Annotated in this window: 41 protein-coding genes and 1 pseudogene; 22 read left to right on the top strand and 20 right to left on the bottom strand. The window is 74.9% G+C overall.

The features are described from left to right. Positions 1-154: 154 nt before the first annotated feature. Entirely contained in the window at positions 155-358 is a 204-nt protein-coding gene (locus ACFZAU_RS00210) for a hypothetical protein (RefSeq protein WP_500550363.1), read from the bottom strand. A 45-nt stretch (positions 359-403) separates the two neighbouring features. Beyond that, entirely contained in the window at positions 404-784 is a 381-nt protein-coding gene (locus ACFZAU_RS00205) for a hypothetical protein (protein ID WP_500550362.1), read from the bottom strand. A 391-nt stretch (positions 785-1,175) separates the two neighbouring features. On the opposite strand from ACFZAU_RS00205, the gene ACFZAU_RS00200 reads away from it, so the two are divergent. Further along, on the top strand, positions 1,176-1,883 hold the full coding sequence (locus tag ACFZAU_RS00200) for a hypothetical protein (RefSeq protein ID WP_500550361.1): 708 nt from the start codon (positions 1,176-1,178) through the stop codon (positions 1,881-1,883). A gap of 204 nt (positions 1,884-2,087) precedes the next feature. On the opposite strand, the gene ACFZAU_RS00195 is transcribed toward ACFZAU_RS00200, so the two are convergent. After that, the gene (locus tag ACFZAU_RS00195) at positions 2,088-3,425 is read right to left on the bottom strand and encodes an MFS transporter (RefSeq protein WP_500550360.1); all 1,338 of its coding nucleotides are present in this window, start codon (positions 3,423-3,425) and stop codon (positions 2,088-2,090) included. Positions 3,426-3,517: 92 nt separating this feature from the next. Continuing rightward, complete coding sequence (locus ACFZAU_RS00190; RefSeq protein ID WP_500550359.1) at positions 3,518-5,518, bottom strand: Xaa-Pro dipeptidyl-peptidase; 2,001 nt, start codon at positions 5,516-5,518, stop codon at positions 3,518-3,520. Between the two features lie 296 nt (positions 5,519-5,814). Here ACFZAU_RS00190 and ACFZAU_RS00185 point away from each other — a divergent pair, with 296 nt between their 5' ends. The 4 genes from ACFZAU_RS00185 (at position 5,815) to ACFZAU_RS00170 (ending at position 12,182) form a co-directional block, all read left to right on the top strand. Continuing rightward, entirely contained in the window at positions 5,815-7,380 is a 1,566-nt protein-coding gene (locus ACFZAU_RS00185) for an alpha/beta hydrolase (protein ID WP_500550358.1), read from the top strand. Between the two features lie 48 nt (positions 7,381-7,428). Further along, the gene (locus ACFZAU_RS00180; RefSeq protein WP_500550357.1) at positions 7,429-8,946 is read left to right on the top strand and encodes an alpha/beta hydrolase; all 1,518 of its coding nucleotides are present in this window, start codon (positions 7,429-7,431) and stop codon (positions 8,944-8,946) included. 15 nt (positions 8,947-8,961) lie between these two features. Beyond that, positions 8,962-10,554, top strand: coding sequence for an alpha/beta hydrolase (locus tag ACFZAU_RS00175; protein WP_500550356.1), 1,593 nt, complete (start codon positions 8,962-8,964; stop codon positions 10,552-10,554). Positions 10,555-10,616: 62 nt separating this feature from the next. Beyond that, positions 10,617-12,182 (top strand): alpha/beta hydrolase, encoded by a 1,566-nt coding sequence (locus ACFZAU_RS00170; protein ID WP_500550355.1) that lies wholly within the window; start codon positions 10,617-10,619, stop codon positions 12,180-12,182. Between the two features lie 84 nt (positions 12,183-12,266). Here the strand turns inward: ACFZAU_RS00170 and ACFZAU_RS00165 are convergent, their stop codons facing one another. Both ACFZAU_RS00165 and ACFZAU_RS00160 read right to left on the bottom strand, forming a co-directional pair. Next, positions 12,267-14,663: a Tex family protein gene (locus ACFZAU_RS00165; protein WP_500550354.1), complete on the bottom strand. Its 2,397-nt coding sequence runs from the start codon at positions 14,661-14,663 to the stop codon at positions 12,267-12,269. 75 nt (positions 14,664-14,738) lie between these two features. Continuing rightward, entirely contained in the window at positions 14,739-15,281 is a 543-nt protein-coding gene (locus ACFZAU_RS00160) for a GNAT family N-acetyltransferase (protein WP_500550353.1), read from the bottom strand. Positions 15,282-15,350: 69 nt separating this feature from the next. On the opposite strand from ACFZAU_RS00160, the gene ACFZAU_RS00155 reads away from it, so the two are divergent. Continuing rightward, positions 15,351-16,214 carry a DUF6528 family protein gene (locus ACFZAU_RS00155; RefSeq protein WP_500550352.1) on the top strand — a complete coding sequence of 288 codons (864 nt, stop codon included), beginning with the start codon at positions 15,351-15,353 and terminating at the stop codon, positions 16,212-16,214. 203 nt (positions 16,215-16,417) lie between these two features. Next, positions 16,418-17,425: an aldo/keto reductase family protein gene (locus ACFZAU_RS00150; RefSeq protein ID WP_500463265.1), complete on the top strand. Its 1,008-nt coding sequence runs from the start codon at positions 16,418-16,420 to the stop codon at positions 17,423-17,425. A 77-nt stretch (positions 17,426-17,502) separates the two neighbouring features. Here the strand turns inward: ACFZAU_RS00150 and ACFZAU_RS00145 are convergent, their stop codons facing one another. The 3 genes from ACFZAU_RS00145 to ACFZAU_RS00135 form a co-directional block, all read right to left on the bottom strand. Continuing rightward, a complete protein-coding gene (locus ACFZAU_RS00145) occupies positions 17,503-19,461 on the bottom strand; it encodes a primary-amine oxidase (RefSeq protein WP_500550351.1) in 1,959 nt (652 codons plus the stop codon). 107 nt (positions 19,462-19,568) lie between these two features. Further along, the gene (locus ACFZAU_RS00140; protein ID WP_499603174.1) at positions 19,569-21,113 is read right to left on the bottom strand and encodes an APC family permease; all 1,545 of its coding nucleotides are present in this window, start codon (positions 21,111-21,113) and stop codon (positions 19,569-19,571) included. Positions 21,114-21,169: 56 nt separating this feature from the next. Continuing rightward, positions 21,170-22,135: a hypothetical protein gene (locus tag ACFZAU_RS00135; RefSeq protein ID WP_500550350.1), complete on the bottom strand. Its 966-nt coding sequence runs from the start codon at positions 22,133-22,135 to the stop codon at positions 21,170-21,172. Positions 22,136-22,417: 282 nt separating this feature from the next. Between ACFZAU_RS00135 and ACFZAU_RS00130 the strand changes: the two genes are divergently transcribed. From ACFZAU_RS00130 to ACFZAU_RS00120, 3 genes are all read left to right on the top strand, one after another. Next, the gene (locus tag ACFZAU_RS00130) at positions 22,418-23,749 is read left to right on the top strand and encodes an NsdA family TPR-like regulatory protein (protein ID WP_500550349.1); all 1,332 of its coding nucleotides are present in this window, start codon (positions 22,418-22,420) and stop codon (positions 23,747-23,749) included. 829 nt (positions 23,750-24,578) lie between these two features. After that, positions 24,579-25,679, top strand: a complete 1,101-nt coding sequence (locus ACFZAU_RS00125) for a WD40/YVTN/BNR-like repeat-containing protein (protein ID WP_500550348.1) — start codon at positions 24,579-24,581, stop codon at positions 25,677-25,679. A 10-nt stretch (positions 25,680-25,689) separates the two neighbouring features. Further along, positions 25,690-26,124, top strand: a complete 435-nt coding sequence (locus ACFZAU_RS00120; RefSeq protein ID WP_500550347.1) for an ankyrin repeat domain-containing protein — start codon at positions 25,690-25,692, stop codon at positions 26,122-26,124. Positions 26,125-26,185: 61 nt separating this feature from the next. On the opposite strand, the gene ACFZAU_RS00115 is transcribed toward ACFZAU_RS00120, so the two are convergent. Together ACFZAU_RS00115 and ACFZAU_RS00110 are read right to left on the bottom strand one after the other, a co-directional pair. Beyond that, positions 26,186-27,082 (bottom strand): hypothetical protein, encoded by an 897-nt coding sequence (locus ACFZAU_RS00115; protein ID WP_500550346.1) that lies wholly within the window; start codon positions 27,080-27,082, stop codon positions 26,186-26,188. Further along, positions 27,082-28,362: a VWA domain-containing protein gene (locus tag ACFZAU_RS00110; RefSeq protein ID WP_500550345.1), complete on the bottom strand. Its 1,281-nt coding sequence runs from the start codon at positions 28,360-28,362 to the stop codon at positions 27,082-27,084. Before ACFZAU_RS00110 ends, ACFZAU_RS00115 begins: the two co-directional genes overlap by 1 nt. 401 nt (positions 28,363-28,763) lie before the next feature. Between ACFZAU_RS00110 and ACFZAU_RS00105 the strand changes: the two genes are divergently transcribed. Together ACFZAU_RS00105 and ACFZAU_RS00100 are read left to right on the top strand one after the other, a co-directional pair. Continuing rightward, positions 28,764-30,299, top strand: coding sequence for an ADP-ribosylglycohydrolase family protein (locus ACFZAU_RS00105; protein ID WP_500550344.1), 1,536 nt, complete (start codon positions 28,764-28,766; stop codon positions 30,297-30,299). 130 nt (positions 30,300-30,429) lie between these two features. Next, a complete protein-coding gene (locus ACFZAU_RS00100) occupies positions 30,430-31,296 on the top strand; it encodes a Sco1979 family transcriptional regulator (RefSeq protein WP_500463276.1) in 867 nt (288 codons plus the stop codon). A 31-nt stretch (positions 31,297-31,327) separates the two neighbouring features. On the opposite strand, the gene ACFZAU_RS00095 is transcribed toward ACFZAU_RS00100, so the two are convergent. Together ACFZAU_RS00095 and ACFZAU_RS00090 are read right to left on the bottom strand one after the other, a co-directional pair. Then, positions 31,328-32,200 carry an SRPBCC family protein gene (locus ACFZAU_RS00095; RefSeq protein WP_499603183.1) on the bottom strand — a complete coding sequence of 291 codons (873 nt, stop codon included), beginning with the start codon at positions 32,198-32,200 and terminating at the stop codon, positions 31,328-31,330. Further along, positions 32,197-32,520 (bottom strand): ArsR/SmtB family transcription factor, encoded by a 324-nt coding sequence (locus tag ACFZAU_RS00090; RefSeq protein WP_500550343.1) that lies wholly within the window; start codon positions 32,518-32,520, stop codon positions 32,197-32,199. Before ACFZAU_RS00090 ends, ACFZAU_RS00095 begins: the two co-directional genes overlap by 4 nt. 117 nt (positions 32,521-32,637) lie before the next feature. Between ACFZAU_RS00090 and ACFZAU_RS00085 the strand changes: the two genes are divergently transcribed. From ACFZAU_RS00085 to ACFZAU_RS00075, 3 genes are all read left to right on the top strand, one after another. Further along, entirely contained in the window at positions 32,638-33,051 is a 414-nt protein-coding gene (locus tag ACFZAU_RS00085) for a PaaI family thioesterase (protein ID WP_500550342.1), read from the top strand. Positions 33,052-33,243: 192 nt separating this feature from the next. Next, positions 33,244-34,485 carry a phosphodiester glycosidase family protein gene (locus ACFZAU_RS00080; protein ID WP_500550341.1) on the top strand — a complete coding sequence of 414 codons (1,242 nt, stop codon included), beginning with the start codon at positions 33,244-33,246 and terminating at the stop codon, positions 34,483-34,485. A gap of 86 nt (positions 34,486-34,571) precedes the next feature. Continuing rightward, positions 34,572-34,919: a DUF952 domain-containing protein gene (locus ACFZAU_RS00075; protein WP_499603187.1), complete on the top strand. Its 348-nt coding sequence runs from the start codon at positions 34,572-34,574 to the stop codon at positions 34,917-34,919. Positions 34,920-34,974: 55 nt separating this feature from the next. Here the strand turns inward: ACFZAU_RS00075 and pspAB are convergent, their stop codons facing one another. From pspAB to ACFZAU_RS00060, 3 genes are all read right to left on the bottom strand, one after another. Then, complete coding sequence (gene pspAB, locus ACFZAU_RS00070; RefSeq protein ID WP_500550340.1) at positions 34,975-35,559, bottom strand: PspA-associated protein PspAB; 585 nt, start codon at positions 35,557-35,559, stop codon at positions 34,975-34,977. Beyond that, positions 35,559-36,461 carry a zinc metalloprotease HtpX gene (gene htpX / locus ACFZAU_RS00065; RefSeq protein ID WP_499603189.1) on the bottom strand — a complete coding sequence of 301 codons (903 nt, stop codon included), beginning with the start codon at positions 36,459-36,461 and terminating at the stop codon, positions 35,559-35,561. Before htpX ends, pspAB begins: the two co-directional genes overlap by 1 nt. A 110-nt stretch (positions 36,462-36,571) precedes the next feature. Next, the gene (locus tag ACFZAU_RS00060) at positions 36,572-37,534 is read right to left on the bottom strand and encodes a quinone oxidoreductase family protein (protein WP_500550339.1); all 963 of its coding nucleotides are present in this window, start codon (positions 37,532-37,534) and stop codon (positions 36,572-36,574) included. Between the two features lie 385 nt (positions 37,535-37,919). On the opposite strand from ACFZAU_RS00060, the gene ACFZAU_RS00055 reads away from it, so the two are divergent. Further along, positions 37,920-38,837 (top strand): lysylphosphatidylglycerol synthase transmembrane domain-containing protein, encoded by a 918-nt coding sequence (locus tag ACFZAU_RS00055; RefSeq protein WP_500550338.1) that lies wholly within the window; start codon positions 37,920-37,922, stop codon positions 38,835-38,837. Positions 38,838-38,859: 22 nt separating this feature from the next. Continuing rightward, complete coding sequence (locus ACFZAU_RS00050) at positions 38,860-39,951, top strand: hypothetical protein (RefSeq protein ID WP_500550337.1); 1,092 nt, start codon at positions 38,860-38,862, stop codon at positions 39,949-39,951. 119 nt (positions 39,952-40,070) lie between these two features. On the opposite strand, the gene ACFZAU_RS00045 is transcribed toward ACFZAU_RS00050, so the two are convergent. After that, positions 40,071-40,334: a cupin domain-containing protein gene (locus ACFZAU_RS00045; RefSeq protein ID WP_500550336.1), complete on the bottom strand. Its 264-nt coding sequence runs from the start codon at positions 40,332-40,334 to the stop codon at positions 40,071-40,073. A 236-nt stretch (positions 40,335-40,570) separates the two neighbouring features. Next, a complete protein-coding gene (locus ACFZAU_RS00040; RefSeq protein WP_500550335.1) occupies positions 40,571-41,770 on the bottom strand; it encodes a citrate synthase in 1,200 nt (399 codons plus the stop codon). A 71-nt stretch (positions 41,771-41,841) separates the two neighbouring features. On the opposite strand from ACFZAU_RS00040, the gene ACFZAU_RS00035 reads away from it, so the two are divergent. Further along, entirely contained in the window at positions 41,842-43,071 is a 1,230-nt protein-coding gene (locus ACFZAU_RS00035) for a citrate/2-methylcitrate synthase (RefSeq protein WP_500550334.1), read from the top strand. A gap of 823 nt (positions 43,072-43,894) precedes the next feature. Here ACFZAU_RS00035 and valS read toward each other — a convergent pair. Further along, positions 43,895-46,456 carry a valine--tRNA ligase gene (gene valS, locus ACFZAU_RS00030; protein ID WP_500550333.1) on the bottom strand — a complete coding sequence of 854 codons (2,562 nt, stop codon included), beginning with the start codon at positions 46,454-46,456 and terminating at the stop codon, positions 43,895-43,897. 106 nt (positions 46,457-46,562) lie between these two features. Here valS and ACFZAU_RS00025 point away from each other — a divergent pair, with 106 nt between their 5' ends. Both ACFZAU_RS00025 and ACFZAU_RS00020 read left to right on the top strand, forming a co-directional pair. Continuing rightward, positions 46,563-47,039: a MarR family winged helix-turn-helix transcriptional regulator gene (locus ACFZAU_RS00025; RefSeq protein WP_499603197.1), complete on the top strand. Its 477-nt coding sequence runs from the start codon at positions 46,563-46,565 to the stop codon at positions 47,037-47,039. A gap of 9 nt (positions 47,040-47,048) precedes the next feature. Beyond that, positions 47,049-47,504 carry a universal stress protein gene (locus tag ACFZAU_RS00020; RefSeq protein ID WP_500550332.1) on the top strand — a complete coding sequence of 152 codons (456 nt, stop codon included), beginning with the start codon at positions 47,049-47,051 and terminating at the stop codon, positions 47,502-47,504. 42 nt (positions 47,505-47,546) lie between these two features. Here ACFZAU_RS00020 and ACFZAU_RS00015 read toward each other — a convergent pair whose 3' ends face one another. Then, positions 47,547-48,506 carry an NADP-dependent oxidoreductase gene (locus ACFZAU_RS00015; RefSeq protein ID WP_499603199.1) on the bottom strand — a complete coding sequence of 320 codons (960 nt, stop codon included), beginning with the start codon at positions 48,504-48,506 and terminating at the stop codon, positions 47,547-47,549. A gap of 214 nt (positions 48,507-48,720) precedes the next feature. On the opposite strand from ACFZAU_RS00015, the gene trxA reads away from it, so the two are divergent. After that, positions 48,721-49,104 (top strand): thioredoxin, encoded by a 384-nt coding sequence (gene trxA / locus ACFZAU_RS00010; protein WP_499515391.1) that lies wholly within the window; start codon positions 48,721-48,723, stop codon positions 49,102-49,104. Between the two features lie 33 nt (positions 49,105-49,137). After that, positions 49,138-50,880: pseudogene (locus tag ACFZAU_RS00005) on the top strand (AMP-binding protein); the annotation flags it as partial.

Here is a 50,880-nt window from a genome sequence, read left to right as displayed (position 1 = left end):
TCCTTGGGGGGTTTGGGATTGTGCCCCCCCGCGGGCGGGGCCCGGGCCGGCGCCGAGTGGTTAACCGGGGCCCCCCCCGGGGGGGGCCCCCGGGGGGGGGGCCCCGGGGGGGGGCGGGGGCGGCCCGCGACCGCAGGGCCTCACTCGTGGCGTCTCACTCGTGGTGGCGTTCGGTCAGTTCCCTGGGTTCCTGCGGGGGCGTCTCCGGCGCCTTCGCGCGCTCGGGGGCGGTCTCCGGCAGGTCGGCGACGGCTCGCCGCTCCCGGTCCCGGGCCGCCTCGGCGCGCACGAGCGCGCCCACGGCCGCGTAGATGTCCACGGGCATGATCGGTTCCTCCTGCGGTCTGATGACGGGCATGGCTGCGGTACGGTCCGCCGCACGGGCGGCGGCCGCAGGGCGCCGTCAGCAGCGCAGGACGAGGTGGAGGTGCTCGGGTCTGCCCGCGGGGGCGACGTGCCGGGCCGGACCGCGGAGCGCGGCGCCCACGGGGTCCGGGGGGCAGGTGTCGTGGACGACGTCCGCCGCGTGCCCCTGCACGGTTCCGGCACGTTGCTGGGGGCCGGCCTGCGGAACGGCCCGCCGCCCGACGCTCGCCGGGGGGTGGTGCGTCTGCTTGCCCCGGTCGTCCGTGGCGACGGCGACGGCCGCCGTGGGCTCCAGCGGCTGAAGGGCCGCGACCCCTGGTGCGCACAGCGCGTGGAGGAGGCAGACCAGTGCGGCGAAAAGCCCGACCGCGGCCCCTGCCGGGACCCGGCGGGGACGTCCCGCTGCGGCATGCGGCATGCGCGGCTCCTCCGGATGCGTACCCCTCACTCTTAACCGGGCACGCACCCGGACCCCGTGGGTCACTACGCCGTTCGGCGCACGCGTTCACCCGGTGGGCGCAATGCGGGGGGCTGCGCGGTGACTGTGTGCGGCGCCGTTGTGGTTGATGTCGTGGCTTCCCCGTCCTCCCCCAGCCTTCGGCAAGGGGGCACCCCGACACCCACCTCCCAAGGTGTACGGGCGCACAGCGGGACGAGGCCGGTCCGGGGGCACCGCGCCCGCCGGTGTGCCGGTGGCTGCTGCGTCTTGGTCGGTGTCCGTGCTGTGATGGCTCCTGCCGCTCAGGGCACGATCGGCGCAGGGGACCGACAAGGGGGGCGCCATCATGACGGGCGGGCACAGCACTCAGGTGACGGGCTCCCGTAGCGGGCCGCTGTCGACGCGCGCCCTGGAGCGGGAGTCGGACCGGGCCCAGCGGTTCCTGGCCGGTGGGGAGTGGCGGCCCACCGATGCGGATGCCGACGCCGCGGCCGGGGTCCTGGCCCGCCTCACCGCCCCGCTCCCCGTTCGCGGAGCGGCCGGCGCGCGGGCCCGGGCCGAGGACCGGGACCGACGGCTCCAGCGGATCTGGCGCAGCGCGGTCCACCACCTCGACGCGGGCGCGGTCAGCCCGCAGGCCACCGCCCTGCTGGCCGCCGTCGCTCGCGTCTACCTGCCCTGGTACGCGTCCCCCACCCCGCCGACCGCCGCGGCGGCTCCGCGCTATCCGTCTCATCAGGCGGTCCCGCCGACCGAGGCGGGCGAAGACCTGCTCCCCGGCCTCACCGCGCTCTTCGCCGCCCTGGCCGCCCCGCGCCCGCCGGGGACGGCTGCCCTGACGCCCCCCGCCGTGCCGTGGCAGGCCCGGTACGCGGGGCGGTTCCGGCATTACGGCAGACCTGCCCGTGACGTGTGGACGGCCGACACCTTCCACTGCCCCGGGTGTGCGCGGGCGGACGGCCCATGGAGCGTGGCCTGCGACTGGCGCCGGATCGCACTGGGCTGCCCGTGCGGCGTGGTGACCGGGGAACACGGCCTCAGGTTCTCCGAGGTCTGGCTGCTCCTGCCGGACGCGTGAGCGGACGACCGCAGCGGCAACGCGCCGGGACGGGCCCTCAGGGGCCGTACCCGGAGCAACCGGTACGATCGAGCGCGGCACGCCGCCCGGAACCTCGCGGCCGTGCCCCCGCCCCCCGTGTGCCCGACCGGGACGGGGCGGCGGCCGGGTCGCCGCCGGGTACCGCCACAGCGGAGGACGGGGCGCTCGGCACCTCTCCGCCGCTCAGGCTCCCCGGTACCGGGTGAACGCGGGGAACGCCGCCGCCAGGCCCAGCATCGCGACCACGACGAGCACACCGCCCGCGGTGACCGCGGTGCGCGTGCCGAACGCGGAGCCGGCGGTACCGTGCAGCAGGTCGGCCACGCGGGGACCGCCCGCCACGACGACCGTGAACACGCCCTGCATGCGCCCGCGCATGTCGTCCGTGGCGACCGACTGCAGGATCGCGCTGCGGAACACCATCGAGACCATGTCGGCGAATCCGGCCAGTGCCAGGAAGGCCGCCGCCCACCACAGGCTGCCGCTCAGCCCGAGTCCGGCGATGGCCGCGCCCCAGCCGCAGACGGCGATGACGACCATCAGACCGTGCCGCTTGGAGCGGGAGAAGGTGCCCGAGAAGAGCCCGCCGGCGACCGCGCCGATGGGGATGGCCGCGAACAGCAGGCCGAGGGCGAAGCCCTCGTGCCAGGAGGCGTAGGTGGTGTCGGCGAGCTGCGGGAACAACGCGCGCGGCATGCCGAAGACCATGGCGACGATGTCGGCGAGGAAGGACAGCAGGAGGATGCGCTGCGCGGTGATGTAGCGGAAGCCGGCGCCCACCTCGCGCCAGCCGCCGCGGCGGGCGACGGGCGCGCCGTTCGCCTCCAGGGGCGGCAGGGCGGGCAGCCGCCACACCGCCCACACGGTGGCGGTGAGGGCGATCGCGTCGATGAGGTAGAGGTCGGGCAGGCCGATCACGGGTATCAGCACGCCGGCGAGGAGCGGGCCGACGACCAGACCGGTCTGCATGACGGTCGAGCCGAGCGCGATGGCGGCGGGCAGTTCCTCGACGGGCACCAGGCGGGCGATGGCGGCGCTGCGCGCGGGGGCGTTCATTCCGGCCGCGGCCTGCTGGGCGGCGAGCAGCACCATGAGCAGCCAGACGGAGTGCGCTCCCGCGAAGGCCTGAACCCAGAAGAGCAGCGAGGTCACGGCGATGGCGATGTTGGTGTACAGCATCAGCTTGCGCCGGTCCACGCTGTCGGCGACGGCCCCGCCCCACAGGGCGAAGACCACCAGCGGGACCAGCCCGGCGATGCTGGAGTAGCCGACCCACGCGGACGAGCCGGTGATGTCGTAGATCTGCTTGGGCACGGCGACGGCGGTGAGCTGGCTGCCCACCGCGGTCACGGTGGTGGAACTCCACAGGCGCCGGTAGGCGGGGTGGCGCAGGGGACGGGTGTCCATGAGCCAGCGGCTCCGGCGGGTGCCGCGCTCGTCCTGGGTGCCGGGCGCCGTGACGCGGTCCGCGGTGGGTTCGTCGGCGGGCGCGTCGTCGGCGGTCTTCTTGGTGCTGTCCACGGGTGCTGTTGCTTCCTCGTACAACTATCGCTGACCCGCTGACACTACCCGCCCGCCCTCGCCGGGTGTGAGGGCGGACGGGCAGGGCCGGGTCAGCGTCCCGCGGGGACGGTGCGGGCGGTGTGGCGCGGGGCGGGCGGGAGGGCCGCGGCGCGCTGTGCGGCGGCCGTGTGCGGGGCCGGGGCGGCCAGGCCGTGCGCTCCGCCGACGAGCGGCAGCAGGGCACGTGAGCGGGCGAGGTCGAGGGTGACGGTGGGGGTGGTGTCGGGGGGATCGATCATCCCCGCGTCGGTGCCGGCCACGATCAGTGCGAGCCGGTGCCCGGCCGGGACGACGTGGTCGGTGGCGCCGAGGGTGACGGTGACCGGGTAGGACCGGCCCGGGACGAGGGGGCGGCCGTGCCACGCGGAGGCGGCGTGGCCGAGGTCGGCCCAGCCGCGGCTCACCACGGTGTGGGTGACGTCGGCGGTGTCGGCGGCGGTGTCCGTGAAGCAGGCGCTGTCGCCCGCCGTGCTCTCGCCCCAGCAGGAGCGGGTGGTCAGGTCGACGATGCCCTCCTTGGCGCCCAGGAAGTCCCGGACGGTGGCCGGCCCGAGGTCGACGAGGACCGCGGAGAGGTGGGCGCTGGTCGTGGAGGAGGACGCGGTGACGGTGACCGTGCCGCTGCCGGACAGCCGCAGGTCGCGGGTGAGGGTGCCGGTGGTGAAGACGGCCCTGGACGCGCTCGGGGTGTCCGCCCCGGCGGCCCAGTCCTCCTCCCACTCCTGAGGCGCGTCGGTGAAGACCGCCGTGCTGCCGGGCACGGCGGGGCCGGTGCTCAGGGTGCCCTGGCCGGGGACGGTGCCGGGCCGCAGGCTCAGCCCGGTGTTCCGGGTGCCGGCGGGCGGCCAGGAGCGGTCGGTCGTCCAGTGGCCGGGGGCGCGTTCGACGTCCGCGCCGGGCTCTCGTTCCACGCCGTTGCGTACGCCCAGCAGGTAGTGGTCGAACCAGCGGTGGAGGGTGGACACCCAGGCCCCGCGCCGGAAGTCGAAGGGGTCGACGTGGCCGGTCTGGGACAGCCACACCTTGCGCTCCACGCCATGCGCGGCGAGCGCGCTCCACCACTGGCCGAAGTGCTTGGTGCGGACGTTGAGGTCCTGCATGCCGTGGACGGCGAAGACGCTGGCGCGGACCTTCCCGGCGTCCTTGGTGTAGTCGCGTTCGCGCCAGAAGGCGGTCAGGTCGCCGCTGCGCGGGGCCCCGTCGACGATGCGCTGTTGCACGGCGGCGCAGCGGGCGCGGGCCGGCTCGCTCTCGACGTAGTCCGACAGCCAGTCGGGGCCGGAGTCGTAGAGGGCGGCGCCCTGCTGGAAGTAGTAGTCGTACCAGGAGCTGATGGCGCTGATCGGCACGATCGTGCGCAGCCCGCGCACCCCGGTCGCCGCGACGCCGTTGGCGATCGTCCCGTCCCAGCTCTTGCCGATCATGCCGACGTCGCCGGTGGCCCAGCGGGCGTTCGCGGGCCGGGAGCCGGTGCGGGAGGTGTAGCCCGCGGCCCGGCCGCCCAGCCAGTCGATCACGGCCTTGGCCGAGCCGATGTCGGAGGGGCCGCCGACGTCCACGCAGCCGTCGGAGCGGTTGGTGCCGGCCAGGTCGACCAGGACGACGGCGTAGCCGCGCGGCACGAAGTAGTTGTCGTAGTACAACGGGGCCTGGACCATCCGGCCCTGGTCGTCGTAGGTCTTCGCCTGGCCCTCGTTGCCGCGTCCGCAGCAGGAGTAGTAGGGGCTCGCGTCCATGATCACCGGTACCTTGCGGCCGGCTGCCGCGGGCTCGCGGGGCCGCACGATGTCGGCGGCGACCCGGTCGGTGCGGCCGTCGCCGTCGTCGTCACGGCCCGTCTCGACCCAGACCGCCTCGCGGACGGCGTCGGCGTACGAGTAGTCGGGCCGGCTCAGCCCGTTCCGGACGGTGCCCGCGGCCGAGACGGCCTGCGCGGTGGTCACCGGGAGGAGGACGGCAGCGAGGGCGGCGATCACGGCCGCCACCAGGGAGGTCGTCCGTATGCGGTCGTGGTCGGTACGGGGGCGGGTGGTGCGCGTGGGTGTGGGCACGCGCGGACGGTAGTCGCGGCCCCGCTCGCGCGGCCAGAGCGATACCGGTCAACTTGTGCGGCTGGACGGCCACTTGTGGCGGGTCACGGCACGGGGCGGGGCGCCCGCTTCACGCGTTCGGCGCATCCCGGCGATCCCCCGAACACGATCTGTGATGACCTGGTTACGCAGCTGGGAGTGGGGCGACGGCGTTGACCGTTCCCTGCCGGGGCACGGCGCCCGGACCCGCCCCCGCGGCCGCTCACCGATGCCGACCAGCCCCGCGTCTCGCAACGGGCGGAAACGAAGGCGTGGCGATGAAAGCTGTCCCGGCCACCGGCCGAATACCCGGGCGCGGCCTGCTCTGCGTGATCGCCGTGCTGATCGTCTTCGGGACGCTGCTCGCCACGTGCACGGCGGTGACGCACACCCGCAGGACCGCGGGGCCCGCTCCCTCGGGGGCCGCCTCCCCGAGCCCGGCCTCCGGCACGATCCGGCTGGACCTGCGGCGCTACTACACGCAGGACCTGCGCTGGCGGCCCTGCCCCGACAGCTCGTTCCAGTGCACGAGTCTTCGGGTGCCGCGGGACTACGCGCACCCCCGGGCCGGCGACATCTCCCTGACCGTGATCCGCAGGCCCGCCTCCGGCCGCGGCGCCGCGCGCATCGGCGCGCTGCAGATCAACCCGGGCGGGCCCGGCATTTCCGCGGTCGACGACCTGCGGGACTACGCCGACACCTACTCCGCGTCGCTGCGTGCCGCGTACGACCTGGTCGCGGTCGACCCGCGCGGGGTCGGCCACAGCACGCCGGTGGACTGCGGCGCCGCCGGGGCCCCGGGCGCACGGACCCGCGGGACGCCGCCTCGGGACGAGGCCACGGTCATCGACACGTGGGCCGCCTACCACGCGGAGGTCGCCGCGGACTGCGCCCGGCACGCCGGGCGGCTCCTGCCGTACGTGGGCACCCTCGACGCGGCCCGGGACATGGACGTCGTCCGCGCCGCGCTGGGCGAGGAGCGCCTGCACTTCCTCGGCTTCTCCTACGGCACCTACCTGGGCGCCACCTATGCGGAGCTCTTCCCCGACCGGGTCGGCCGGGTCGTCCTGGACGGCGCCGTCGACCCGGCGATGGACGGCTACCACGCCTACCTCAACCAGGCCCGCGGCTACCAGATCGCCTGGGAGTCCTTCGCGGCGGACTGCGCCCGCCGCCGGCACTGCCCGGTCGGCCGCTCCGTCGAGGAGGCGGGCCGCACCCTGGACGCGCTGGTGGCCGACCTCGACCGGGCACCCGTACGGCGGGGCAAGGACGAGCACCTCGACGGCGAGGACCTGCTCGGCGCGGTCGTCAGCACGCTGCGCGCACCCGACTGGGAGACGCTGCGCACGGTGCTGGACGAAGTGCGGACCGGGGACACCACCGTGCTCGGGGAACTCGTCGGCGACGAGGACGAGACGGCGCCCGGCGACGCCTCCATGACGGCGGTCAACTGCCTGAGCTCCGCGCTGGAGTCGCGCTCGACCCCCGCCCAGACCCTCGCCGCGCTGCCCGAGTTCCTGCGGGCCTCGCCCCAGTTCGGGGCGTTCTACAACGAGGACCTGTCGACGTGCGCGCACTGGCCGGCGCGGCCCACGCAGCTGCCGCGCCGGGTCAGCGCCCGCGGCGCGCCGCCCATCCTCGTGGTCGGCACCACCCGCGATCCGGCCACCCCCTACGACCAGGCCCGGGCACTGGCCACCCAGCTCTCCTCGGGCCGGCTCCTCACCTGGGACGGCGACGGGCACACCGCCTACCAGCGAGGCAGCCGCTGCGTCGACACGGCCGTCGACGACTACCTGTTGCGCGGTCTGCTCCCGCCCGACGGCGCGGTCTGCCGCTGACGCGACCACCCGCCGCGCGCTCCGCGCGGCGCACAGAAAGGCGTGGCCATGAACGCACCCCGACGCAGGCTCCACGGCTTCGTCGCCGTGCTCGGCAGTTGCGGGCTGCTGCTCACCGCGTGTGCGGCGGGCGACCTCCGGCAGAGGCCGGCGGGGGCGCCCGCGCCGGGCGCGGCCACCGCGGCACCGGCGGGACTCGCCCGCTACTACGGGCAGAAGCCGGGCTGGAAGCCCTGCGACGAGGTGCCGTCGTTCCAGTGCGCCACCATCGCGGTGCCGCTGGACTACGGGCGCCCCCAGGGGGGTGACATCACCCTGGCCGCGATACGTCAGCGGGCCACCGGCAACGGCGCCGCGCGCATCGGCTCGCTGCAGATGAACCCCGGTGGGCCCGGTTCGTCCGCGATCGCCTACCTCCTGGGCAACGCCGGCTCCTTCTCCCCCGCGGTGCGCGCCGCGTACGACCTGGTCGCGGTCGACCCGCGCGGCGTCGGCGCCAGCACCCTGGTGGACTGCGCCGCGGACACCCCGGCGGCCGCCCCGGACCGGGGTGCGCGCCGGGCCGACATCGACGCCTCGGCCGCGGCCTACGCGCAGGTCGCGGCCGAATGCGCCCGGCACGCGGGAGGGTTGCTGCCGCACGTGGGCACCCTGGACGCCGCCCGCGACATGGACGTCGTACGCGCCGTGCTGGGCGACGAGCGGCTCCATTACGTCGGCTTCTCCTACGGCACCTACCTCGGCGCCACCTATGCGGAGCTCTTCCCCTCCCGCGTCGGCCGCATGGTCCTCGACGGGGCCGTCGACCCCGCCCTGGACGGCTACGACTTCACGATCGGCCAGGCCCGGGGCTACGAGGTCGCGTGGGAGTCCTTCGCCGCCGACTGCGTCACCCGGCCCGACTGCCCCGTGGGCCGCTCGGTCCAGGAGGCCGGGCGCGTCCTGGACTCCCTGGTGGCGAAGCTGAACCGCACCCCGCTGCAGCAGGGCAAGGACGTCACCGTCACCGGGGACTCGCTTCTCGGAGCGGTCGTCCTGGCGCTCAGGACCCCGGCCTGGGAGGCGCTGCGCGCCGCGCTCGCGGAGCTGCGGGCCGGTGACACCACGGCGGTGCAGGTGCTCCTGGGCGCGGGCGAGGAGACCGACCCGGGCGACCAGTCGTACTACGCCGTGTCCTGTCTGAGTGCGGCGCTGGGAACCTGGTCGACCGCCGCACAGGCGCGGGCGGCGCTGCCCGAGTTCCGGCGCGCCGCGCCGCGGTTCGGCGCGTACTACGCCGGGACCCTGCCGATGTGCACCCGGTGGCCGGTCCGTCCGGACCAGTCCGCGCACCCGATCGCCGCGGCGGGCGCGGCGCCGATCCTCGTCGTGGGCACCCTCCGCGACCCGGCGACCCCGTACCCCTGGGCGCGGGCGCTGGCCGGGCAGCTCTCCTCCGGGCGGCTGCTCACCTGGGACGGCGACGGGCACACCGCCTACCACCGGGGCAGCACCTGCGTCGAGAGCGCCGTCGACGACTACCTGACACAGGGTCGTCTGCCTTCCGCCGGCACGGTCTGCGTCTGACGGGCGGTGGCCGCCGTGCGGGCCGCGAGTGTCCTGTCCGGCCGGGGCGGGCGCCTCGCCGCCGGGCTGCTGAGCGCCTGCCTGGTGCTGACCGCCTGTTCGCCCCAGCGCCCGCACCGGCCGGCGGGCGCCGAACCGTCGGCGAACGGGGCCGAACCGGTCCGTTCCGCCGCCTCGGCGGCGGCGTCCGCGGCGGCGTCCGCGGCCGCGGCACCGGATCTCTCCGGCTACTACCGGCAGCGCCTGGAGTGGCGGCCCTGCCGGGCGGCGGAGTCGTTCCAGTGCACCTCGGTGCGGGTGCCCCTGGACTACGCCCGTCCGGAGGCGGGTGACATCCGGCTGGCGGTCGTCCGCCACCGCGCCACCGGTCCGCGCGCCGCCCGCGTCGGATCGCTGCTGATCAATCCGGGCGGCCCCGGCATCTCGGTGGCGGACGACCTGCCGGCCGTCGCCGGCGGCTTCTCCCCCCGAATGCGCGCCGCGTACGACCTGGTCGGCGTCGACCCCCGGGGGGTGGGGCGCAGCTCCCCCGTCGACTGCGGGAGCGACACTTCGCCGCCCGTCCCCGAGGCCGGTCTCGGGGCCGGGGCCGGGGCCGAAGGCGGGGCCGGGACGCCCGAGTCGGGCTTCGCCCTGATCGCCGACGCGTGCGCACGGCACGTGGGCGGGCTCCTGCCCCACGTCGGCACCCTGGACGCGGCCCGGGACATGGACGTCGTACGGGCGCTGCTCGGCGACGACCGGCTGGGCTTCCTCGGCCTCTCCTACGGCAGTTACCTGGGCGCCACCTATGCGGAGCTCTTCCCCTCGCACGTCGGCCGCATGGTCCTGGACGGCGCGATCGACCCCGGCATGGACGCCTTCCGCGCCACCCTCGGGATGGCGCGCGGCTACCAGGTCGCCTGGGACGCCTTCGCCGCCGACTGCGTCGCCCGGCCCGGCTGCCCGGTCGGCCACTCGCTCAAGGACGCGGGCCGCGGCCTGGACGCACTGGTCGCGGAACTCGACGGGGCCTCCCGGGAAGGCGACGACCACGGCGGTTCCGCCACCGGGGACGACCTGCTCAACGCGGTCACGGCCGCACTCGCGGCTCCGGCGTGGGGCGAACTGCGTTCCCTGCTCCGCGAGGTGCGGGCGGCCGACGCCGCCACCCGGCGGCAGCTCCTGGGCGCCGACGGCGCCCAGGAGCCGGGTGAGCAGTCCCTCGTGGCGGTCAACTGCCTCAGCTCCGCGCTGGGTCCGCGGTCGACCGCCGCCCGGACGCGGGTGGCGCTGCCCGAGTTCCGGCGCGTGGCGCCCCAGTTCGGCGCGTACTACGCCGGGTTCCTCCCGATGTGCGCCCACTGGCCGGCCAGGCCGACCCAGGTGCCGCACCGCATCACGGCGCGCGGCGCGCCGCCCATCCTCGTCGTCGGCACCACCCGCGATCCGGCCACCCCCTACGACCAGGCCCGGGCGCTGGCCACCCAGCTCTCCTCCGGCCGGCTCCTCACCTGGGACGGCGACGGGCACACCGCCTACCGGCAGGGCAGCACCTGCGTCGACACGGCCGTCGACGACTACCTGCTGCACGGCCGGCTCCCGCCCGACGGCACCATCTGCCGCTGAAGGGCTCCACGTCGCGGCGTCACCAGGCCGCCGACCCACCACGTCACCAGAAGGGCAGGGCGATGGACGCCGTCCGGCACACCGGCCGCGTACGCGGGAGGCGACGACACCGCACGGTCGCGGTGCTGGCGGTCTGCGCCCTGCTGGCCACCGCCTGTTCCGCCCTCCACGGGGGCGGCTCGCCCGGCGCGGCCCGCCTGGCACCGGCCGGCCCGACGCACTCCGGGGACGCGCCGCCGGAGCGGGCCCGCCATGCCGCGCAGCGGATCGTGTGGAGACCGTGCGAGGACGAACCGTCCTATGAGTGCACGACCCTCAGGGCGCCGCTGGACTACGCCCGCCCCGAGGCGGGCGACATCACCCTGGCCGTCACCCGGCTGAGGGCCACGGGGAACGCCTCACAACGCATCGGTTCGCTGCTGTACAACCCCGGTGGTCCCGGCGACTCCGCGATCGGCGGCCTGCGCGACCTCGCCGGCGGCTTCTCCCCCGCGATGCGCGCCGCCTACGACCTGGTCGCCGTCGACCCGCGCGGCGTCGGTGCCAGCACCCCGCTGGACTGCGGCACCATGGCGCCGGAAACCGGAGCGGACTCCCGTCCGGTCAGTGCCGGGGCGCCCGACTTCGAGGCCCTGGACGAGGCCCGCGCGCGGACCGCCGACGCGTGCGAGCGGCGCGCGGGGTGGCTGCTGCCGCACGTCGGCACCCCGGACGCCGCCCGCGACCTGGACCTGGTGCGCGCTCTCGTCGGCGACGACCGGCTGCACTACCTCGGCTTCTCCTACGGCACCTATCTCGGCGCCACCTATGCGGAGCTCTTCCCCTCCCGCGTCGGCCGCATGGTCCTCGACGGCGCCGTCGACCCCGCCATCGACGACTACCGCCGTTTCCTGGACCCCGCGCACGGCTACCAGGTGGCCTGGGACGCCTTCGCCGCCGACTGCGTCGCCCGGCCCGGCTGCCCCGTCGGCCGGTCCGTCGAGGAGGCCGGACGCGTCCTGGACGCCCTGGTAACCCGTCTCGACCGCAGCCCGCGGCGGGAGGGCAAGGACCTCACCGTCACCGGGGACGACCTGCTCCGCACCGTCCTGGCGGCGCTGAAGCAGCCCGCGTGGGACGAACTGCGCCGGACGCTGGGCGAGGTGGTCTCCGCGGCCGGCGGCAGCTCCGCGCTCCAGCGGCTGTCCGCGGCGCAGGAGGAGGCAGTCGCCGACGTGGGGTTCACGGCGGTCAGCTGTCTGAGCGCGGCGCTCGGGCCCGTGTTCACCCCCGCGCAGGCCGAGGCGCTGCTCCCCGCGTTCCGGCGCGCCTCGCCCCAGTTCGGGGCGTACTACTCCGCGCTGCTCACCACCTGCGCCCACTGGCCGGTCGGCCCGGACCGCGCGGTGCGGGCCGGCGCGGCGCCCCGCACCGCGCCGATCCTGGTCGTCGGCACCGTGCGCGACCCGGCCACCCCGTACTCCTGGGCGCGCTCGCTCACCCGGTTCCTGCCCTCCGCCCGCCTGCTCACCTGGGACGGGGACGGGCACACCGCCTACCTGCAGCCCGGCAGCGGGTGCGTCGACGTCACGGTGGACCGGTACCTGCTGAGCGGCCGGCTCCCGCCGGCCGGCACGGTCTGCCGCTGAGGCTGCCGACGGGACCGCCGCTGGACGGACGCCGAAGGCGCGCTCCCCCGGTCCGCCGGGAGAGCGCGCCTTCGGCGTGCGGGCTCAGCCGCGGCGGCCGTTGCCCCCGCCGAGGCCCTTGTCGAGGCCGGCGCGACGCAGGGCGTCGGCCATGGCGCCGCCGGGGGCCGGACGGTCACGGTCGCGGTCGCCGCGCGACTGGCGGGGCGGGTTGCCGCCGCCCCGCCGGTCGGGACGGGGACCGCGCTCCTGGCGGCCGCCGCCGGCGCCCTGAGGCGCGCCGGCGCCGCCCTTGGGCGTGCCGGCCTCGTCCTCCAGGCGCAGGGTGAGGGAGATGCGCTTGCGCGGGATGTCGACGTCGAGCACCTTGACGCGGACGATGTCGCCGGGCTTGACGACCTCGCGCGGGTCGCTCACGAAGTTCTTCGACATGGCCGAGACGTGCACCAGCCCGTCCTGGTGGACGCCGACGTCGACGAAGGCGCCGAAGGCCGCCACATTGGTGACGACGCCCTCCAGGACCATCCCGGGCTTGAGATCCTTGAGTTCCTCGACGCCCTCCTTGAAGGCGGCGGTCTTGAAGGCGGGCCGCGGGTCGCGCCCGGGCTTCTCCAGTTCCGAGAGGATGTCGGTGACCGTCGGCAGACCGAAGGTGTCGTCGACGAACTCCTGCGGCCTCAGCCCGCGCAGCACCGTGGCGTTGCCGATGAGCGCCTTGATGTCGGTGCCCGCCGCCGTGCTCATGCGCCGCACCACCGGGTAGGACTCGGGGTGCACGCTGGAGGCGTCCAGCGGGTCGTCGCCGTCGGGGATGCGCAGGAAGCCGGCGCACTGCTCGTACGCCTTGGGTCCGAGCCGGGCCACGTCCTTCAGGGCGGTGCGCCGCCGGAACGGGCCGTTGGTGTCGCGGTGGGCGACGATATTGGCGGCCAGGCCCTCGGTGATGCCGGACACGCGGCGCAGCAGCGGTACGGAGGCGGTGTTGACGTCCACGCCGACGCCGTTCACACAGTCCTCGACGACCGCGTCCAGGGAGCGCGAGAGCTTCACCTCGGACAGGTCGTGCTGGTACTGGCCGACGCCGATCGACTTGGGGTCGATCTTGACGAGTTCGGCGAGCGGGTCCTGGAGCCGGCGGGCGATGGAGACGGCGCCGCGCAGGGACACGTCCAGCTCGGGGAGTTCGGCGGAGGCGTAGGCCGAGGCGGAGTAGACCGAGGCGCCGGCCTCGGACACCACGGCCTTGGTGAGCCGCAGTTCCGGGTGGCGCTTGACGAGGTCCGCGGCGAGCCTGTCGGTCTCGCGGGAGGCGGTGCCGTTGCCGATGGCGACGAGGTCGACGTCGTGGGCGGCGGCGAGCCGGGCGAGCGTCGCGATGGAGGCGTCCCACTGGTTGCGCGGCACGTGCGGGTAGATGGTGTCGGTGGCGACGACCTTGCCCGTGGCGTCGACCACGGCCACCTTGACGCCGGTGCGGAAGCCCGGGTCCAGGCCCATGGTGGCGCGCGTGCCCGCGGGGGCGGCGAGCAGCAGGTCGCGCATGTTGGCGGCGAAGACCCGCACCGCCTCGTCCTCGGCGTCCTGGCGCAGCTGCACGCGCAGGTCGAGGCCGAGCCGGACGAGGAAGCGGGTGCGCCAGGCCCAGCGCACGCCGTCGGCGAGCCACTTGTCGGCGGGGCGGCCGCGGTCGGTGATGCCGAAGTGGTGGGCGATCTTGCGCTCGAAGGTGGAGGGGCCCTCCTCGACGGGCTCCTCCGGCTCCATGGTGAGGTCGAGGATCTCCTCCTTCTCGCCACGCAGCATGGCGAGCACACGGTGCGACGGGAGCTTGGTGAACGGCTCGGCGAAGTCGAAGTAGTCCGCGAACTTCGCGCCCGCCTCCTCCTTGCCCTCGCGCACCTTGGCGACGAGCCGGCCCCGCTCCCACATCCGGGTGCGGAGTTCGCCGACGAGGTCGGCGTCCTCGGACCACCGCTCGGTGAGGATCGCTCGGGCGCCCTCCAGTGCCGCCGCGGCGTCGGCGACGCCCTTGTCGGCGTCGACAAAGCCGGCGGCCTCGGCCTGCGGGTCCAGCGACGGGTCGCCGACGAGGCGGTCGGCGAGCGGCTCCAGGCCGGCCTCACGGGCGATCTGCGCCTTGGTGCGCCGCTTGGGCTTGTAGGGCAGGTAGATGTCCTCGAGGCGGGCCTTGGAGTCCGCGGCGAGGATCTGCGCCTTCAGGACGTCGTCGAGCTTGCCCTGGGACTCGACGGACTCCAGGATCGCGGCCCGCCGCTCGTCCAGTTCGCGCAGGTACCGCAGGCGCTCCTCCAGGGTGCGCAGCTGGGCGTCGTCGAGGCCGTCCGTCGCCTCCTTGCGGTACCGGGCCACGAACGGCACGGTCGCACCGCCGTCGAGCAGCCCGACGGCCGCTGTGACCTGACCTTCCCGTACGCCGAGTTCCTCGGCGATCCTGCGCTCGACCGAGACCGTTGTCGTCACGATGTGCGACCTGCTTTCTGGCTGGACTACCGGTGCATTATTGCGGAGCCCGGCCGCCCGGCCGCGAGCCTGGGCCTATGCCGCGCCGGAGGGCGGGCCGAGACGCTTCTCGAACCAGTGGTCGGCGTACCGTTCGCCGTTGTAGTCGTCGATCTCCCGGTACCCGAGCTTCGCGTACAGCGTCCGTGCCTCCACCAGGTCGGCCCGTGTGTCGAGGCGGATCACGGCGGCGCCCAGGTGTTCGCGGGCCGCGTGTTCGGCGGCCGCGACCAGCCGCGCGGCGCCGCCGGTGCGGCGGGCGGCGGGGACGACCCAGACGCGGCGGAGTTCGGCGACGCCGGGGGCGAGGAGGCGGACGCCCGCGCAGCCGGCCGGTACACCGCCGTGGCGGCCGACGAGGAAGTGCCCGCGGGGGCCGGCGAGGTCGTCACTGGTGTGCTCGGCGAGCAGGTCGTCGATCTCCCGCGGGGTCATCGGCCTGCCGTAGTAGCGGCTGACGATGTCGTCGTAGTACCTCCACAGCAGGTCCCTCGACACCGGGTCGTCAACGGCGAGCGGGGCGATCTCCCATACGGGCGAAGCGTGGACGTTCGGTCGCGGTACGGTCACGCGGCCCATCGTGGCAGCACCCGCCGTCGCGATCCTCCGAATATTCGTTGGCACGTCAACGACGTACGGGGGCACGACATGACGCGGCACGCCGCGCGGAAGAGCCATCCCATCGCCACGGCCGACCAGTCCTGCAACGACGTCCTGGTCTTCGACCCCGAGGCCCGGGACTGGTCGGGGCCCGACGCCGTGACCTGGCGCTGGAGCGCGCCGGGCGGGGCCGGCACGAGCTGGCAGCACCTGTCGGACGTGCGGCTGCGCAGGACGCAGGCGTACGGGCGGGTGGTGCTGGTCGCCGCGTCCGGCGGGCGGGCGGCCATGGTGCGCGAGGACACCGGGGCGATCGTGTGGCAGACGGTGACCCCGGCCGACAGCCCGCACGCCATCGAGCGCATCCCGGGCGGGGTGATCGTCGTGGCCTCGGGGGCGCCCGGGCGGCTGCGGCTGTACGCGGACACGCAGCAGGCCGCGCCGTTCCGCACCGTGCCGCTGCCGAGGGCGCGCGGGGTCCTGTACGACCCGGAGCACGCGGCGCTGTGGGCGATCGGTGCCGAGCGGCTGGTGCGGTACGCGGTGTCGGGCCGGGGTACGGCGACGACGCTGACCGAGCACAGCGCCGTCGGCTTCGAGGGCGAGGGCCGTGACCTGCAGCCTGTGTACGGCGAGCCGGGGGCGCTGTGGTTCACCGACACCTACGGGGTGTACCGGCTGGACGTCGCGACGCGCAGGTACCGGCAGGTGGACGGGGCGAGCGGGGTGAGCGCGTACACCAGCCAGCCGACGGGGACCCGCATCCGGGCCCGTTCGCGGCCGTCCGGCCCCCGGGGCTGGGGCGGCCCGACGATCGAGTTCCTCGACGCGGACGGGACGCCCGCGTACGCCAGGACCCGTCCCGGCGCGGAGTTCGCCACGGTGCGCCTGTGGACCCCGGACTTCCGCTGAACCGGGGCGCGGACGGGCCGCGGGGGGACCGGGGGGACCGGCCCCCGCGCCGGCCGGGGAACGTGCAATGATCAGATGTATTTGCCCCTGCCACCTTTTCTGCGGCCGACGCCCGCCCGGGCGCCGAGCCCCCGGCATGCCCCGGTGCGCCCGCACCCGGGCCGGCCGGCATTCACGGACACGCCAACGGAGGCTTCGCTCCCATGGAATACCGCCATCTCGGCCGTAGCGGCCTGGTCATCAGCGAGATCGCGTACGGCAACTGGCTCACCCACGGCTCGCAGGTGGAGGCGGACGCCGCCACGGCGTGCGTGCGCGCGGCGCTCGAGGCCGGCATCACCAGCTTCGACACGGCCGACGTCTACGCGGGCACGCGTGCCGAGTCCGTCCTGGGCGAGGCGCTGAAGGGCGAGCGCCGCGAGGGCATCGAGATCTTCACCAAGGTGTACTGGCCGACCGGCCCGGGCCGCAACGACCGCGGGCTGTCGCGCAAGCACATCATGGAGTCGATCGCCGGCTCGCTGCGCCGCCTGCAGACCGACTACGTCGACCTGTACCAGGCGCACCGCTTCGACGTGGACACCCCGCTCGAGGAGACGATGGAGGCGTTCGCCGACGTCGTGCACTCGGGCAAGGCCCTCTACATCGGCGTCTCGGAGTGGCCGGCGGAGCAGATCCGGCGTGCCCACGCGATGGCCCGGGAACTGCACGTCCCGCTGGTGTCGAACCAGCCGCAGTACAACGCCCTGTGGCGGGTCATCGAGGGCGAGGTCGTCCCGGCCTGCGAGGAGCTGGGCATGGGCCAGATCGTCTTCTCGCCGATCGCGCAGGGTGTGCTGACCGGCAAGTACCGGCGGGGGCAGGAGCCGCCGGCGGGCTCGCGGGCCACGGACGACAAGGGCGGCGCGAACATGATCTCGCGCTGGATGGGCGACGACGTGCTCGACGCGGTGCAGCGGCTCCAGCCGCTCGCCGCCGAGGCCGGGCTCTCGCTCGCCCAGCTGGCGGTGGCGTGGGTGCTGCAGAACTCCAACGTCTCGGCGGCCATCGTCGGCGCCTCCCGACCCGAGCAGGTCGCGGAGAACGCCAAGGCGGCGGGCGTCGTCCTGGAGAAGGACCTGCTGGCGCGGATCGAGGAGATCCTGGCGCCGGTCGCCGTCACCGACCCCAAGCGGGTCCACGACAACGTTCCCGCCTCGCGCCGTTCCTGAGCCGGTGCGTCCCGGCCCCGCGATCCCTTCGGGTCGCGGGGCCGGGACGCGTGCCGTCGCGGGGGCCGGGGCGCGCGTCAGGCGGTGTGGCAGTGGCCCTCGCCGCGCGGCGTCTCCTTGGGGAGGTCCAGCGAGGGGTTGCGGTCGAAGAAGCCGGTCGGCTTGAGGGTGAACCCGCTGTGGTCGACGGGCATGACCGGCCACTCCTCCAGCCGCGGCAGGTGGGTGGGGCCGAAGGTGTGCCAGACGGTCAGCTCGGTGTCCTCCAGCGACTCTCCCGCCGCTGTCCAGCGGGGCAGTCCGGCGCCGCCCGCGTTCTGGTTGGGGTAGTCGCCCGCGGGGAAACGCCGCTCCGGGCGGTGGCGGGTGACCCACACGTGCTTGGTGCCGTAGGCCATGCGCCGGGCGACCGCCGAGCCGGGCTGGGCGAGGACGACGGGGCCTGGCTGCGGCACGAGCGTGTACGCCACGGGCTTGCCCATGCGGTTGAGGGAGCCGGGGTTGGTGATCCGCCAGCGGCGGCCGGCCAGCGGGTCCGCGAGACGGCCGCCCTCGGCGCTGTCGGCGAGCGGGGTGACCCGGGTGGTGAAGACGTTGCCGTTGGGGTTGTCCGGGCCGCCGGGCACCGGGACGACGTCCACCTCCTCCACGGTGTTGGCGTGGCCGTCGACCGCCGCGTCCAGCCGTACGCAGAACAGGTGCTGGTGGAACGGGGCGAGCAGGCCGGGGGCGACCTCCGTGCCGACCGCGTCGGCGGTGCCGGGCTCGACGGCGGAGGTCTGCACGATGCCGGTGGACTTGGCCTCGAAGCCGATCGTGCCGTCCTGGTGGAAGTACCAGTAGAAGCCGTAGTCGTAGTTGCCGACGGTGGCGATGTAGGAGACGACCAGGCGGCGCGCGCGGCGGCTGTTGGCGGCCATGTCGTTGAAGATGTCGGTGTGCTTCCACAGGAGGCCGTAGTCCTCCTCGTGGATGCAGATCGCGTTGCGCAGCGTCTCGGGGTTGCCGAGGTCGTCGGAGAGGACGGCGTCGAGGTAGGTGATCTCGCCGAGGCAGTCGCAGCCCAGCTTCAGGGCGTTGGCGTTACGGCCGAGGGAGTACTCGCCGGCGTCGAGGAAGGCGACCCAGTTGCGGTCGTCGCCGGGCTCCGCGTAGGCGACGGCCATCTCGGCCAGTGACGCGCGGTGCAGGACGGGGCGGACGCGGTCGCCGTCCTCGTAGCCGATCTGGTGGAGGACCAGGCCCTCGCGGCCGTTGAAGTCGATGCGCAGGCGCCACTTCTGCCAGGTCAGCAGCCGGCCGCTGAGCGAGAAGGACGGCCCTTCGGGCTGGGTGATCTCCAGCGGGCGCAGGTCAGTGCGGGCCGGTCCGTTGAACTCGGCCTCGTAGCGGCCGCATTCGGTGGGGACGGGCACGGCCCCGGTGTCGATCAGGCGGACGACCTTGCGCTCGATGACGTCGACGTCGGCGACGAGCCCGGCCACCGGGTGCGCCCAGGGGCTGTCGGAGGCGTCGCAGCGCAGCCAGGTCAGGGAGCGCATCAGGCGCGCGCCGGGGCGGTCCGCCAAGCGCAGCGGACCGGCGCCGAGGGGCGCGGCGACGGCGAGGTCGAGGTCGGTGACACCGCGCTCGGCCATGGCCTTGCGCCAGCCGGGATCGGCCTTGACGACCTGCTCGACGATCTCGTACTCCTCGAAGGTGACCGGGGGCTGGCCCTCCTCCGCGGTGTCCAGTGCGCGGTGCGCGACGACGACGCCCGCCGTGATGTCGACCAGTGCCTCGGCGGCGGCGCCGGTGGCCGAGTCCAGCAGGGTGACGCGCAGCCGGCGCACCACGGGGTCGCCGTCGCGGTGGGCGTCGGCGGTGTGCCGGTCGGGCTCGTCGAGCAGGACGAGCGGGAAGCGGGTCGTGTCGGTGACCCGGCCGTCCTCGGCGAGGATGCGGCGGGCGGCGGATATCTCGTCGGCGGTCAGCGGGTCGAGGGGGTGGGGCGCGGCGGGCGCGGCGTCGGCGTCGGTGTGGCAGCAGGAGGACATGGGACAACCCTCTGGTGGATGTGAGTCGTTGCGCTACGGGGCGGACGGCACTGCGGACCTGGCTGCGGCCCGCCGCCCCCCGGAGGGTGGCGGCGGGCCGGGCACGGTCAGGAGGCGGCGGTCTCCGCGTCGGCGCCCGAGGTCTCCCTGGCCTGCTCGATCCGGAACGCCTCGTTGCCGAGGCCGATGCGGGCGTGCACCTCGGGACGCGTGGCGCGCAGCACCGCCCCGTACACCAGGCCGGCCACGACGGCGGCACCGATGATGCCGGGCAGCACCCAGGAGACGGCGGAGCCGTCGCCGGCGACCAGGACGTCGAAGTCCTTGACGGCGTAGACGGCGATGACGACGAGCGCGACGCCCGCGAGGGCGGAGGCGACGATGCGCGGCGCCTGGGTGCGCAGCGCGCCGCGGCGCACGAAGTAGCCGATGACGGCGAAGGACGCGGTCGCCAGCAGCACGATGACGCCGAGGGCGCCGACGTTGCCGAACCAGGTGAAGAGCTTCAGCACCGGAGCGGTCGGGTCGTGGTCGGCCGCCGCGCTGCCGTCCGTGACGGCGAAGGCGACCACGAAGCCGAGGGACACCAGCGTCTGCAGCAGCGAGCCGAACGCGGGTGCGCCGCTGGTGGGGTTGGTGCGGCCGAAGGCGGAGGGCAGCAGGCCCTCACGGCCCATGGCGAAGGCGTAGCGGGCGACCACGTTGTGGAAGCTGAGCAGGCAGGCGAACATGCCCGTCACATAGAGGACGTGCAGGATGTCGGTGAAGGCCGTCCCGATGATCGACTCGCTGAGGCCGAAGAGCAGCCCCGGGCCCTGCTTCTGCGACTCCTCGACGATCTGGGACGGGCCGGCCGCGATGCTCAGCGCCCAGGAGCTGAGGGCGAAGAAGACCGCGACGAAGGTGACGGCCAGGAAGGTGACACGGGCGACCACGACCTGCGGCCGGCTGGTCTCCTCGGCGTAGACCGGCGACTGCTCGAAGCCGACGAAGCTGGCGATGCAGAAGCACAGGGCGGTGCCGAGGCCCGCGCCGCTGAGCGTGCTCGGGTCGAAGGCGTGCAGCGACAGTCCCTCCTTGGCGGGGCTGCCGACGGCGGCGACGTCGAAGATGACGACGAGGGCGATCTCGATGAGCAGCAGGACGCCGAGCACCTTGGCGTTGACGTCGATCTTGAGCCAGCCGAGCGCGCCGACCAGGAGGACGCCCAGGACGGCCGGGATCCACCAGGCGATCGTGGTGTCGAGGTAGGTCTGGAAGAGACCGGAGATCTCGAAGCCGAAGAGGCCGAAGACCGCGAACTGCATGGCGCTGTACGACACCAGGGCGACGAGCGACGCGGCGGCGCCCGCGGTGCCGCCGAGCCCGCGGGCGATGTAGGCGTAGAAGGCGCCCGCGTTGTGGACGTGGCGGCTCATCTCGGCGTAACCGACGCTGAAGAGGAGCAGCACCACGCCGAGGATGACGAACAGCAGCGGCTGTCCGACGATGCCCATCACGCCGTACGTGGTGGGCATGACGCCCGCCACCACCATCAGCGGCGCGCTGGCCGCGACCACCGACAGGAGCAGGCCTGACATGCCGAGACGGTCGGCCCGCAGGGCTCTCTCCTCGCCTTTGAACGTGCTGATCCCGCTGTTGCCCGTCAGCATGGCGGTTCCTTCCTGGGAGGGGTTGGGTGGTGCTGGTGCGTCATGTGGGGCGGGCCCTAAGCGGAGCCGGGGCCGAGGACGGCCTCCCGCGCGGCGCGGAAGGCCTTCTTGGGGTCGCGGTCCGGATAGGCCCACGGGATGCGGGTGGCGTGGGCGCCGATCCGGTTGAACAGGGCCGCGGCCTCGGCGCTGCGGCCCTGCAGGAACTGCGCGTGGACGAGGAAGTTGAGGTCGAGTTGGAGGCGCGGGTGGTCGTGCCCGTCGTCGTCGAACTCCAGCCACCAGTCGAAGCCCCGCTTGAGCGCCTGCCGGGCCCGCCAGCCGTCCCAGTGCCCGGAGGCGGCGGGGTCGGCGGACAGGGTCCCGGCGGTGGCGAGGACGCGGTACAGCTCGGCGTGGGCGACGACCGGGAGGACCGCCAGCGGTGAGCGGGCGGGTGCCTCGCCCGCGGCCCAGTCGGCGAACTCGTACACCTCGTGGAAGGCCTCGCCGTCGGCGGCCGCCTGGGGGCGTTCGGCGAGGCAGGCGGCCATCAGGTGGTGCCCGTGGTGGTGGCTGCGGTGCCGGCCGCGGACCTGGTCGAAGGCGCGTATCTGCTCGTCGTCGCTGCCGGTGTGGCGGGCCAGGATCAGCAGGCAGAGCCACGGGGTGGGGTCGGCCGGGGTGAGCGCGGCGGCGGCGAGGCAGGCCTCGCGGGCCCGTTCGGGCTTCTCCTTGCCCGCGACGACGCGGAACACCGTGGCGCAGGCCAGCAGCGCCGCCGCGTCGGAGCTGCCGGGTTCGGCGAGCTGCCACTCGCGGGCCCAGGTGGCGCTGGCGCCGCCCTCGCCCAGGACGACCATGCGGTGGCCCCGGCGGTCCCAGTCGTCGCCGGTCTCGGCGAGCAGGCTGCGTACGGCGGGCCAGCGTCCCTGGGCGAGCGCGGCGCGGGCGTCGGCCAGGGGCTCGTCGTCCAGGGCAGGGTCGAACCGTAGGTCGTCCCGGGAACGGGAGAAACCGAACGGGGGTGGAGGAGGAGTCATCCTCGGGGTGCCTCCACGGCGCGCACGTGATGTCCGGCCCGGGGCGGGGTTCCCGTTCGGCGTCCGGTGATCGCTTGATCACACAAAGCCAACCGGTATGAGCAGGTCCACTTCAAGCCCGGGCCTGTTGTCTCGATGTAGTCCCGCACGCGTGTCCGAGCGCGGGCGTACGCCCCCCTGACGGACGGGGGGCGGATCGGGGACGGATCGCGGCGATCGCCTGCGCGGCACGGGTCCCGCCTGATATTCGAACCTACGAACATCAGACGAAGGAGCAATGCCGTGGCGGACGACACCGCGCCGGCACCGTCCCATCCCCTGGCGTCCGTACGGCGCAGCCACGGCTGGAGCTACCAGGACCTCGCCCGGGTCGTCGCCGACAACGCCCGTGCCCTCGGCGTGCCCATGGCGGCCCGGCGGGAGAAGGTGTGGCGCTGGGAGCACTGGGGCGTGGTGCCGGAGAGGGACAGCCAGCGCGCCCTGGCGCGGGCACTGGGCGTACCGCTGCGCGAGGTCGACGCCCGCCCCTGGCCCGGCTGGTTACCGTCGTTCGAGGGCATCCCCGACGGGCTGCCGTGGACCCGGACGGGCGGTCTCGACGCGCTGGACGCCCTGCTGGACGGCGGCGGACGCGACCCGCGCGGCCACCCCGTGCTGGAGGGGGCGGAGTTCCGCGACGCCGTCGCCGACTGGACGGCGGGGACGGACGGCGAGCGGAGCGCGCCGCCGCAGGGCGGCGCGGGTGCGGCCGCCGGGCGGGAGGGTTCCGTCGCCGACGAGGAGACCGTGGCGTGGCTGGAGCGCGGAGTGCTCGGGCTGCGCCGGCTGGACGACCGGCTCGGCGGCGAGGCCGTACGGCACCGGGTCGAGGCCGATCTGCGGATCGCCCTGGACCTGCTGCGCCGGGGCCCGTACCGGGGCGTGCTCGACGCCCGCCTGCTGCGCGTCGCCGCCGGCCTGGCCCAACTGGGCGGCTGGGCGGCCACGGACTGCGGACGGCACGGGGCGGCGCAACGGCACTACCTGACCGGGCTGCGCCTCGCGCACGGCGCGCAGGACCGGCCCCAGGCCGCCAACCTGTGGGCGGGGCTGAGCCTCCAGGCGGTGTTCGCGGGCCGTCACGACGACGCCCTCGCGGCGTCCCGGGCCGCGGAGTCCGCGGCGGCGGGAGCGACCTCGCGCACCCGCGCGATGCTGGCCACCCGCCGTGCCCGGGCGTACGCGGGGCTCGGCGAGGACGCGGCGTGCCGGCGGTCGCTGGAGGAGGCTGGGCGGCTGCTGGACACCGCGCCCGGGGACGACGACCCGTCGTGGATCTACTGGTTCGACGAGGCGGAGCTGTCCGCGCAGAGCGGGATCGCGCTGCTGGACCTCGGCCGGGCGGAGGAGGCGGCCCCGCTGCTGGAGAAGGCGCTGGCGATCCAGGACCCCCTCTACCGGCGCGACCGCACGCTCTACACCGCGCGCGCCGCCCTCGCCCGCGCCCGGACCGGCGACCTCGACACGGCCCGCGCCCTCACCGGTGACGCCGTGGACCTCGCCCGGGACTGCGGGTCGCCCCGGGTGGCCATCGCGCTCGAGCAGGCCAGGACGGCACTGACGCAGACCCGTTGACGTCCCCCGTGCGCCGCCCGGTGGCGAGGCCGCCCCGCACACCGGGCCGCCGGGCCGGCGCTGGTGCCGTGCGGTCGCGTCCTGCGGGTCGTGGCAGCCCGATGTGCGTCACCGGGCCCCGAGCCGTGTCGTCACATGCTCTCCCCAGCCTTCGGCATGGGGTGCCCCACCCGGCGGAGCTGGAGGAGCTCATGTGACGACACGGCCCACGTGACCACCGGCGGGCCCCGCCTGGCGACCAGATCAACCACGCGGCTCCCTCGGCCGCCTCGCGGCCAGGCGGCGCAACCCGAGCACACGGCACCAGCGGTGACCAAGCAGCTCCCGACCCCCGCACCCCACGCCGAGCGACCCTCCGGCACCGGCGGCGACAACGGCAACCGGGCCGGCCACGCGCTCCGTCAGCCGCTCACAACCGGGCAGCGCCACCTATGCGTCCAACGCCGACAGCGCGATCGCGGCACCAGCGGCAACCACGAGCCCCCCGACCGCCGCTACGCAACCCCGCGCACCAATCACCGCACCCCACGCCGAGCGACCCTCCGACACAGGCGGCGACAACGGCAACCAGGCCGGACACGCGCTCCGTCGGCCGCCACGCAACCCGGCGGCACCACCCAAGTGCCCAACGCCTACGACGCGAGCGCACGGCACCGGCGGCAACCACGAGCCCCCCACGCAGCCCCGCGCAGCCGCTCCCGTCCCACCGCCCGGCGGCAGGGCGGCGGTTCGGGCCCCGGCCGCCGCACGAGCATCGGGGCCACAGTGCACGGGCCGCGGCGGCGGGCGGTCTGGTGCGGGGCCGTGGGGTCGGCTAGGTTGCCGCGCCATGACGCCGATGGGGACGATGAGACGGGTGTGGACGGCGCTGCTGTGCGGGGCGGCGCTCGCCGCGCTGACGGCGGCCCCGGCCCGCGCGGCGGGTGAACGGCCCGGTCCGCGCTGGGAGCTGAAGGAGACCGGCAGCACGGCCCGGTTCCGCGGGCTGGCGGCGGTCAGTGCGAGCACCGCCTGGGTGGCCGGTTCCGAGGGGAAGGTGCTGCGGACGGTGGACGGCGGGCGCCGCTGGGCGGACGTGTCGCCGCCGGGCGCCGCCGAGTTGCAGTTCCGCGACGTCGAGGCGTTCGACGCGCGGCGCGCGGTGGTGCTGGCGATCGGCGAGGGCGAGGCCTCCCGGGTGCTGCGCACCCAGGACGGCGGCGCGACCTGGACGGAGGCCTTCCGCAACACCGACCCCCGGGCGTTCTACGACTGCGTGACCTTCTTCGACGACCGGCACGGCCTCGCCGTCAGCGACCCCGTCGACGGCAGGTACCGGATGCTGTCCACCGCTGACGGCGGCCGCAGTTGGCGGGTGCTGCCCTCGGCCGGGATGCCGCCCGCGCTCGCGGGCGAGGCGTCCTTCGCGGCGAGCGGTCAGTGCCTGGTGAGCCGCGGCCCGCGCGACGTGTGGCTGGCGACCGGCGGGGCGTCGCAGGCCCGCGTGCTGCACTCCCGTGACCGGGGGCTGACCTGGACGGCCGCGGCGTCGACGGTGCCGGCGGGCGACCCGGCGAAGGGGGTGTTCGCGCTGGCATTCCGCGACGCGCGGCACGGCATCGCCGTGGGCGGGGACTACCGGCCCGACCAGGCCTCCCCCGAGGCCGCCGCGGTGTCCCGGGACGGCGGCGCCACCTGGACGGGCTCCGGGCGTCCCCCGGCCGCGTACCGTTCGGGGGTGACCTGGCTGCCGCACTCCTCGCGCGTGGCGATCGCGGTGGGCCCGTCGGGCAGCGACCTGAGCCTGGACGGCGGCCGGAGCTGGCGGACGTTCGACACCGGGTCGTACGACACCGTCGACTGCGCCGCGGACCTGGGCTGCTGGGCCGCCGGTGAGCAGGGCCGCGTCGCCCGCCTGGGGATCGGCCGGGGCGGGGCGGTACTCCCGTAGCCTTCGCCCGGTGAACCGCAGACGTCGCAAGAAGCTGAGCCGGGCCCTGGTGGCCGCGGCGGGGTCCGGTTCCCTGCGCGCGGCCGGGGAGTTGTTGCGCCGGGGGGCGTCCCCCGAGCACGCCGACCCGGACGGGACGACCCCGCTCTACGCGGCGTCGGTCAATGGCGCACCCGCCGTGGCCGCACTGCTCCTGGCGGCCGGGGCGCGGCCGGACACCGAGAGCGGCCACGGCGACGAGGGCACCCCGTTGTGCGCCGCCGCCTGCTGGGGCCACGTGGCGACGGTGCGTCAGCTCCTGGCCCACGGCGCCGACCCGGGGCTGCGCGAGGACCACGGCACCGGGCTCACCCCGCTGGAATGGGCGGAACGCGCTCCGCACCCGGAGACGGCCGAACTGCTGCGCGCGGCGGCAGCGCGGGGGACGGCCCCTTCGGAGCGGTGAACGCGGACGCGCCGGTACGGTGCCGCCGGGGCACCGTACCGGCGCGTGACCGGGTCCGTGGTCAGGCGACCGGGCGGCCGCGTCCCCGTCCACGGGTGAGGCTGTAGCCGGCGATGCCCGCGAGCGCGCCGAGCACGCCGCCGGCCGCGGTCCAGATCCAGCGGTCGGACCACCAGCCGCCGCCCCAGCCGTCCTCGGGCTGGGCCAGACCGGCCGGCACCGGGGAGGCGCTGGGGTCGGCCTCGTCGTCCGCGGCCTCGTCGGACTCCTCCGTGGCGGACACGGAAGGCACGGCGTTGGGGTCGAGTGTGGCCCCGGCCTTGGCGACGGGGGTGAGCGGGGCGGCGAGTTCGCCGTCGACGGCCTTGGAGCCGCCCGCGTCCGTCGAGGTGGTGCCGACCTGTGCCTGGACCGGCAGGCCGAGGTCCTGGTCCGGGAGCCGCAGCACGGTCAGGCGGATGTAGTACGCGCCCGGCAGCGGGTCGTCGGCCCACGCCTCGGACCACGCGCGGACGGTGCGCAGCCGGCAGCTCAGCTCCAGCTGGGTGTCCTGCGCGGACGCCGTCCTGGTGGGCTTGCCCGAGGTGCACGCCTGACGGCGGCGCAGACCGTCGTAGACGTCGAGCTGCCAGGTCTGGCCGCCGTGCCGGGACGCGGACTCCGGCAGGGTGACGGTCGCGGAAACCGTGGGCACCTCGCCCGCGGCGGCGGGGAAGACCCAGTAGAGGTAGTCACCGGTGGAGGCGCTGGACGGGGCGGTCCGCACCCCCGGCCGGAGGTTGCCCGCGGTGCGGAAACCGGTACCGGGCTGGACGGTCTCCTCGGCGGCCCCGTTGCCGCTCGCGGACGGGCTGGGTGTGGCGTCGTCAGCGGCAGCGGTGCCCGCCCCGGCGGCGAACAGGGCCGCGCCGGCGAGCAGTACGGCCGCCGCCCGGCGCGCCGTTCGGATGGTACGCATCAGTTGGTCCTCCAGACGGCGACGCGCCAGCGCGAGATCCAGCCCCACAGCACACCGGCGACCAGGCCGGTGACCACCAGCAGGGCCAGCAGCCACCAGCCGCGGCCCAGGCCGAAGGAGGCGACGTCGGACGGCTCGTCGGGAGAGGAGACCAGGTCGACGCTGAGTTCGAGCGGCAGGCCCGGGGTGCGCTTCACCGCGTCGGGCGCGGAGAAGGAGTTGCTGACCTCGATGCACACGGTGCGGGCGGTCGCGGCGGCGTCGTCGTCGGCTTCCGGCCAGGCGTAGCGCAGTCCGGAGGAGATGACGTCGGTGCGTCCGCTGCTCGCGTCGGAGCCGCGGACGAGTTCCCGGCCCCCGGTGGTGACGGCCCGTACGAGGACGCCGTAGTCGCGGTTGACGGCGCGGTCGGCGCCGACGCTGACGGAGGCGCGCAGTTCCTGGCCGTCGGTGACGCTCACCCGGTACCAGCGGTGCTCGGTGAACTCCTCGCGGTCGCTGTAGACGCCGGCCCCGAGCAGCGGGGCGTCGGCGCAACGGTCGGCGCCCTGGGTGACGGTGGGGGTGACGACCACGTTGTCGGCCGAGCGGTCGACGAGTTGCTTGATGCGGTCGGAGAGCTGGTCGGCGTGGTCGACGGCGGTGTAGGTGCCGCCGGTGGCCTCGGCGATGCAGCTGAGCTGCTCGCGGATCTTGGTGTTGGGCACCAGGCCGAGGGTGTCGACGACCAGGTGGGTGCCCTCGGCGGCGAGCTGGCGCGCTACCTCGCACGGGTCGAGCGGCTGGCAGGTGTCCTCGCCGTCGGTGATGAGCACGATGCGGCGGGTGCCTTCCCCGCCCGCGAGGTCCTTGCCGGCGGCCAGGAGGGCGGGCCCGATCGGCGTCCACCCGGTGGGGGCGAGGGTGGCGACCGCGGTCTTGGCCTCGGTGCGGTCGACGGAGCCGACCGGGTAGAGGGCCTCGGTGTCGCGGCAGCCGACCTTCTTGTCCTTGCCGGGGTAGTTGGCGCCGAGGGTGCGTATGCCGAGCCGCACCTCGTCCGGCACCGCGTCGATGACCTCGTTGAACGCCTGCTTGGCCGCCGACATGCGGGACCTGCCGTCGATGTCGTTGGCCCGCATCGAGCCGCTGACGTCGAGCACGAGCTCGACCTTGGGGGGCTCGTGGGCGGTCTCGGGCCCGTCGTCCGCGGCGGCCGGCGCCGCGGCCGGGAAGAGCGCGGTGGCGAGGGCGGCCGCGAGGCCGCACAGCCCCACCGCCAGCCGTTTACTTATGATCATTGGCGGATCCTATGGAAGATCCTCCTCCGCCCCCAACTCGGCCTGGACCGCGCCGCTCCGGCCTTCTCGGCAGCGGACCGCGCCCCGGCCCCGGCACACGGCGTTGACCAGCGGCGGCCCGCGATCAGCTCTCCCGTACGGCTCGACCATCGAACTGACGGTCCGTCAATTCCGATCACCGCCCTCCGGCCGCCGCACCCGCGGTAGCCTGCCGGCCGCCTCGCGGCATCTATAGTGTCCCATTGACGATAAGGGGGTCCTCGTGCGAGGCTGACGCGGCATCACGCCAGGAGTCCCTTTCGAACCCCCGGGACCGCCGCGCTCGACCAGGACGGCGTTCGCCCCGGCACCCGCCCTCCGGCTCGTCCCGCACGTGCCGCCGCGTCACCAGGAGGACACCCGTGGCCCACGCCCCCGTACCCCGTCCGCACCTCGACGCACGGGCCACCGACCGGGCCGCCGGGGTGTTGCTCGGTGCGGCCGTGGGTGACGCGCTGGGTGTGCCGTACGAGTTCAAGGCGACGCTGCGCGAGGACCAGCAGCCGCGGATGATCGGCGGCGGCCTGGGACCGTACGAGCCGGGCGAGTACTCGGACGACACCCAGATGCAGGTCTGCGTCGCCAAGGTGGCGGCGACCGGAGCGGACCTGCGCGAGCAGGCGGCCCTCGACGCGGTCGCCACCCACTTCCAGGAGTGGCTGGGCGAGGGCGCCAGCGACGTCGGCAACCAGACCAGCCTGGTCCTGAGCACCGCCGCCCGCGCACCGGGGTCGTCGGGCACGGCGCTGCGGGAGGCCGCCCACGAGTACACCGCCGCCCATGCGCGCAGCGCGGGGAACGGCTCGTTGATGCGGACCGGGATCGTGGCCCTCGCGCACCTCGGCGACGCCTCCGCGATGGCCGAGGCCGCCGTCGCCGTCAGCGCGCTCACCCACCCCGACCCCGACTGCGCCGACGCCTGCGTGCTGTGGTGCTCCGGCATCCGCACCGCGGTGCTGCACGGCACCTTCGACGGCGTGCGCGACGGCCTGGCCCTGCTCCCGCCCGAACGCCGGCAGACGTGGGCGGAGCGGCTGGACGAGGCGGAGGGCCACCCGCCGCACCACTTCGCCAACAACGGCTGGGTCGTCCACGCGCTCCAGGCCGCCTGGTCGGCCGTCACCCGCACCGCCGTTCCCGAACTGCGGCCCGCCGAAGGCGGCTTCCCCGCCGGGCACCTGCGCCTCGCCCTGGAGGCGGCGGTACGCGCCGGAACGGACACCGACACCGTCGCGGCGATCGCGGGCGCCCTGCTCGGCGCGCGCTGGGGCTGCTCCGGCATCCCGCTGGAGTGGCAGCAGGCCGTCAATGGCTGGCCGGGCCTCACGGGTGCCGACCTGGTCCGGCTGGGCGTCCTCACCGCCCGGGGCGGGAACGACGACGACGCCGGCTGGCCCTCGGCGCCGCGCTTGCCGACCGGCGGTCACTCCGGCTTCGCCGTACCCCACCCGCACGACGACGGGGTGATCCTGGGCAACCTCGCCCTGGCCCAGGGCACCGGACCGGTCGACGTCGACGCCGTGGTCTCGCTCTGCCGCGTCGGTACGGACCCGCTCCTGCCCGGCACACCCGGCGTCGAGCAGGTCCGCGTCTGGCTGGTCGACAGCGAGGGGGCGAACGCCAACCTCCACCACGTCCTGGACCAGGCCGCCCGCCAGGTGCTGCGGCTGCGCCGGGCGGGCAAGCGGGTCCTGCTCCACTGCCATGCCGGGCAGAGCCGCACCCCGGCCGTGGCCGCCGTCTACAGCCACCTGGCCGAGGGCACCGACGCGCGGAGCGCGCTGCGGGACCTGCACCGGGTGCTGACCGGTGGCCGGGGCCTCCACGCGCACCCCGAACTCCGCTCCGCGGTCCACGATCTGGCCACCCCGGGGTGGGATCGCCGGCCCGACGAGTGAGCGGCGCCCGGCGTCGGGACGGCGCGGCATGGCGCGTTCTGTACTTTGCAAAGCGTCGCGAACATGCTGTGCGGCGGCCTGACGTCGTGACAAACTACGCGGGGATCAGCGGTGTTGGAGGAGATTGACCGTGACTGAAGCGCGGGCGGCAAGCGCTCCCACCGTGCTGCGGGTGGTACTCGGCAGACGCCTGCAGGACCTCCGCGAGAGGGCCGGGCTCTCCTACGAGCAGGCGGCCCGCGCCCTGGACGTCACCCACGCCACGGTGCGCCGCATCGAGAAGGCCGAGGTGGGCCTGCGGATCCCGTACGTGGAGAAGCTGCTGCTCACCTACGGGGTCACCGAGCCCGCCGAGATCGCCAACTTCCTGGAGCTGGCCCGTGAGGCCAACCGCCCCGGCTGGTGGCACCGCTTCCGCGACGTGCTCCCGGAGTGGTTCAGCGCCTTCGTCAGCCTGGAGGGCTCGGCCGAGCTGATCCGCGCCTACGAGCCGCACTACGTGCCCGGGCTGCTGCAGACGCCGCAATACGCGGAGGCCGTGCTGCGCGCGGGCCGGCCGCACGCGACGCGGGAGGAGATCGAGCGCGGCGTCGCGCTGCGCATGGAGCGGCAGCGGCTGCTCTCCCGCGACAAACCGCCGCTGCTGTGGGTCGTGATGGACGAGACGGTGCTGCGCCGCCCCATCGGCGGGCCCGAGGTAATGCGCGCGCAGATCGACCGGCTGATCGAGGCGTGCGGGATGCCCCAGGTGCGGCTGCAGTTGATGCCCTTCGCCTCGGGGCCGCATCCCGCGATGTACGGACCGTTCCACATCTTCCGTTTCCCGCTGCCCGAGCTGCCGGACATCGCCTACGCGGAGAGCCTGATCGGCGCCGTCTACCTCGACGAGCGCGAGGACGTCTCGCAGTTCCGCGAGGCCCTGGACCGGATGAGCGCCCAGGCGCTGCCCGCCGGGCCCACCCGGGAGTTCCTGGAGGAGGCGCGGGCCCGGCTGTGAGGTGCCGGGCCCCCGCGCTGCGGCCGGCACGTCAGCGGGGCATCGCGGCCAGCTTCGCCGCGAGGCCCTCCACACGGTCCCGCCAGACGTCCAGCGCCAGGGCGGCCGGCACGTCGGGGACCCCGGTCTGGGTGAGGACCAGCCGCGCCCCGTGCCCCGTGCCCCGGCTCAGCTCCCAGCGCACGGTGCCCTCGTGGCGGCCGTGCAGGCTCCACGGATAGGCGAGCGCCTCCCGCGGGCGCAGCTCGCTCACCGGCCCGGCGGCGAAGTCGCCCACGACGAACCCGCGCGGCACCGGTCCGCCGACCTCGGGCGCGGTCACCCCGCCGAGCAGGGTCTTCCACACGGTCGCCACGGGCTGGGTCAGCTGCCGCTCGAAGCGGACCAGCCAGCCGACGGGCAGTTCCTCCGCGCTGCCCCGGTCGAGGCCGAACTCCTTGACGTACCGCTCATGGGCCGCCTTCATGTCGCCCGGCGCGGGCACGGGCTCGCCGGCCAGCTCGGGGTCGATGCCGGCGATGCAGGCGTCCCAGCCGGCGGCGAAGCTGGCGGCGCCGGGGCGGTCGCCGAAGGTGTGGGTCAGGATCAGCACGGAGCCCAGGGACTCCGGCACGACCTCCCAGCGCAGCAGGTCCTCGTCCCAGGTGTAGGCGACGACGTGCGGCGGGTCCCACTCGGTGACCTCGCCCTCCATCGTCTCCCCCTCGCCGTGCCGGAACGGGAAGCGCACCTTGCCGCCCACCCGCGGCTCCATCTCCACGTCGGAGGGGAACCACTTCGACAGGTGCCCGGGCTCGGTCAGGGCCCGCCACACCTTCTCCGGCGGGTGGGCGAGCCGCCGCTCCATCCGCAGCGCGGTGCGGCCGTCCGCGGTGGTCAGCGTCTCGCCGCTGTCCGTGGTCATGGCTCCTCCATCTCGTCGGGCATGGTGTCCAGGTGCCGCTCCAGCGCGTCCAGTCCGGCGCCCCACAGCCTGCGGTACGGCGCGAGCCAGGCGTCGACCTCCCGCAGGGGTTCGGGGCGCAGCTCGTACCAGCGGCGCTGCGCCTCGGCCCGGACCCGGACCAGGCCCGCCTCGCGGAGCACCCGCAGGTGCTTGGACGTACCGGGCTGGCTGAGGCCGAGGTGCTCGGTGAGTTCGCCGACGAGACGGGGGCGTTCCAGGAGCAGGTCGAGGATCCGCCGCCGCGTCGGCTCGGCCAGCACGTCGAAGGGTATGGACACCCTTCCAACATACTCCGGGGGCTATATACCCGCAACGGCATGTAGGCGCGAACGGGCGCCGGCCGGTCGCCCTCGCGCCCTGGTGCGCGCCCCCGACGGTGGGTCAGAATGTCCGCCGTGACGATCACCACCGCAGAGGCGGACAAGGTCCTGGCCGACAACTTCGCGCCCTGGGTGCGGGATCTGGGGCTCTTCGTCGAGGAGACCGGGGAACGGCACGCTGTGCTGCGGCTGCCCTGGTCGGACCGGCTGGCCCGGGAGGGCGGCGCGCTGTCGGGCCAGGCCCTGATGGCCGCCGCCGACACGGCGACGGTGATCGCGGTGTCCGCGGCCCGCGGCGGCTACGGCCCGATGACGACCGTCCAGCAGTCCACCACCTTCCAGCGGGCGGTCATGGGCACCGACGTCCTGGTCACGGCGCGGGTCACCAAGCTCGGGCGGCGGCTGGCGTTCATCGACGTCGAGCTCACCCCGGAAGGCGCCGGCGAGCCCGCGGCGCACGCGACCACGGTCTACGCCTTCCCCGGCTGAGCCGCGGGGGAAGACGGGGAACCCGGGGCGGTCGGCGGACCGTGTCCCGCCCGTAAGACCCCTTTCCCTCCGGCTTTTCACCGTATCGTGTCGGATTCCCCGTCACGTGCGGCGTGGTGGTGCGACAACCCCGCCATCCCGGGCAACCATTGACCTCTCGTCAGGTAATCGGTTTTTTCGGGCTGGAGCGACGTGACTCGACGACCCCGCCGGGTGCGCCTGGCGATCTCGGCGGCGCTGGCGTGGAGCGCCCTGCTCGGCGGCACGAGCGGCGCCGCCGCCGCGGTCGCCGGCGACGGACTGCGCTACGGCGCGACCACCCTGCTCGCGCCGGGCGTGGACTACCGCACCTTCACCTACCGGGGAGCCCACGGCACGGCCCGCGGGCACCTGCTGACGGTGGACCTGCGCGATCCTGGCGTCTCCGTGGACTTGCTGCACCCCGGCGTCGTCGCCGGCCGCGGCTCGGTCTCGGGGCTCGCGAACGCCGCGGGCGCGGTGGGCGGCATCAACGCCGACTTCTTCAACATGAGCGAGACCCAGCACCCCGGTGTGCCCGCGACCAGCGCACCGGTCGGCCCGGCGATCGCCGCCGGACGGGTCCTGAAGTCGGCGGTGCCCCCGGCCCAGCGCTTCGGGCCGAAGCTGCCGCCCGGCACCTCGACCGAGGACGTGCTCGGGGTCGGCACCGACGGGGTCGCCCGGCTCGACCGGCTCCGGCTGGCCGGCACGGTCGCCTTCGACGGGGGCACGGTGCCGCTCGGCGGCCTGAACCAGTACGCGCTCCCGGTCGGCGGCGTGGGCGCGTACACCTCGGACTGGGGCAGCGCCTCCCGGCTCCGCGCCGCCTGCGGCGACGACACCAAGCGCGGCGCGCCCTGCAGCGACGACACCTACGAGGTCACGGTCAGCCAGGGCGAGGTCGTGGACGCCGCCGAGTACCCGGGCGAGGGCGAGATCCCGCCCGACACGGTGGTCCTCGTCGGCCGGGAGGCGGGCGCGGAGGCGCTGCGCCTGCTGGAGCCCGGCGACGCGGTCGACGTGCGGCAGCGGCTGGTGGCCTCCGTGTACGGCGGCGGGTACCGCTTCGCCGTCGGGGGCTACCCGATCCTGCGCGACGGCGGGCCGCTGACCGGCCTGGAGAACGGCGCCGCGGCGACCCGCACGGCGGCGGGCTACGGCGAGGGCGGGCACGTGATGTACCTGCTGGCGCTGGACGGCAAGGCGGAGTCCGGCACCGGGCTCACGGTCCGCGAACTCGCCTCCCTGATGTCCGGCATCGGCGCGCAGGCCGCGGTCAACCTCGACGGCGGCGGCTCCTCCACCCTCGTCACCCGCGCCCCGGGCGCACCCCGCGTCAAGGTCCGCAACCACCCGGCGGGCGGCACCGAACGCCTCGTCGCCAACGGCATCGGCGTCTTCACCACCGGCTGAGGCCCCTCCGCGCCGGCCCCGGCCTCCGCCCGGGACGGCGCGGAATGCGGATGCGCACGGCACGACCGGTTCCGTAGCGTGACCGCATGACCGGTGACCGCGTGACCGACGTTCCGCACATTTTGCACCTCACGGAGCGCTCCCTGTGGGAGGCGGCCCTCGCCTCGGGCAGCTACGAGATCTCGACCCGCGGCCGCACCCTGCGGCAAGAGGGGTTCGTCCACTTCTCGACCCGCGACCAGCTCCCCCGCGTCGCCGCCTTCCTGTACGGCGGCTACGAGGGCCCCGACGAACTCGTGGTGCTGGTCGTCGACCCCGCCCGGCTCGACGTCCCGCTGAGGTACGAGGCCATGCCGCCGCACGGGGAGGAGTTCCCGCATGTGTACGGGCCCGTTCCGGTCGGCGCCGTGGTGGACGTCGAGCCCTGGGGGTGATCGGCGGCCGCGCCCCCCGGGTCCCGCGCGCCCGGCCTGCTTCCGCCGCCGGGCCTCAACCGCCGAGGCCCGGCGCGCCCCAGAGCGGGAACCAGCGGGAGAGGTCCTCCTCGAGGCGCAGGTCGTCGCCTAGCAGGGCTTTGACCTGGAGCTCCAGGGGGTTGTCGCGCTTCTCCCCGGGAAGCGGGGCGAAGGGGTAGAACGAGCCGCGTTTGTAGAGGTAGACCAGCGCCAGGGAGCGTCCCTCGTCGTCGCGGAAGGCGGCCAGGGAGCAGAGCAGCTGGGGGCCGAAGCCGTGGCCCTCCAGGGCCGAGTTGACCGCGTGGAGGTCGCCGACCAGGGCCGGCAGGTCCTCGGCCGGGCGCCGGACGACCAGCCAGGTGTATCCGTACGCGTCACGCACCGACTCCACCGGGACGGCGCCCTGGCCCTCGTCCATGTCGAGGAGGGCCCGTACGTCCTGCTGGACCTCGGCGAAGGCGCCGCCCTCCACGGCGGCGAAGCACACCGACCCCACGCCGGTGGGCCGGAAGCCGGCCGCGGCCTCGAGGGTCACGGCCGCCGAGGGGAGCCCGAAGAGCCGGTCCAGGTCGGGCCTGACGGGCTTGCTGCGGCCGAGCAGCGCGTCCAGGATCCCCATCAGCGCCGCCCCAGCTCGACGGAGATCCGGCCGAGCTGCTGCAGCCGCTGCTCCAGCGTGGGGTGCGTGGACAGCAGCTGGGCCAGGCTCTGGCCGCCGGCGAAGGCGGGGACGAAGTAGAAGGCGTTGAAGGGCTCGGCCTTGCGCAGGTCCTCGGTGGGGATGCGGGCCATCTGGCCGGAGACCTTGGTGAGCGCCGAGGCCAGGACGGAGGGCCGCCCGGTGAGCAGCGCGGCGGAGCGGTCGGCGGACAGCTCGCGGTAGCGGGACAGCATCCGGGTCAGCAGGAAGCTGACGCAATAGACGAGCGCGCTGACCAGCGGGATGAGGATGACCACGAGCGCCGTGCCGGGATCGCGGCTGCTGCGGCCGAGGCCGCCCCACAGGCCGACGCGGGTGACCACTCCGGCCAGGACGCCCAGGAAGGAGGCGATCGTCATGACCGCCACGTCCCGGTGGGCGACGTGGGAGAGTTCGTGGGCGATGACGCCCTCCAGCTCCTCGGGCTCCAGCCGGCGCAGCAGCCCGGTCGTGGCGCACACCAGGGCCGCCTTCTCGTTGCGTCCGGTGGCGAAGGCGTTGGGGACGTCGCTGTCGGCGATCGCGACGCGGGGTTTGGGCATGTCGGCCAGCGCGCAGATGCGGTCGACGACACCGTGCAGTTCCGGGGCCTGCTCGGGCGTGACCTCGCGGGCGCCCATGCTGAAGGCGGCGATCCGGTCGCTGAACCAGAACTGGGCGACGAACAGCCCGCCCGCGACGATCAGGATCAGCGGCCACGCGCCACGCAGCAGCGCCAGCAGGACGCCCACGAACACGACGTAGAGCAGCCCGATCATGAACATGGTGACCACCATGCGGGTGGTCAGCCCCCGGTCGGGGGCGAAGCGGGTCCTGTCCATGGCCCCTCCCGTTCCTTCGGGCCGCCGGCCGCGGCTTCGTGCTCCGCTGTCGATTGTGCCTCCGCGCGGACGCGAACGGCGGGGGCGGAAGTGCGGCCGGCCCGTGGTGCTCAGCCTGCCGGGTCGAGGGTGAGCTTGCCGTAAGTGCGCCGGGCCCGCAGGTCCTCGTGGGCCCGGGTGACCTCGGACAGCGGGTACCTGCCGCCCTCCTGCGGCTTCAGCCGCCCGTCGGCGGTCATGGCCAGCAGCTCGGCCATCGGCTCGCGGTACATGCCGGGGCGTCCGAGGCAGTGCATCAGCCAGAAGCCGACGACGGCCCGGGAGCGGCCCATGAGCTGCGCCGCCTGGACCGGGGCCGGGGGTACGCGGGAGGCGAGTCCGTACGTCACCAGACGGCCGAAGGGGGCGAGCGCGGCCAGCGAGGCGTCGAAGACCGGGCCGCCGGTCATCTCCAGCACGATGTCGACCTTCTTGCCGCCGTTGGCCTCGACGAGCCGCTCCTTCAGCCCCGCCGCGTCCGTGGAGTCCGCCTCGATCGCGACGTCCGCGCCGAGCTCCAGCGCCAGGTCGCGCTTCTCCTTGGACGACGCGGTGGCGATGACCCGTCCCGCGCCGAACTCCTTGGCGAGCTGTACGGCGAGCGAGCCGGTGCCGCCCGCGGCCGCGTGCACGACCACCGACTCGCCCTCGGCCATGCGCGCGGAGGTGCGCAGCAGGTGCCATGCGGTGAGGCCCTGGACGACCAGGGCGAGCGCCTGGCCGTCGGTGACGCCGTCGGGCACGTCGTGGGCGAGGTACTCCTCGACGACGGCCCGCTCGGCGTAGCCGCCGTTGTCGGTGAGGGCCACGACGCGGCGGCCGCCGGCGGTGCGGCCGACCACCTCGGCGCCGGGCACGAGGGGCAGGGTGGCCTTGGAGAGGTAGGAGTTCTCCACCAGGTGCGTGTCGGCGTAGTTGACGCCCGACGAGGAGACCTCGACGAGCAGCTGTCCCGGCCCCGGCACGGGTTCGGGCAGCTCCACCTGCCGCAGTACCTCCGGCCCGCCGAACTCGGTGATCTGGATCGCGCGCACCGCGACTCCCTCCGCGTACGTACCTGTGTCGTCCGGCGCCACGATATCCCGTAACACCGACCAGTCGGTATGTGACGTCCACGAAGCTCCGGAAGGGCAGGGTGCGCACCGAGCACCGGGCACCGCACGCCGTCCTCCGACCCTCGCCCGGGGCACCACCGCCAGGAGACGGCACTCGCACCGTGTCGGTGACCCTCCCGCCGGGCGCGTCCGGTCCCGCCCCGTACCACGGGACGGCCGGACGCGCCGACGGATGAGCGGTACGGGTCGCCGCACCGTATGGTCGTGCGTAGGTACGGCCGGGGCAGCGCCGGGGAGCGCCTCGCGGCAGCGCGGGCGACCGCGGCGACCGGAAGGGCACGAACGCATGTGGCGGCGCCTCCCAGTGCGTCAGATCGTCGGTGCGGCACCGCTGTTGCTGGTGGCCCTGATCGTCCTGCGGCAGTGGCCGACGGTGGACGCCGGCACCGACCGGCTGGGTTCCGCCGACGCCGAGTGGCTGCTGGCGGCCGGGGCGGCGACGCTGCTCGCCTGGGTGTGCTCGGCGGCCGCGCAGCAGGGCGCGGTGCTGGAGCAACTGCCGGCGGGGCGTCTGCTGGCCACCCAGTTCGCCGCCTCGGCGGCCAACCACATCCTCCCGGCGGGCGTCGGCGGCAACGCCGTCAACCTGCGCTTCCTGCTGCGCTGCGGTCTGTCCCCCAGCCGTTCCGCGGCCGCGCTGACCGTGCGGGCGCTGGCGGCCTGCGTGGTACGGGTCGGGCTGCTGGCCGTCCTGCTCGCGGCCTTCCCGCACGCCCTGGACATGCGCAGGGTCGTACCCGGGCGTCCCGGGCTCACCCTCGCGCTGGCGGCCGGCGCGGCGCTCTGCCTGGTCCTGGCCGTCCTGCTCTCGGTGCGCCACGTCCGGCGCACGGTCCGCTCGTTCCTCGGCACCGTCGCCACCGACGTCCGCGCGGTGCACGGCCGTTCGGCGCGGGTGGCGGCGCTGTGGGCCGGCTCCTTCGCCTTCCCGGTGATGCACGCCGCGGTCCTGGTCGCCGTCGTGCGCTCGCTGCACGCGCCGGTGCCGGCCGCGCACGTGGCCGTGGCGTACCTGGCGGGCAGCGCGGCGGCGGCGCTGCTGCCGACCCCGGGCGGGCTCGGCTCGCTGGACGTGGCGCTGGTCCTGGCACTGGTCACCGCGGGCGCCACCGGGGTGGCGGCGACCTCCGCGGTGCTGGCGTACCGCATCGTCACCGTATGGTTGCCTCTGCTCCCGGGTGTGCTGGTGCTGGCCGCGCTGGTCCGCCGGCGGGTGCTGTGAACCGTCCGGAAAGGGAAGTCCCGTGCGTGTCCTGACCGGTCTCCTCGGCGCGCTGGTCGTCGCCGGGACCTTCTCCTCGGTGCTCCGCACACTGGTGATCCCACGGCCGACCCGGTCGAGCTTCACGCGCCTGGTGCACGCGGCGGTCCACCTGCCCTTCCAGTTCGTCGCCGACCGCTGCCGCACGCCCGAGGCCAAGGACCGCGTCCTCGCCCCGGTGGCCGCGGTGTCCATCCTCGCCAACCTGATCGGCTGGCTGGTCGCGTTCTGGGCGGGCTACGCCATGTTGCAGTCCGCGGTCAGCGACCTGCAGCCGGTCGACGCGCTGCGGGAGGCCGGTTCCTCGCTGTTCACCCTGGGCTTCGCCAGCAGCCACCACGTCGACCTCACGGTCATCGACTTCGTCGCCGCGGCGACCGGCCCGATCACCATCGGCCTGCAGATCGGCTACCTGCCGACGCTGTACGCCGCCTACTCCCGCCGCGAGGCGGAGGTGACCCTGCTGCAGGCCCGGGCGGGCAACCCGCCGTGGGGGCCGGAGATCCTCGCCCGGTACGCCCAGATCGGTCTCACGGACAGCCTCACCGAGCTGTTCCGCAACTGGGAGCGGTGGTCGGCCGAGGTGAGCGAGAGCCACACCAGCTACACGGTGCTCAGCCGGTTCCGCTCCCCGCAGCCCGACCGCAGCTGGCTGATCGCGCTGCTCGCCGTCATGGACGCCGCCGCCATGCAGCTCGCCCTCAACCCCGGCCGCCCGCAGGCCGAGGCCCGGCTGGCCCTGCGGGCGGGCTTCGTCTGCCTGCGCGACATCGCCGGGATCTGGCGGATCCCGTACGACACCGACCCCTCGCCGGACGCGACCATCCGGCTGCCGTACGAGGAGTTCGCCGCGGCCGTCGCCCACGCGGCGGCCAACGGCTACCCGCTGGAGCGCACCCCCGAGGAGGCGTGGCCGCACTTCCGCGGCTGGCGGGTCAACTACGAGGACCTCGCCTACCGGTTCGCCTACCTCTTCGACGCGGTCCCGGCCCCCTGGTCCGGCCCCCGCCGCACCCAGGAGGAGACGCTGACGCCCGTGACGCCGGTCGACCGCAAGCCGGCCGGCCGCGACTGACCGCCGGGCCGCCGGGCCGCCGCGGCGAGGCCCCACCGGTGATCACCACGGACCGCTTTCGAACCTGGCCTCGTCCGGGCTGTCCACCGGCCACGGCGGCACCGTCACCGCGACTGCCTTCAGCCCCTTTCACCTGCCCGGAACTGGAACGTCGTGCCCAGCGGTATCGTCAGGCAGACCCCCGGCTCCAGCTCCGCGATCTCCTCGTCGCCGCCTTGGCTGCGCCACATCTCCCCCGAACCCGACGTGACGAACCAGACCTCCTCCACGGTGGCGTGCGAGACGGCCTTCGCCGTCTGCCCCGGGCCGAGCTGGAACTGGGCGAAACTCGCCGTTCCCGGCAGCGCGCACAGCGGGCGCACCGCCGAGCCGTCCGGAGCCATGACTTCCTGAGCCCGGTCGACGTGTGCCGTGCTGAACCGTTCCCCCATGATGCCCCGTCCCGAGTGCGCGCAGGGGACCACGACCCGCTTCCCGTGCACGAGCGCGAGCCCCGTCCAGCGGTGAAGTACCGCAAAAGTAGCGACCGTTCGCGTCCCGCGGCGACCCCTCCGGCACGCATCCGACCCGCACGACCACCGTCGACCGGAACGCCGGGGGGCCGCGGGCCGCAGTCCCGCTACGCCGCCGGCACCGGCTGGGGCGGGACCGGGCCGACGTAGCGCGCGGCCGGGCGGATGATCTTGCTGTCCGCGGCCTGCTCCAGGACGTTGGCGCACCAGCCCACGACGCGGGCGCAGGCGAAGGTGGGGGTGAACATCTCCCGCGGCAGGCCGCACAGCTCCATGACGACGCCGGCGTAGAACTCGACGTTGGTGTGGAGTTCACGGCCGGGCTTCAGTTCCGCGAGTATCGCCTCGACCCGCGCCTCGACCTGGACGGCGAGGTCGACGAGCGGGCCGCCGAAGGAACGGGCGATCCCCTTGAGCATCCGGGACCGGGGATCCTCGGTGCGGTAGACGGGGTGGCCGAACCCCATGATCCGGTCGCCGGCCAGGACGCGCTCACGGATCCACGGGTCGATGCGGTCCGGGGTGCCGATGGCGTCCAAGGTGTCCAGCGCGCGGCTCGGGGCGCCGCCGTGGAGCGGGCCGGACAGCGCGCCGACCGCGCCGGTGAGGCAGGCCGCGAGGTCGGCGCCGGTCGAGGCGATGACGCGGGCGGTGAACGTGGACGCGTTGAAGCCGTGGTCCACGGTGGAGATCAGGTAGCGCTCGACGGCCCGGGCATGCGCCGGGTCGGGCTCGTGGCCGGTGAGCATGTGCAGGTAGTTCGCCGCGTACGGCAGGTCGTCGCGCGGTTCGACCGGCTCCAGGCCCCGGCCGAGCCGGTACAGGGCGGTGAGCAGGGTGGGCACGGCGGCGGTCGCGGCGAGGGCGTCCGAAAGCCGCTGCTCCGGGTCGACGTCGTACAGCGGGCGGAAGCCGCCGGCCGCCCCCAGCAGGGACAGCGCCGAGCACAGTCCGGCCAGGGGGCCGCCGTGCGCGCCGGCGCGGGCGACGGCCGGCAGCGCGTCGCGGACCGCCCCGGGCAGCCGGCGCAGCGGGGCGACGCGCCGGGCGAACGCGGCCCGCCCGGCGGCGTCGGGCAGCGTGCCGAGCAGCATCAGGTGCCAGACGTCCTCGAAGGTGCGGCTCTGCGCGAGGTCCACGGCCGAGTACTGGCGGTAGTGGTAGAAGCCCTCGGCGCCTCGGACGTCGCCGAGCGCGGTCTCGGTGACGACGACTCCCTTCAGGCCGCGGGGTACGTCGGGGGTGACTGGGGTGACGGGGGTGGCGGTCACGGTGGTCCTCCGGTCCTGCTGCGTGCGACTCGACATTGACCAGACCCTCCATCATTGATTCAATCCTCGTCAATATTGATTGAATCAATGTGTGATGGGATGGAGTCATGACGACGGAGGAACGGCTGAGCACGCGCGAGGCGGCCGAGCGGCTCGGGGTCAAACCGGAGACGGTGTACGCCTACGTCAGCCGCGGCCTGCTGGGCAGCACGCGCGCCCCCGGCGGCCAGGGCAGCACCTTCGACCCCGGCGAGGTCGACGCCCTGGCGCGCCGCAACCGGCGCGCGGCTCAGCAGTCCCCCGCCGACGACGGCACCGGCGCGGTGCGCACCGCCGTCACCCTCATCGACGGGGACCGCTACTACTTCCGCGGGGTCGACGCGACGGCCCTGGCGGAGCGGTACGCCTACGAGGAGGTGGCGGAGTGGCTGTGGACCGGCGTCCTGCGCCGCGGAGTGCGCTTCACCGCGCCGCCGGACGCCCTGGCCGCCGCCCGGCGGGCGGTCGCGGCGCTGCCCGGGCACAGCGGGCCGATGGACCGGCTGCGGGCCACCGCCGTCGCGGCGGCCGTGGCGGACCCGCTGCGCTTCGACCTCTCCCCCGCGGCCGTGCTCGGCGCCGCCCGCGGCCTCGTCCCCACGCTGGTCGGCGCCCTCCCGGCGGCCGGGACCGCGCACCGGGGTGAGGGCGGGCTCGCCCGGGAACTGTGGTCACGGCTGACCGACCGGCCGGCCGACGAGGCGTCACTACGGGTGCTGGACGCGGCACTCGTGCTGCTCGTCGACCACGACCTGGCCGCCTCGACCCTCGCGGTGCGCATCGCCGCCTCGGCACGCGCCCACCCGTACGCCGTGGTCTCGGCCGGCCTCGGGGCCCTCGACGGCCCGCTGCACGGCGCCGCCAGCGGCCTCGCCCACCGCATGCTGGCCGAGGTCCTCGACCGCGGCGGCGCGGCGCCCGTCGTCGCCGGCCACCTGCGCGAGGGCCGCCCCGTCCCGGGTCTGGGCCACCGCCTCTACCGGGCCGAGGACCCCCGCGCGGTCATGCTCCTGCGGCTGCTCGAGGACGTCCCGTACGCGGCCCGGGCGCTTGCGGCCGCCCGCGAGGTGGCCGCCACGACGGCCCGTCACGCCCCGGCCCACCCCAACGTCGACCTCGCCCTGGCCGTGCTCTCCGTCTCCGCGGGCATGGTCCCGGAGGCGGGCGAGACGGTCTTCTCCCTCGCCCGGACGGCCGGCTGGATCGCCCACGCCCTGGAGGAGTACGACGAACCCCCACTCCGCATGCGCCCGAACGGCCACTACGTGGGACCGCGTCCCCCGCAGCCGGTGCCGTAGCCGTTCGGGTCGGGCGGGTGCGGGTGGGACTCGGGGCCGCGCCGGTGGGTCGGCTGTCCCGCCGTCTCGCGCCCTTCGGGCGCACAGCGCCGGCTGCGGAGGGGGAGGGTGGGGAGCCTGCCTTGTGTGCGGTGTGCGGGTGGGTGGGCGGCGCGGGTTCAGGCGCCGGAGCGGGGTGGGTTGTTCGTCCGGTCCCGGTCTCGTTGCCGTCCGCGGGTATAGATGGCCGCTGACCACGCCCACCCTTGGTGGGTGGCGCGCCCGCCGTAACCGGCGTCTGCGGGTGATTCCCCGATCCGACATCGGGCTCTGTTCCGACGTCCATACCGTCGAAAGCGAGCCCGATCTCCCGCCGACCGCCCGACGACACCCCGAACCACCCCCAGTTGCGGGTGCTTCCCCGACATCGGGCCCTCTTCCGACGGCTATACCGCTGCAAGCGAGCCCGATCTCACCCGGCTCAAAGATCGGGCCCGCTTTCGACGTCCATACCGTCGAAACAGAGCCCGATCTCCCGCCGACCGCCCGGGCAGCACCCCGAAGCACCCGCAGACGCGGGTTACGGCGGGCGCGCCCACCACCCACGGATGGCGTGGAAGCGGCCATCTATACCCGCGGACGGCAACGAGACCGACACCGCCGGAAAGGCGACCCGCTCCGGCGCCTGAACCCCAGCCCCGCACCCACCCGCACACCGCCGACAAGCCCCGGACCCCCACCCTCCCATCCGCAGCCAGCATCTTTGCGCCCGAAGGGCGCGAGACGGCGCGACAGCCGAACCACCCACCCGCACACAATCATCGGGCCGGCAACGCGGGACCGGTCAGGAGGCCGCCTCCGGGAGGCGCACCTCGTACGTCAGGCCGTCGCCCGGTGCCGTGCGGCGTTCCACGGACGCCGCGCGGGCCGCGGCGCGGACGTCGGCCTCGGCGAGGGCGAAGTGCGCCAGCGCGCGGGCGGGGCCGGTGACGAGGAGCGCGCCGACCTCGGCCCTCATCGACAGCCGCGCCTCGGACTTCGCCCTGCGGACGGCGGTGATCGCCTCCCGCGCGGTGGCCAGGACACGCGGGTCGCCGTCCCCGGCGAGGGCCCGCAGCGCGTCCGCGTCGGGCCACTCGGCGCGGTGCACGGAGCCCTCCCGCCACCACGACCAGACCTCCTCGGTGGCGAAGGGGAGGAAGGGCGCGAACAGCCGCAGCAGGACGGACAGGGCGGTGGCCAGCGTGGCGAGGGCGGAGGTGTCGCCCTCGTACGCACGGGCCTTGACCAGCTCGACGTAGTCGTCGCAGAAGTCCCAGAAGAAGGACTCCACCCGCTCCAGGGCGCGGGCGTGGTCGAAGTCCTCCAGGGCGTCCGTGGCGGCGCCGACGGTCGACGCCAGGGCCGCCAGGAGGGCGCGGTCCAACGGCGCGGTGACCGCCCCGGCGCCTGCCTCGGGCAGTGCGCCGGAGGTGAGCACGAAGCGGCCGACGTTGAGGACCTTGACGGCGAGCCGGCGGCCGATCCTCATCTGCCCGGTGTCGAAGGCGGTGTCCGTGCCGGGCCGGGCGGCGGCCGCCCAGTAGCGGACGGCGTCGGAGCCGTACTGCTCCAGCAGGTCGCCCGGGGTGACCGCCTTGCCCCGGGACTTGGACATCTTCTTGCGGTCCGGGTCGAGGATCCAGCCGGAGATCGCGGCGTGCCGCCACGGCAGCACGTCCTGCTCGGCGTGGGCGCGGACGACCGTGCCGAACAGCCAGGTACGGATGATCTCGTGGGCCTGCGGTCGCAGGTCCATCGGGAAGACCTTGGCGAACAGCTCGTCGTCGGTGCCCCATCCGGCGGCGATCTGCGGGGTGAGCGAGGAGGTCGCCCAGGTGTCCATGACGTCCGGGTCGCCGGTGAAGCCGCCGGGGACGCCCCGCTGCTCCTCGCGGTAGCCGTCGGGGACGTCGGTGCCGGGGTCGACGGGCAGCGCCGGCTCGCCGGGGACCAGCGGCCTGTCGTGGACGGGCTCGCCGGCGTCGTCGAGGGGGTACCAGACGGGGACGGGGACGCCGAAGTACCGCTGGCGGCTGACCAGCCAGTCGCCGTTGAGCCCTTCGACCCAGCTGTCGTAGCGGACCCGCATGTGCCCGGGGTGCCAGCGCAGTTCACGGCCGCGCGCCAGAAGCCGCTCGCGGAGGGCCTCGTCGCGTCCGCCGTTGCGCAGGTACCACTGGCGGGTGGTGACGATCTCCAGCGGCCGGTCGCCCTTCTCGTAGAACTTGACGGCGTGGACGACCGGTTCGGGCTCGCCCTCCAGTTCGCCGCGCTCGCGCAGCATCCCCACCAGCCGTTCGCGGCCGGTGTGTGCGGTGGCGCCGGCCAGGGCCGCGTACGCCTCGCGGGCCCGCGCCGTCCGCAGGGCGGCCGGCGGCACGGGCAGGAAGCGCCCGTCGCGGCCGAGGACCGCCCGGGTGGGCAGCCGCAGTTCGCGCCACCAGGTGACGTCGGTGGTGTCGCCGAACGTGCAGACCATGGCGATGCCGGTGCCCTTGTCCGGGTCGGCCAGCCGGTGCGCGTGGACGGGGACCTCGACGCCGAGGACCGGGGTCGTGACGGTGGTCCCGATCAGCTCCCGGTAGCGCTCGTCGTCGGGGTGCGCGACCAGGGCGACGCAGGCGGGGAGGAGTTCGGGCCGGGTGGTGGCGACGACGACCCGGCCGCCGTCCGGGCGGTGGAAGGCGAGCCGGTGGTAGGCGCCGGGCCGCTCGCGGTCCTCCAGCTCCGCCTGGGCGACGGCGGTGCGGAAGGTGGTGTCCCACAGGGTGGGCGCCTCGGCCGAGTAGGCCTCGCCGCGCGCCAGGTTGCGCAGGAACGCGCGCTGGGACGCGGCGCGTGAACGGGCGCCGACCGTCCGGTAGGTGAGCGTCCAGTCGACCGACAGGCCGAGTCGGCGCCACAGTTGCTCGAAGATCCGCTCGTCCTCGGCGGTGAGGAGTTCGCACAGTTCGATGAAGTTCCGCCGGGAGACGGGTCGCCGGTGGGGGCCGGCGGGCTCGGGCGGGGTGAATCCGGGGTCGTACGGGAGCGAGGGATCGCAGCTGACCCCGTAGTGGTTCTGGACCCGGCGCTCGGTGGGCAGGCCGTTGTCGTCCCATCCCATGGGGTAGAAGACGGTCTGCCCGCGCATGCGCCGGTAGCGGGCGACGGTGTCGGTGTGGGTGTAGGAGAAGACGTGGCCGATGTGGAGCGATCCGCTGGCCGTGGGCGGCGGGGTGTCGATGGAGAAGATCTCCTCGCGCGGCCGCGACCGGTCGAAGCGGTGTACGCCCGACTCGTCCCAGCGCCGCGACCATTTCTCTTCGAGCCCGTCGAGGGAGGGCTTGCCGGGGACGTCGTGATGACGAGGCGGGGGGTTCATGCCGTCCCATGGTAGGCAGCCGGGCGTCCGCCGCCGAACGATTTGTCCACGGGATCATCCGTCTCACCGATGATTCGCCAACGGACCTTTTTGCTAGGCTCGGACCATGTCCACGGCATCCGCACCCGACTTCACCGGGCTGCTGCAGTTCGCCAGCCACGCCATGACGAACCGGCTGGCGGCCGCGCTGGCCGAGGTCGGGCTCACCCCCCGCGGGTACTGCGTGCTGCTGCACGCGCTCCCCGGCGAGCTGACGCAGGCTCAACTCGCGGAGATCTCCCAGCAGGACAAGACCACGATGGTGGTCACCATGGACGAGCTGGAGCGGGCCGGCCTCGCCGAGCGGCACCCCGCCCCCACGGACCGCCGGGCCCGCGTCATCACCGTCACCGGGCCGGGCCGGGAGCTCGTCGCCCGCGGCGCGGAGATCACCGCCCGCGTCCACGGCGACCTGCTGGCGGCCCTCCCCGAGGACGAACGGGCGGTCTTCGCCTCCGCGCTGCAGCGGCTGGTGGACGGTCATCTCGCCGCGGCCGCGGATTCCCCACGTCCGGTACGGCGCGCGCGGCAGTCGCGCAAGTAGGCTCGGAACGTGAGCGACAAGGCGGCTTTCGAGCGGGGCACCGACGGTCCCAAGGTGATCGTGGCGGGACTGGACGGATCGGAGTCGTCGTGGCGCGCCGTGGCGTACGCGGCGGGGCTGGCGCGGCGCCAGAACGCGCTGCTGGCGATCGTGTACGTGCAGCCGGTCCTGGCGGCGGGGGCGGCCTTCGGCGCCCCGGTCGCGGAGGCGACCGCCGAGATCGCCGACCAGCTGAAGGCGGAGATAGAGAAGGCCGCCGCGCGCTTCCAGGCGGTGTCGAGCCTGCGCTGGGAGTTCCACACCTTCATCGGCGACCCGTTCAGCGGGCTGTCGCAGGCCTCGGACGAGCTCAAGGCCGACGCGGTCGTGGTCGGCGCGTCCGAGAAGGCCGGGCACCGGATCGTGGGCTCGGTCGCGGTGCGGCTGGTCAAGGCGGGCCGCTGGCCGGTCACGGTCGTCCCGTAGGGTCCGCACGCCGTCCCGGGCGGGACGGCGGCGCAAGGGGTGTCAGGCCCCGTCGGTGACGTGGATGACGACCTTGCCGCGGCGGTGCTCGTGCTCCAGCGCCTCGTAGGCGGCGCGCGTCTCGGTGAGCGGCACCACCCGGTCGACCCGTGGCGTAAGTTTGCCGCCGTCGATGAGCCGGGAGACCGCCTCCAGGCCCGCCCGGTCCGGCTCGACGACGAAGAAGACGCCGCGGGCCCCGTGCGCGCGGGCGGCCTCCGGGTCGGGCGGGGACACGATGCTCACCAGCAGGCCTCCGGGGCGCAGCACCGACCAGGAGCGGTCCTGCGTGTCGCCGCCGACGGCGTCGAAGACCACGTCCACGTCGGCCACCTCGTCCTCGAAGCGGCTGCCGGCGTAGTCGACGACCCGCCGCGCGCCCAGTCCCGCGACGAAGCCGGCGTCGCGGGCGGCGGCGGTCGCCGTGACCTGCGCGCCGAGCGCGGCGGCGATCTGGACGGCGAAGGAGCCGACGCCGCCCGCCGCCCCGTGGACGAGGACGTGCCGACCCGGGGTGACCCCCGCGTGCCGGGCGAGCGCCTGCCAGACGGTGAGGGCGGCGAGCGGGACCGAGGCGGCCGCGTCGTGGCCGATCCGCCGGGGTTTGGGGGCGAGGATGCCCGCGGGGAGGGTGACGTACTCGGCGGCGGCTCCGTCGTGGACGAAGGGGATCAGCGCGTAGACGGCGTCCCCCACCCGCGGGGTGATCACCCCGGGCCCCACGTCGGCGACCACGCCGGAGACCTCGTGCGAGGGGATGGTGGGGGTACGGTCGCGTCCCGAGCCGTCGAAGCTGTCGGTCCAGGTCGCGTCCCAGTCGAGCTCCCCCGGGGTCACGGAGGCGGCCCGCACGGCGACGAGGGCCTCGCCCGGGTCCGGCTCCGGGCGGGGCGCGGTCTCGTAGCGGAGCTGTTCGGGGCCGCCGCGCCGGTGGGCGCGTACGGCGTGCATCGTCGTCACCATCGGCCGCTCCCGTGGTCGCTCGCGCGCCTGCCCGGCGGGGGCGGCGGACGTCCCCGCCCCTCCAGGATCCGGCCCCGCCCGGCTCTCGGCATCCCCTTCCGCGACCGGCTGTGCAGGACGCGCCCGGGGGGCGGCGTTCGGAATAGCGCAGCGCTGCCTTCGGTTACGGTCAGTGGGTCCCGACCGACGGCACCCGGAAGCAGGTAAGGGAAGCATGAGCACTGTTGAGCTCACCAAGGACAACTTCGACGAGGTCGTCGGCAACAACGATTTCGTCCTGATCGACTTCTGGGCGTCCTGGTGCGGCCCGTGCCGGATGTTCGCCCCCGTCTACGAGTCGGCCGCGGAGAAGAACACCGACCTCGTGTTCGGCAAGGTCGACACGGAGGCGCAGCCCGAGCTGGCCGCCGCGTTCCAGATCCAGTCCATCCCGACGCTGATGATCATCCGTGACAAGGTCGCCATCTTCTCCCAGCCCGGCGCGCTGCCCGCGCCCGCGTTCGAGGACCTGATCAAGCAGGCCCGCGACCTGGACATGGACGAGGTCCGCAAGTCCATCGCCGAGCAGGGTGCCGACCAGGAGGCCCCGAAGGCCTGACACCTGACGGAGTGTCAGCTATGGTGCGGCCGCATGAGGCGCACCATGGCGGAGTTCGTCGAGGGCCAGTGGGGCGATCCGCGTCCCGGGCTGCTGTACGGGGAGCACCGGCTCCGTCGCGGCCGCCTCCGCCGCCCGCGCGGCGCTCCTGGCCGGCCTGCTGCCGCACGGCGCCGAACCGCACATGGGGGTGCTCCTGGGCAACGTCCCGGAGTTCCCGCTGTGGCTCGGCGCCGCGGCGTGCGCGGGGGCCACCGTCGTGGGGATCAACCCCACCCGGCGCGGTGCGGAACTCGCCCGCGACATCACCCACACGGAATGTGCGCTGCTGGTCACCGAACGCGCGCACCTGCCGGCGCTGCGCGGGCTCGCCCTCCCCCTCCCCCCGGAACGCCTCCTGGTCGTGGACGACCCGGCGTACCCGGCCCTGCTGCGCCCGTACGAAGGCGCCGCTCCGCCGCGGCGGGCGGATACGCCCCGGCACCCGGCTCATGCTCTGCTTCACCTCCGGCTCGACGGGCGCCCCGAAGGCGGTGGTCGTGTCCCAGGGCGGGCTCGCCGACGCGGCCGCCTCCCTCAGCGGCTTCCTGGACCTCGGTCCCGACGACGTCCACTACCTGTGCATGCCGCTCTTCCACGGCAACGCCGTGATGGCGGGCTGGGCGCCCGCCCTCGCGGGCGGCGGCGCGGTGGCGCTGCGCCGGGCCTTCTCCGCCTCCCGCTTCCTGCCGGACGTACGCGCCTACGGGGCCACGTACTTCACCTACGTCGGGCGCGCCGTGCAGTACCTGCTCGCCACCCCCGAAACGCCCGACGACCGCCGGCACCGGCTGCGCCGGGGCTTCGGCACCGAGGCCGGGGCCGTGGACGCGGCCCGGTTCGCGGAGCGCTTCGGCGTGACCCTCACCGAGGGCTACGGCTCCTCCGAGGGCGGGGCCGCCCTGCAGCGCTCACCGGGCACGCCGCCCGGCGCGGTCGGACGTGCCGCGCCCGGTACGGACCTGGCCGCGGTGGACCCGGCGACCGGTGCCGAGCGGCCCCGCGCCGTCCTCGACGCGGCGGGCCGGCTGCTCAACGGCGACGAGGCGATCGGCGAGATCGTCAACCGCGGGCCCTCCCGCTTCGAGGGCTACTGGCGCAACCCCGAGGCGGTCGCCGCCCGTACCCGCGACGGCTGGTACTGGACCGGCGACCTCTTCTTCCGCGACGCCGACGGCTGGTTCCACTTCGCGGGCCGCACCGACGACAGGCTGCGCGTGGACGGCGAGAACCTGGCCGCCGCGGTCGTCGAGAACGTCCTGGCCCGCTTCGACGCCGCCGCGGCCGTCGCCGTGTACGCCGTGCCCGACCCCGTCTCGGGCGACCAGGTCATGGCGGCCCTGGCCCTTCGCAAGGGTGCCGCCTTCGACCCCGGCGCCTTCGCGGCCTTCCTGGCCGCGCAGCCGGACCTCGGCACCAAGTCGGCGCCCCGTTTCGTACGGGTCGTGCCGCGCATGCCGGTCACGGCCACCAACAAGGTGTGGCGGGCCGCACTGCGCCGCGAGGGCTTCCGCTGCCCCGACCCCGTGTGGTGGTCCCGGCCCGGCGAGGGGCCCTGCGGCACGGCGTACCGCCGCCTCGACGCCGCCGGCCTCGCCGCCCTGCTGGAGCGCTACCGCGCCCAGGACCGGGCGGGGCTCCTAGGGCGTGTCGTCAAATGCCCGCCTGCCCAGCGACGCTCCCCCAGCTGCGCTGGGAGGTGCCCCCAGGCACGGCACTCCCCCAGCTCCGCTGGGA

Source organism: Streptomyces sp. NPDC008238, from assembly GCF_042956445.1.
Lineage (GTDB): Bacteria > Actinomycetota > Actinomycetes > Streptomycetales > Streptomycetaceae > Actinacidiphila.
The sequence above is the reverse complement of the archived record's forward strand: the minus strand, read 5'-3'. Positions and strand labels throughout refer to the sequence as shown.

What these genes read in the sequence shown, in the direction of transcription:
- ACFZAU_RS00140 (WP_499603174.1), bottom strand. Translation starts at nt 21,113, where the DNA reads ATGCTGACGGGCAACAGCGGGATCAGCACGTTCAAAGGCGAGGAGAGA.
- valS (WP_500550333.1), bottom strand. Translation starts at nt 46,456, where the DNA reads ATGAACCCCCCGCCTCGTCATCACGACGTCCCCGGCAAGCCCTCCCTC.
- trxA (WP_499515391.1), top strand. Translation starts at nt 48,721, where the DNA reads ATGAGCACTGTTGAGCTCACCAAGGACAACTTCGACGAGGTCGTCGGC.
- ACFZAU_RS00115 (WP_500550346.1), bottom strand. Translation starts at nt 27,082, where the DNA reads ATGCGTACCATCCGAACGGCGCGCCGGGCGGCGGCCGTACTGCTCGCC.
- ACFZAU_RS00150 (WP_500463265.1), top strand. Translation starts at nt 16,418, where the DNA reads ATGGAATACCGCCATCTCGGCCGTAGCGGCCTGGTCATCAGCGAGATC.
- ACFZAU_RS00160 (WP_500550353.1), bottom strand. Translation starts at nt 15,281, where the DNA reads ATGGGCCGCGTGACCGTACCGCGACCGAACGTCCACGCTTCGCCCGTA.
- ACFZAU_RS00170 (WP_500550355.1), top strand. Translation starts at nt 10,617, where the DNA reads ATGGACGCCGTCCGGCACACCGGCCGCGTACGCGGGAGGCGACGACAC.
- ACFZAU_RS00075 (WP_499603187.1), top strand. Translation starts at nt 34,572, where the DNA reads ATGACCGGTGACCGCGTGACCGACGTTCCGCACATTTTGCACCTCACG.
- ACFZAU_RS00145 (WP_500550351.1), bottom strand. Translation starts at nt 19,461, where the DNA reads ATGTCCTCCTGCTGCCACACCGACGCCGACGCCGCGCCCGCCGCGCCC.
- ACFZAU_RS00035 (WP_500550334.1), top strand. Translation starts at nt 41,842, where the DNA reads ATGACGACGGAGGAACGGCTGAGCACGCGCGAGGCGGCCGAGCGGCTC.
- ACFZAU_RS00205 (WP_500550362.1), bottom strand. Translation starts at nt 784, where the DNA reads ATGCCGCATGCCGCAGCGGGACGTCCCCGCCGGGTCCCGGCAGGGGCC.
- ACFZAU_RS00025 (WP_499603197.1), top strand. Translation starts at nt 46,563, where the DNA reads ATGTCCACGGCATCCGCACCCGACTTCACCGGGCTGCTGCAGTTCGCC.
- ACFZAU_RS00015 (WP_499603199.1), bottom strand. Translation starts at nt 48,506, where the DNA reads ATGGTGACGACGATGCACGCCGTACGCGCCCACCGGCGCGGCGGCCCC.
- ACFZAU_RS00095 (WP_499603183.1), bottom strand. Translation starts at nt 32,200, where the DNA reads ATGACCACGGACAGCGGCGAGACGCTGACCACCGCGGACGGCCGCACC.
- ACFZAU_RS00155 (WP_500550352.1), top strand. Translation starts at nt 15,351, where the DNA reads ATGACGCGGCACGCCGCGCGGAAGAGCCATCCCATCGCCACGGCCGAC.
- ACFZAU_RS00125 (WP_500550348.1), top strand. Translation starts at nt 24,579, where the DNA reads ATGACGCCGATGGGGACGATGAGACGGGTGTGGACGGCGCTGCTGTGC.
- htpX (WP_499603189.1), bottom strand. Translation starts at nt 36,461, where the DNA reads ATGGACAGGACCCGCTTCGCCCCCGACCGGGGGCTGACCACCCGCATG.
- ACFZAU_RS00180 (WP_500550357.1), top strand. Translation starts at nt 7,429, where the DNA reads ATGAACGCACCCCGACGCAGGCTCCACGGCTTCGTCGCCGTGCTCGGC.
- ACFZAU_RS00185 (WP_500550358.1), top strand. Translation starts at nt 5,815, where the DNA reads ATGAAAGCTGTCCCGGCCACCGGCCGAATACCCGGGCGCGGCCTGCTC.
- ACFZAU_RS00045 (WP_500550336.1), bottom strand. Translation starts at nt 40,334, where the DNA reads ATGGCTCCGGACGGCTCGGCGGTGCGCCCGCTGTGCGCGCTGCCGGGA.
- ACFZAU_RS00040 (WP_500550335.1), bottom strand. Translation starts at nt 41,770, where the DNA reads ATGTCGAGTCGCACGCAGCAGGACCGGAGGACCACCGTGACCGCCACC.
- ACFZAU_RS00110 (WP_500550345.1), bottom strand. Translation starts at nt 28,362, where the DNA reads ATGATCATAAGTAAACGGCTGGCGGTGGGGCTGTGCGGCCTCGCGGCC.
- ACFZAU_RS00210 (WP_500550363.1), bottom strand. Translation starts at nt 358, where the DNA reads ATGCCCGTCATCAGACCGCAGGAGGAACCGATCATGCCCGTGGACATC.
- pspAB (WP_500550340.1), bottom strand. Translation starts at nt 35,559, where the DNA reads ATGGGGATCCTGGACGCGCTGCTCGGCCGCAGCAAGCCCGTCAGGCCC.
- ACFZAU_RS00135 (WP_500550350.1), bottom strand. Translation starts at nt 22,135, where the DNA reads ATGACTCCTCCTCCACCCCCGTTCGGTTTCTCCCGTTCCCGGGACGAC.